At 65.0% G+C, this 55,404-nt stretch carries 56 protein-coding genes (2 of these 56 running past the window's edge); 17 read left to right on the top strand and 39 right to left on the bottom strand.

The window, feature by feature from the left end; all coding sequences use genetic code 11:
- The 6 genes in view from XI09_RS31325 to glpD are tightly spaced (at most 12 nt apart) and all read right to left on the bottom strand, a layout consistent with a single transcriptional unit that may run on beyond the window.
- Positions 1–74, bottom strand: partial view of a DUF2160 domain-containing protein gene (locus XI09_RS31325; protein ID WP_271570283.1) — the 5' end (the start) only. The gene continues 256 nt to the left of window position 1, outside the view; only the first 74 of its 330 coding nucleotides appear in the window; it begins with the start codon at positions 72–74; its stop codon lies off the left edge, out of view.
- Between the two features lie 10 nt (positions 75–84).
- Entirely contained in the window at positions 85–891 is an 807-nt protein-coding gene (locus XI09_RS31320) for a carbohydrate ABC transporter permease (protein WP_271570282.1), read from the bottom strand.
- Positions 891–1,865, bottom strand: coding sequence for a carbohydrate ABC transporter permease (locus XI09_RS31315; RefSeq protein WP_271570281.1), 975 nt, complete (start codon positions 1,863–1,865; stop codon positions 891–893). Before XI09_RS31315 ends, XI09_RS31320 begins: the two co-directional genes overlap by 1 nt.
- Positions 1,865–2,950 (bottom strand): ABC transporter ATP-binding protein, encoded by a 1,086-nt coding sequence (locus tag XI09_RS31310; protein WP_271570280.1) that lies wholly within the window; start codon positions 2,948–2,950, stop codon positions 1,865–1,867. Before XI09_RS31310 ends, XI09_RS31315 begins: the two co-directional genes overlap by 1 nt.
- Positions 2,951–2,962: 12 nt before the next feature.
- Positions 2,963–4,042 (bottom strand): ABC transporter ATP-binding protein, encoded by a 1,080-nt coding sequence (locus XI09_RS31305; RefSeq protein ID WP_271570279.1) that lies wholly within the window; start codon positions 4,040–4,042, stop codon positions 2,963–2,965.
- Entirely contained in the window at positions 4,039–5,589 is a 1,551-nt protein-coding gene (gene glpD / locus XI09_RS31300) for a glycerol-3-phosphate dehydrogenase (protein ID WP_271570278.1), read from the bottom strand. Before glpD ends, XI09_RS31305 begins: the two co-directional genes overlap by 4 nt.
- Positions 5,590–5,821: 232 nt before the next feature.
- Here glpD and XI09_RS31295 point away from each other — a divergent pair, with 232 nt between their 5' ends.
- Both XI09_RS31295 and XI09_RS31290 read left to right on the top strand, forming a co-directional pair.
- Positions 5,822–6,106, top strand: coding sequence for a type II toxin-antitoxin system Phd/YefM family antitoxin (locus XI09_RS31295; RefSeq protein ID WP_271570277.1), 285 nt, complete (start codon positions 5,822–5,824; stop codon positions 6,104–6,106).
- A complete protein-coding gene (locus XI09_RS31290) occupies positions 6,103–6,528 on the top strand; it encodes a type II toxin-antitoxin system VapC family toxin (protein ID WP_271570276.1) in 426 nt (141 codons plus the stop codon). The genes XI09_RS31295 and XI09_RS31290 overlap by 4 nt, the downstream gene beginning before the upstream one ends.
- 2 nt (positions 6,529–6,530) lie before the next feature.
- On the opposite strand, the gene XI09_RS31285 is transcribed toward XI09_RS31290, so the two are convergent.
- Positions 6,531–7,376, bottom strand: coding sequence for a DeoR/GlpR family DNA-binding transcription regulator (locus tag XI09_RS31285; RefSeq protein WP_060910813.1), 846 nt, complete (start codon positions 7,374–7,376; stop codon positions 6,531–6,533).
- A 91-nt stretch (positions 7,377–7,467) separates the two neighbouring features.
- Positions 7,468–8,154, bottom strand: a complete 687-nt coding sequence (locus XI09_RS31280; RefSeq protein WP_271570275.1) for an HAD family hydrolase — start codon at positions 8,152–8,154, stop codon at positions 7,468–7,470.
- 155 nt (positions 8,155–8,309) lie between these two features.
- Between XI09_RS31280 and XI09_RS31275 the strand changes: the two genes are divergently transcribed.
- Positions 8,310–8,777, top strand: coding sequence for a nuclear transport factor 2 family protein (locus XI09_RS31275; RefSeq protein ID WP_271570274.1), 468 nt, complete (start codon positions 8,310–8,312; stop codon positions 8,775–8,777).
- A 120-nt stretch (positions 8,778–8,897) separates the two neighbouring features.
- On the opposite strand, the gene XI09_RS31270 is transcribed toward XI09_RS31275, so the two are convergent.
- The 9 genes from XI09_RS31270 to XI09_RS31230 all read right to left on the bottom strand — a co-directional run bounded on the left by XI09_RS31270 (position 8,898) and on the right by XI09_RS31230 (position 21,559).
- Entirely contained in the window at positions 8,898–9,089 is a 192-nt protein-coding gene (locus tag XI09_RS31270; protein ID WP_271570273.1) for a hypothetical protein, read from the bottom strand.
- 191 nt (positions 9,090–9,280) lie between these two features.
- Entirely contained in the window at positions 9,281–9,691 is a 411-nt protein-coding gene (locus XI09_RS31265) for an acyl-CoA thioesterase (RefSeq protein ID WP_092187772.1), read from the bottom strand.
- A 21-nt stretch (positions 9,692–9,712) separates the two neighbouring features.
- Entirely contained in the window at positions 9,713–11,809 is a 2,097-nt protein-coding gene (locus tag XI09_RS31260; RefSeq protein WP_271570272.1) for a 3-hydroxyacyl-CoA dehydrogenase NAD-binding domain-containing protein, read from the bottom strand.
- Positions 11,810–11,811: 2 nt separating this feature from the next.
- A complete protein-coding gene (locus XI09_RS31255) occupies positions 11,812–13,095 on the bottom strand; it encodes an acetyl-CoA C-acetyltransferase (RefSeq protein ID WP_271570271.1) in 1,284 nt (427 codons plus the stop codon).
- Complete coding sequence (locus XI09_RS31250) at positions 13,095–15,362, bottom strand: acyl-CoA dehydrogenase (RefSeq protein WP_271570270.1); 2,268 nt, start codon at positions 15,360–15,362, stop codon at positions 13,095–13,097. Before XI09_RS31250 ends, XI09_RS31255 begins: the two co-directional genes overlap by 1 nt.
- Positions 15,363–15,656: 294 nt before the next feature.
- Positions 15,657–16,280, bottom strand: coding sequence for a flavin reductase family protein (locus tag XI09_RS31245; protein ID WP_271570269.1), 624 nt, complete (start codon positions 16,278–16,280; stop codon positions 15,657–15,659).
- Positions 16,281–16,456: 176 nt separating this feature from the next.
- Positions 16,457–17,056, bottom strand: coding sequence for a TetR/AcrR family transcriptional regulator (locus XI09_RS31240; protein ID WP_271570268.1), 600 nt, complete (start codon positions 17,054–17,056; stop codon positions 16,457–16,459).
- A 34-nt stretch (positions 17,057–17,090) separates the two neighbouring features.
- The gene (locus XI09_RS31235) at positions 17,091–20,228 is read right to left on the bottom strand and encodes an efflux RND transporter permease subunit (protein WP_271570267.1); all 3,138 of its coding nucleotides are present in this window, start codon (positions 20,226–20,228) and stop codon (positions 17,091–17,093) included.
- Between the two features lie 224 nt (positions 20,229–20,452).
- On the bottom strand, positions 20,453–21,559 hold the full coding sequence (locus XI09_RS31230; protein ID WP_271570266.1) for an efflux RND transporter periplasmic adaptor subunit: 1,107 nt from the start codon (positions 21,557–21,559) through the stop codon (positions 20,453–20,455).
- A 140-nt stretch (positions 21,560–21,699) separates the two neighbouring features.
- Here XI09_RS31230 and XI09_RS31225 point away from each other — a divergent pair, with 140 nt between their 5' ends.
- On the top strand, positions 21,700–21,960 hold the full coding sequence (locus tag XI09_RS31225; RefSeq protein ID WP_333939147.1) for an antitoxin MazE family protein: 261 nt from the start codon (positions 21,700–21,702) through the stop codon (positions 21,958–21,960).
- 154 nt (positions 21,961–22,114) lie between these two features.
- Positions 22,115–22,468: a type II toxin-antitoxin system PemK/MazF family toxin gene (locus XI09_RS31220; protein ID WP_271570320.1), complete on the top strand. Its 354-nt coding sequence runs from the start codon at positions 22,115–22,117 to the stop codon at positions 22,466–22,468.
- 132 nt (positions 22,469–22,600) lie between these two features.
- Here the strand turns inward: XI09_RS31220 and XI09_RS31215 are convergent, their stop codons facing one another.
- Positions 22,601–23,932, bottom strand: a complete 1,332-nt coding sequence (locus XI09_RS31215) for an MFS transporter (RefSeq protein ID WP_271570264.1) — start codon at positions 23,930–23,932, stop codon at positions 22,601–22,603.
- Positions 23,933–24,012: 80 nt separating this feature from the next.
- Here XI09_RS31215 and XI09_RS31210 point away from each other — a divergent pair, with 80 nt between their 5' ends.
- Positions 24,013–24,489 carry a ribosomal maturation YjgA family protein gene (locus XI09_RS31210; protein ID WP_271570319.1) on the top strand — a complete coding sequence of 159 codons (477 nt, stop codon included), beginning with the start codon at positions 24,013–24,015 and terminating at the stop codon, positions 24,487–24,489.
- Here the strand turns inward: XI09_RS31210 and XI09_RS31205 are convergent.
- Complete coding sequence (locus tag XI09_RS31205; protein WP_271570263.1) at positions 24,455–25,489, bottom strand: LacI family DNA-binding transcriptional regulator; 1,035 nt, start codon at positions 25,487–25,489, stop codon at positions 24,455–24,457. The genes XI09_RS31210 and XI09_RS31205 overlap by 35 nt on opposite strands.
- A 222-nt stretch (positions 25,490–25,711) precedes the next feature.
- Here XI09_RS31205 and XI09_RS31200 point away from each other — a divergent pair, with 222 nt between their 5' ends.
- Positions 25,712–26,650: an NAD(P)-dependent oxidoreductase gene (locus tag XI09_RS31200; RefSeq protein WP_271570262.1), complete on the top strand. Its 939-nt coding sequence runs from the start codon at positions 25,712–25,714 to the stop codon at positions 26,648–26,650.
- 18 nt (positions 26,651–26,668) lie between these two features.
- Here XI09_RS31200 and XI09_RS31195 read toward each other — a convergent pair whose 3' ends face one another.
- From XI09_RS31195 to XI09_RS31185, 3 genes are all read right to left on the bottom strand, one after another.
- Positions 26,669–27,835: a winged helix-turn-helix domain-containing protein gene (locus XI09_RS31195; RefSeq protein WP_271570261.1), complete on the bottom strand. Its 1,167-nt coding sequence runs from the start codon at positions 27,833–27,835 to the stop codon at positions 26,669–26,671.
- A 115-nt stretch (positions 27,836–27,950) separates the two neighbouring features.
- The gene (locus XI09_RS31190; RefSeq protein WP_271570260.1) at positions 27,951–28,205 is read right to left on the bottom strand and encodes a hypothetical protein; all 255 of its coding nucleotides are present in this window, start codon (positions 28,203–28,205) and stop codon (positions 27,951–27,953) included.
- Positions 28,206–28,326: 121 nt separating this feature from the next.
- Complete coding sequence (locus XI09_RS31185; protein WP_060912949.1) at positions 28,327–28,572, bottom strand: hypothetical protein; 246 nt, start codon at positions 28,570–28,572, stop codon at positions 28,327–28,329.
- A gap of 555 nt (positions 28,573–29,127) precedes the next feature.
- Here XI09_RS31185 and XI09_RS31180 point away from each other — a divergent pair.
- Positions 29,128–29,769 (top strand): OmpA family protein, encoded by a 642-nt coding sequence (locus tag XI09_RS31180; RefSeq protein WP_092187786.1) that lies wholly within the window; start codon positions 29,128–29,130, stop codon positions 29,767–29,769.
- Positions 29,770–29,940: 171 nt separating this feature from the next.
- Here the strand turns inward: XI09_RS31180 and XI09_RS31175 are convergent, their stop codons facing one another.
- Positions 29,941–31,890, bottom strand: coding sequence for a hybrid sensor histidine kinase/response regulator (locus XI09_RS31175; protein WP_271570259.1), 1,950 nt, complete (start codon positions 31,888–31,890; stop codon positions 29,941–29,943).
- Positions 31,891–31,982: 92 nt separating this feature from the next.
- Entirely contained in the window at positions 31,983–33,245 is a 1,263-nt protein-coding gene (locus XI09_RS31170; RefSeq protein ID WP_271570258.1) for a phospholipid carrier-dependent glycosyltransferase, read from the bottom strand.
- Between the two features lie 218 nt (positions 33,246–33,463).
- On the opposite strand from XI09_RS31170, the gene XI09_RS31165 reads away from it, so the two are divergent.
- Both XI09_RS31165 and XI09_RS31160 read left to right on the top strand, forming a co-directional pair.
- Positions 33,464–34,165, top strand: a complete 702-nt coding sequence (locus XI09_RS31165; protein ID WP_271570257.1) for a FecR family protein — start codon at positions 33,464–33,466, stop codon at positions 34,163–34,165.
- Positions 34,166–34,167: 2 nt separating this feature from the next.
- The gene (locus XI09_RS31160; RefSeq protein ID WP_271570256.1) at positions 34,168–35,277 is read left to right on the top strand and encodes a hypothetical protein; all 1,110 of its coding nucleotides are present in this window, start codon (positions 34,168–34,170) and stop codon (positions 35,275–35,277) included.
- A gap of 161 nt (positions 35,278–35,438) precedes the next feature.
- Here XI09_RS31160 and XI09_RS31155 read toward each other — a convergent pair whose 3' ends face one another.
- The 3 genes from XI09_RS31155 to XI09_RS31145 form a co-directional block, all read right to left on the bottom strand.
- Positions 35,439–35,927 carry a VOC family protein gene (locus XI09_RS31155; RefSeq protein ID WP_271570255.1) on the bottom strand — a complete coding sequence of 163 codons (489 nt, stop codon included), beginning with the start codon at positions 35,925–35,927 and terminating at the stop codon, positions 35,439–35,441.
- Positions 35,928–35,970: 43 nt separating this feature from the next.
- Complete coding sequence (locus tag XI09_RS31150; protein ID WP_271570254.1) at positions 35,971–36,399, bottom strand: VOC family protein; 429 nt, start codon at positions 36,397–36,399, stop codon at positions 35,971–35,973.
- Between the two features lie 131 nt (positions 36,400–36,530).
- Positions 36,531–37,043, bottom strand: a complete 513-nt coding sequence (locus tag XI09_RS31145; protein ID WP_011085194.1) for a cupin domain-containing protein — start codon at positions 37,041–37,043, stop codon at positions 36,531–36,533.
- Positions 37,044–37,170: 127 nt separating this feature from the next.
- On the opposite strand from XI09_RS31145, the gene XI09_RS31140 reads away from it, so the two are divergent.
- Positions 37,171–37,389, top strand: coding sequence for a CsbD family protein (locus XI09_RS31140; RefSeq protein WP_271570253.1), 219 nt, complete (start codon positions 37,171–37,173; stop codon positions 37,387–37,389).
- 198 nt (positions 37,390–37,587) lie between these two features.
- Here the strand turns inward: XI09_RS31140 and XI09_RS31135 are convergent, their stop codons facing one another.
- Complete coding sequence (locus XI09_RS31135; RefSeq protein ID WP_018645311.1) at positions 37,588–38,052, bottom strand: FKBP-type peptidyl-prolyl cis-trans isomerase; 465 nt, start codon at positions 38,050–38,052, stop codon at positions 37,588–37,590.
- Positions 38,053–38,137: 85 nt separating this feature from the next.
- Positions 38,138–39,724 carry a gamma-glutamyltransferase gene (ggt, locus tag XI09_RS31130; RefSeq protein WP_271570252.1) on the bottom strand — a complete coding sequence of 529 codons (1,587 nt, stop codon included), beginning with the start codon at positions 39,722–39,724 and terminating at the stop codon, positions 38,138–38,140.
- A gap of 199 nt (positions 39,725–39,923) precedes the next feature.
- Here ggt and trhO point away from each other — a divergent pair, with 199 nt between their 5' ends.
- Both trhO and XI09_RS31120 read left to right on the top strand, forming a co-directional pair.
- Entirely contained in the window at positions 39,924–40,691 is a 768-nt protein-coding gene (gene trhO, locus XI09_RS31125) for an oxygen-dependent tRNA uridine(34) hydroxylase TrhO (RefSeq protein ID WP_271570251.1), read from the top strand.
- A complete protein-coding gene (locus XI09_RS31120; RefSeq protein WP_092187796.1) occupies positions 40,681–40,899 on the top strand; it encodes a SlyX family protein in 219 nt (72 codons plus the stop codon). Before trhO ends, XI09_RS31120 begins: the two co-directional genes overlap by 11 nt.
- A gap of 28 nt (positions 40,900–40,927) precedes the next feature.
- Here the strand turns inward: XI09_RS31120 and XI09_RS31115 are convergent, their stop codons facing one another.
- Both XI09_RS31115 and XI09_RS31110 read right to left on the bottom strand, forming a co-directional pair.
- The gene (locus tag XI09_RS31115) at positions 40,928–42,832 is read right to left on the bottom strand and encodes a sensor domain-containing diguanylate cyclase (RefSeq protein WP_271570250.1); all 1,905 of its coding nucleotides are present in this window, start codon (positions 42,830–42,832) and stop codon (positions 40,928–40,930) included.
- 173 nt (positions 42,833–43,005) lie between these two features.
- Positions 43,006–43,215, bottom strand: coding sequence for a hypothetical protein (locus tag XI09_RS31110; RefSeq protein WP_271570249.1), 210 nt, complete (start codon positions 43,213–43,215; stop codon positions 43,006–43,008).
- A 106-nt stretch (positions 43,216–43,321) separates the two neighbouring features.
- Between XI09_RS31110 and hemE the strand changes: the two genes are divergently transcribed.
- Positions 43,322–44,356, top strand: a complete 1,035-nt coding sequence (hemE, locus tag XI09_RS31105; protein ID WP_271570248.1) for a uroporphyrinogen decarboxylase — start codon at positions 43,322–43,324, stop codon at positions 44,354–44,356.
- Positions 44,357–44,544: 188 nt separating this feature from the next.
- Here hemE and hemC read toward each other — a convergent pair whose 3' ends face one another.
- From hemC to XI09_RS31090, 3 genes are all read right to left on the bottom strand, one after another.
- Entirely contained in the window at positions 44,545–45,525 is a 981-nt protein-coding gene (gene hemC, locus XI09_RS31100) for a hydroxymethylbilane synthase (RefSeq protein ID WP_271570247.1), read from the bottom strand.
- 95 nt (positions 45,526–45,620) lie between these two features.
- Entirely contained in the window at positions 45,621–47,246 is a 1,626-nt protein-coding gene (locus tag XI09_RS31095) for a GMC family oxidoreductase (protein WP_271570246.1), read from the bottom strand.
- 55 nt (positions 47,247–47,301) lie between these two features.
- The gene (locus tag XI09_RS31090; RefSeq protein ID WP_271570245.1) at positions 47,302–47,892 is read right to left on the bottom strand and encodes a TetR/AcrR family transcriptional regulator; all 591 of its coding nucleotides are present in this window, start codon (positions 47,890–47,892) and stop codon (positions 47,302–47,304) included.
- A 100-nt stretch (positions 47,893–47,992) separates the two neighbouring features.
- On the opposite strand from XI09_RS31090, the gene XI09_RS31085 reads away from it, so the two are divergent.
- The 3 genes from XI09_RS31085 (at position 47,993) to XI09_RS31075 (ending at position 51,021) form a co-directional block, all read left to right on the top strand.
- The gene (locus XI09_RS31085) at positions 47,993–48,358 is read left to right on the top strand and encodes a nuclear transport factor 2 family protein (protein ID WP_271570244.1); all 366 of its coding nucleotides are present in this window, start codon (positions 47,993–47,995) and stop codon (positions 48,356–48,358) included.
- A gap of 362 nt (positions 48,359–48,720) precedes the next feature.
- Positions 48,721–50,682 carry a putative bifunctional diguanylate cyclase/phosphodiesterase gene (locus XI09_RS31080; RefSeq protein WP_271570243.1) on the top strand — a complete coding sequence of 654 codons (1,962 nt, stop codon included), beginning with the start codon at positions 48,721–48,723 and terminating at the stop codon, positions 50,680–50,682.
- 189 nt (positions 50,683–50,871) lie between these two features.
- Entirely contained in the window at positions 50,872–51,021 is a 150-nt protein-coding gene (locus XI09_RS31075) for a hypothetical protein (RefSeq protein ID WP_271570242.1), read from the top strand.
- 6 nt (positions 51,022–51,027) lie between these two features.
- Here XI09_RS31075 and XI09_RS31070 read toward each other — a convergent pair whose 3' ends face one another.
- The 5 genes from XI09_RS31070 to pgm all read right to left on the bottom strand — a co-directional run.
- Positions 51,028–51,471 (bottom strand): DoxX family protein, encoded by a 444-nt coding sequence (locus tag XI09_RS31070; protein WP_271570241.1) that lies wholly within the window; start codon positions 51,469–51,471, stop codon positions 51,028–51,030.
- Between the two features lie 266 nt (positions 51,472–51,737).
- On the bottom strand, positions 51,738–52,718 hold the full coding sequence (locus XI09_RS31065) for a PDR/VanB family oxidoreductase (protein ID WP_271570240.1): 981 nt from the start codon (positions 52,716–52,718) through the stop codon (positions 51,738–51,740).
- A 9-nt stretch (positions 52,719–52,727) separates the two neighbouring features.
- Complete coding sequence (locus tag XI09_RS31060; protein WP_008139252.1) at positions 52,728–53,480, bottom strand: GntR family transcriptional regulator; 753 nt, start codon at positions 53,478–53,480, stop codon at positions 52,728–52,730.
- Between the two features lie 6 nt (positions 53,481–53,486).
- The gene (locus XI09_RS31055) at positions 53,487–54,536 is read right to left on the bottom strand and encodes an aromatic ring-hydroxylating dioxygenase subunit alpha (RefSeq protein WP_271570239.1); all 1,050 of its coding nucleotides are present in this window, start codon (positions 54,534–54,536) and stop codon (positions 53,487–53,489) included.
- 290 nt (positions 54,537–54,826) lie between these two features.
- On the bottom strand, positions 54,827–55,404 hold the final stretch of the coding sequence (gene pgm, locus XI09_RS31050; RefSeq protein WP_271570238.1) for a phosphoglucomutase (alpha-D-glucose-1,6-bisphosphate-dependent). Its footprint extends 1,069 nt past the window's final position; only the last 578 of its 1,647 coding nucleotides appear in the window; its start codon lies beyond the right edge, outside the window; it ends in the stop codon at positions 54,827–54,829.

Here is a 55,404-nt window from a genome sequence, read left to right as displayed (position 1 = left end):
GCAAGCGTGCAGGCGAGCGCGGCGAAGAAGATCGCGGTCGGCAGCGTCCAGGCCATCCATGCGATGGATTCCATAACAGCCTCCCTACACCCGGCCGAGCGCGAAGCCGCGCGCGATATAGTTGCGGACGAACCAGATCACCAGCGCGCCCGGAATGATGGTGAGCACGCCAGCGGCAGCCAGCAGGCCCCAATCCATGCCCGCGGCCGACACCGTGCGTGTCATGATCGCCGCGATCGGCTTGGTCTGCACCGAGGTCAGCGTGCGCGCGAGCAGCAGTTCGACCCAGGAGAACATGAAGCAGAAAAAGGCGGCGACGCCGATGCCGCTCGCGATCAGCGGCACCAGGATCTTGATGAAGAAGCGCGGGAAGGAATAGCCGTCGAGGAACGCGGTCTCGTCGATCTCGCGCGGCACGCCGGAGACGAAACCTTCGAGAATCCAGACCGCCAGCGGAACGTTGAAGATGCAGTGCGCCAGCGCGACGGCCCAGGGCGTATCGAACAGCCCGATCGCCGAATAGAGGTTGAAAAACGGCAGCGCATAGACCGCAGCCGGTGCCATGCGGTTCGACAGCAGCCAGAAGAACAGGTGCTTGTCGCCGAGGAAACGGTAGCGCGAGAAGGCGTAGGCCGCCGGCAGCGCCACCGAGATCGAGATGATGGTGTTGAGGACGACGTATTCCAGCGAGTTGATGTAGCCGGAGTACCAGCTCTCGTCGGTGAAGATGCGCTTGTAGTGCTGGAGCGTCGGAGTGTGCGGCCACAGCGTCATCGTCGAGACGATCTCGGCGTTGGTCTTGAAGCTCATGTTGACCAACCAGTAGATCGGCAACAGCAGGAAGATCAGGAACAGCCCCATGATGAGGCGGCGGCCGGGGATCGAATGCATCAGGCCACTCCTTCCTTTGGCTTGAGCGCGGGCACGGGCTTCAGCGCGACCGAGGGCTTCGGCTCCACCGCCGGCTCGCTCTCCGCCTGGACTTTGCGTTCGACACCGGCATTGGTCATGACGGTGTAGAAGATCCAGCAGACGATCAGGATGATGAGGTTGTAGACCAGCGACAGCGCGGCGGCCTTGCCGAGGTCGAACTGGCCGAGCGCGATCTTGACCAGCTCGATCGAGACGAAGGTCGTCGAGTTGCCGGGTCCGCCGCCGGTGACGACGAACGGCTCGGTGTAGATCATGAAGCTGTCCATGAAACGCAGCAGCACTGCGATCAGCAGCACACGGTTCATCTTCGGCAACTGGATCGCCTTGAACACCGCCCAGCGCGAGGCACCATCGATTTGCGCTGCCTGGTAATAGGCCTCCGGGATCGACTTCAGGCCGGCGTAGCAGAGCAGCGCGACGAGGCTGGTCCAGTGCCAGACGTCCATCACGATGACGGTGACCCAGGCGTCGATATCGTTGGAGACGTAATTGTAGTCGAAGCCGATGTGGTTGAGCACATAGCCGAGCAGGCCGATGTCGGGCCGGCCGAAGATCTGCCAGATGGTGCCGACCACGTTCCACGGAATCAGCAGCGGCAGCGCGAGGATGACGAGGCAGGCCGCGACGGTCCAGCCGTCGCGCGGCATCGACAGCGCGACGACGATGCCGAGCGGCACCTCGATGGCGAGGATCACCAGCGAGAAGAACAGGTTGCGGCCGAGCGAAGCGAGGAAGCGGCCGCCGAGATCGGTCGAGGGATCGAGCAGCTCCTTGAACCAGCCGACGCCGTTCCAGAAGAACTGGTTGTTGCCGAACGTGTCCTGCATCGAATAGTTCACCACCGTCATCAGCGGCAGCACCGCCGAGAAGGCGACGACCAGGAACACCGGCAGCACCAGGAACCAGGCTTTTTGGTTGATGGTCTTGTCCATCAGGCGGCTCCCTCCACCAGAAGGCTGTCGGCATAGACGTGGACATGCGACGGATCGAACTTCAGCCCGGCGGTGCCGTCCGCGCCGGTGAAGCCCGCCGGCGCACGCGCTGCGAGCTTCGCGTCGCCGAGGCGCGTGCGCGCGAAGCGGATGCGGCCGAGGTCGTCGATGCGCTCGATCTTCGCGGCGAGCAGGCCCGGCGCCGGCGCGACGGCTTCGACGAATTCGGGGCGCACGCCGATCTCGATCTTGGCACCGGTCGGAAGGTTGTCGTAGCTACGGTTCAGCGCGATGACGTGGCCGTCGATCAGCGCCTCTCGTCCCCTCACCTCGGCCGGCAGGATGTTCATGCCGGGCGAGCCGATGAAATAGCCGACGAAGGTATGCGCCGGCTTGTCGAACAGCTCGGCCGGCGTGCCGCTCTGCACCACGCGGCCATCATGCATGACGACGACGGTGTCGGCGAAGGTCAGCGCCTCGGTCTGGTCGTGGGTGACGTAGATCATCGTGAGATCGAGCTCGCGATGCAGCGCCTTCAATTTCGAGCGCAGCTGCCATTTCAGCTCGGGATCGATCACGGTCAGCGGCTCGTCGAACAGCACGGCGGCGACGTCGGAACGGACGAGGCCGCGGCCGAGCGAGATCTTCTGCTTGGCGTCGGCCGTGAGGCGTGTCGCCTTGCGGTTCAGATAGGGTTCGAGATCGAGCAGGCGGCCGATCTCGGCGACGCGCCTGTCGATCTCGGCCTTCGGCACGCCGCGGTTCTTCAGCGGGAACGCCAGGTTCTGCCCCACCGTCATGGTGTCGTAGATCACCGGAAACTGGAACACCTGGGCGATGTTGCGCTTCTGGGTTGACAGCGGTGTGATGTCCTGGCCGTCGAACAGGATTTTCCCCCGCGACGGCGTGATGATGCCGGAGATAACGTTGAGCAGCGTGGTCTTGCCGCAGCCGGACGGACCGAGCAGCGCATAGGCGCCGCCCTGCCGCCAGGTCATGGTCACCGGCTTCAGCGCAAAGCTTTCCTGCGGAGCATCATTGCCGCCGTAGGAGTGGGCGAGATCGACAAGGTCAATGCGGGCCATGGCGCACCTCCCTCACGAATTGCCGGGTGCCGCGACCAGCCGGTCGGCAGCATCAAAGACGAAGACATCGTTGGGATCGAGCACGGCATCGATGGTCTGGCCGGGCTCGAACTCGTGCACACCGTGCAGCACCGCCACCCAGTTCAATCCGTCGCGGGTCAGATGCACGAAACTCTCCGAACCGGTGATCTCGGTCACCGTCACCGTGGCATGGAAGGCATGGCGGTCGGTCTCGCCATTGGCGAGCGCAAGCTGATGCGCGCGAAAACCGACGCGATAGGCGCCGTCGGCGAGAGAGGAATAGAGGCCGGACGCCGGCGCAGCGATACCTCCCGCATATTGCACGGAACCGTTCTTCTTCTCGATGCCGACGAGGTTGAGCGGCGGATCCGAGAACACCTGCGCGACGCGCAGCGTCTGCGGACGACGGTAGACGTTGGGCGTCCCGCCGATCTGAAGCGCCTGGCCCTCCCACATGCACACCGTGTTGCCGCCGAGCAGAAGCGCCTCGGTCGGCTCGGTGGTGGCATAGACGAATATCGCGCCCGAGGCCTCGAAGATGCGCGGCAGCTCGGCGCGCAGCTCCTCGCGCAGCTTGTAGTCGAGATTGGCGAGCGGCTCGTCGAGCAGCACGAGATCGGCGCCCTTGACCAGCGCGCGCGCCATCGCAGTGCGCTGCTGCTGGCCGCCGGAGAGCTGGAGCGGCGTGCGCTTCAGGAACGGCTCGAGCCTGAGCAGCCTTGCCGCTTCCGCCACGCGCGCCTCGATCTCCTCGCGCGGCTTGCCCTGCACGCGCAAGGGCGAGGCGATGTTCTCATAGACCGTGAACGAGGGGTAATTGATGAACTGCTGATAGACCATGGCGACCGAGCGCTGGCGCACGTCGACGCCGGTGACGTCCTTGCCGTTGACCAGCACCTTGCCCGTGGTCGGCTTGTCGAGGCCGGCGAGCAGCCGCATGATCGAGGTCTTGCCCGACAGCGTCGGCCCGAGCAGCACGTTGAGCGTGCCGCTCTCCAGCGTCAGCGAGACATCGCGGATGTGCGCAACACCATCGACGGTCCGGGTCACGTGATCGAGCGTGACGGTCATGAGCGTCCTCCCGCTTCCAGCAGGGGACTTTGCGGCACGGCGTGGGTCCTGATCCAGTCGTCAAGCGCCGCGATCTCGTCGGCAGATAGTCGCAGGCCGAGCTTGGAGCGGCGCCAGACGATGTCCTCTGCGGTCACAGCCCATTCGTTGGCCATGAGGTAGCGGACCTCGCGCTCGGTGAGCGTCGCGCCGAAGGCCTGGCCGAGATCGGCGGCCGATTTCGCGTCACCGAGCAGCTTGATGGCGCGGGTGCCATAGGCGCGCGCGAGGCGGCGCGCATGCGCGTGGCCGAGGAAGGGATAGCCGCGCTGGAGCTCGGCGATCAGCCCGTCGATGTCGGACACATCCATGTCGCCGCCGGGCAGCGGCCATTTGCCGGTCCAGCCCTCGCGGGCTTTCGCGCTGCGGAGATAGGGCGAAAGCCGCTCCAGCGCCTCTTCGGCCAGGCGGCGGTAGGTCGTGATCTTGCCGCCATAGATCGAGAGCAGCGGCGAGCCGCCGGGCGTGTCGAGCTCGAACACGTAGTCGCGCGTTGCGGCCTTGGCTTCGCTGGCGCCGTCGTCATAGAGCGGGCGCACGCCGGAATAGGTCCAGACCACGTCCTCCGGCGTCACCGGCTTGGCCAGATATTCGCTCGCGGCGGCGCAGAGATACTGGATCTCCTCGGCCGTCGCCTTCACCTTGGCGGGATCACCGTCATAGTCGCGGTCGGTGGTGCCGATCAGCGTGAAATCGTCCTGATACGGGATCACGAAGATGATGCGGCCGTCGGCGTTCTGGAACATGTAGGCGCGGTCGTGGTCGTAGAGCTTCTTCACCACGATGTGCGAGCCCTGCACCAGGCGCACCTTGGCTTTCGCGTTGACGCCGGCGCCGCGCCCGAGCACGTCCTCGACCCAGGGGCCGCCGGCATTGACCAGCGCCCGGGCCTGGATCGACGAACGTGCACCGGTCAGTGTGTTGACCATGCTGACGGTCCAGATGCCGTCAGCCTGGCGGATCTCGGTGGCGCGGGTGCGGGTGCGGATCTCGGCGCCCTTGTCGGCGGCATCGCGCGCGTTGAGCACGACGAGGCGGGCGTCATCGACGAAGCAGTCGGAATATTCGAACGCGCGGGTATAGCGATTCGGGATCAGCGGACGGCCGACCTCGTCGCGCCTGAGATCGACCGAGCGCGTCACCGGCAGCAGGTGGCGGCCTCCGATGTGGTCATAGAGGAAGAGGCCGAGGCGCAGCAGCCAGGCGGGGCGGAGCCCCGCGTGATGCGGCAAAACGAAACGCAGCGGGCGGATGATATGGGGCGCGATGCCCCAGAGAATCTCGCGTTCGATCAGCGCTTCGCGGACCAGGCGAAACTCGTAATATTCGAGATAGCGCAGGCCGCCATGCACCAGCTTGGTCGACCAGGACGACGTCCCGCTCGCCAGATCGTTCATTTCGCACAGGAAAACCGTGTTGCCGCGGCCCACCGCGTCGCGCGCGATGCCGCAGCCGTTAACACCGCCTCCGATGATGGCGAGGTCGAAAATACGCTCCAACAGACGCATCCCCCGACGGCCACTCGTTCCTTCGAGTGGTTACTTTCGTTTTTGATTAGATCATACCGAAAAACGAAAGCAAGATGAAAGAGAGGCGAAAGGAAGTGAAAGCGGAACTTTTTGGTGGGCAATCGGCCGCGAAAATGAGCAGCTCGGACCTCCGATTCCAGAAGCAACAGCACTCTTGAATGGTCAGCCACACAGAATTATAGTCACAATAGTCAGATTGGTTCTCACCCGAATGGCCGATCACAACCCTGCACCCGACACGCTTCCGGCTGATGACACGTGGACGCTTGCCAACGCCAAGGCACGACTGTCCGAGGTGATCGACCGTGCCCAAACCGGCCCCCAGGTCATCACCCGTCACGGCAAGCCGAACGCCGTGGTCGTTTCCGCCGAGGAATGGGCGCGCAAGACCGCACGCAAAGGCACGCTGGCCGAATTCCTGCTGGCCTCTCCGCTGCGCGGCGCCGACCTTGAACTTGAACGCGTGCACGACGCGCCACGCGACGAGATGCCGTGAACCTGCTGCTCGACACCAACGTACTGTCGGAGGTTCAGCGGCCCGCGCCTTCGCCGAAAGTCTTGGCGTGGCTCGATACGATCGATGAGGATCGCGCGTTCATCAGCGTCGCATCGATCGCCGAGCTTCGCCGCGGCATCGCATTGCTGGAGGATGGCCGCCGGCGCTCGGCACTGGCCGCGTGGCTTACCCACGATCTGCCGACGCGGTTTGGCGAACGTGTCCTGCCGATCGACCAGGCGGTGGCCGAGCGCTGGGGCGACCTGATGGCTCAGAGCCGCCGCAGCGGCGTTGCCCTGTCCGTCATGGATGGCTTCTTTGCCGCGACCGCGCTTGCAAACGACCTCAAGCTCGTCACGCGCAATGTGAACGATTTTGCGGCATTCGACGTCCCCCTGCTCAACCCGTGGGACGACCCATAGCCCTATCTCAGCCGCACCACCGGCGCCGCTTCGGGTGCAGCTTCCTGAGCATCGGCCTGCACATCATCAATATCCGCCCCCTTCGGCATCGCCTCCACCACTTCGATGCCCTTGCTGTGGCAGATGGTGGCGAGGCGTTCGGGCAGCTCCTGGTCGGTGACGAAGGTCTGGATCTGGGTCATGTGGGCGATGCGCACCGGCGCGCTGCGCCGAAGCTTCGTCGAATCCGCGACCAGCATGACGCTGCGGGCATTGGCGATGATGGCCTGCGCGACCTGCACCTCGCGATAGTCGAAGTCGAGCAGCGCGCCCTCTTCGTCGATCGCGGAGGCGCCGATGATGGCGTAATCGACCTTGAACTGGCCGATCAGCTGCGTCGCGGTCGAGCCGACCACCGCACCATCGGCGCGCCGCACCGTGCCGCCGGCGACCACCACCTCGATGCGGGGATGGCGGTAGAGCAACATCGCGACATTGAGGTTGTTGGTAATGACGAGGAGATCCTCATGCGAGGTCAGCGCGCTCGCGACCTCCTCCGTCGTGGTGCCGATGTTGATGAAGAGCGAGCATCCGTTCGGGATCAGCGAGGCGGCCGCAGCCCCAATCGCCTTCTTCTCCTCGGCGGCGACGAAGCGACGTGCCTCATAGGCGAGGTTTTCCACGCCCGAGGCGATGATGGCGCCGCCGTGGATGCGGGTCAGCGAGCGCCGTTCGCAGAGGTCGTTGAGATCCTTGCGGATGGTCTGCGCCGAGACCTCGAACCGGCGCGCGAGCTCCTCGACCATGACGCGGCCGGAGGCGCGCGCGATGTTGAGGATTTCGGCTTGGCGATGGGTCAATCCGGTCACGGCAATGGCCTCAAGTCAGGAAGCTGCATGGTGCGGCGGTTCGCGCGATCGGTCAATGCGCACTCCGATCACGGTTAACGGACGAGGCCTCTCACCACGCCATCGCGGCAGCCAGAGGCGCGAGCAGGTCCGGATCGTCGAAGGCGCTGGCGGAGGCGACCGCGCCGGCTGCAATCAGGTCGGCATGGCCAAGGCTGGTCCGGATCCCGATGGTCGGAATGCCGGCCGCCGTGGCCGATTGCACGCCGGTGCGGGAGTCCTCGAATGCGACCGAGGTTTCCGGCCTCGCGCCGACGAAGCGCAACCCTTCCTGGTAGGGCAGCGGATGCGGCTTGCCGTGCGGCAGCTCGTCGCCGATCACGAGGCCCTTGAAGCGGTGCGTGATGCCGAGGCCGGAGAGCAGCAGCTCGGCGTTGAGACGCGGCGCGTTGGTCACGGCAACCATGGGAACGCCGGCCGCGTCCGCCCGGTCGAGCAGCGCCATCAGGCCCGGCAGCGGCTCGATCTGCCCGGCGACGAGCGCGCGGAAGACTTCCTCCTTCTCATCGAGGATCAAGGCGCGCCGTTCCGGCGCCTCGTCGGGCAGAAAGCGCTCCCCGATCGATACATTGGCGAACCCTTGCAGCTCCCTCGAGAACCGCGCGTGATCGAAGACATGGCCGTGAGGGCCGAGCACCTCGTTGAAAGCCTTCAGGTGCAGCGGGTCGGTATTGGCAAGCGTACCGTCGATGTCGAACAGCAATGCCCTGCCCGTCGCATTGTCCTTGGCCTCGATCATTTCCGTACTTTCCCAAATGCACGACGCATCGATGCGCGACACGTATCAATATGGCTGCGATCACGCAATGACGCATGCATATGACGACGACGTGACCACTCGACAAAGCCGCGCGCGGCTGCAACACTCTCTTCAAGATCAAAAAGGAGGAAACGATGACGATCAACCGACGCGATCTGGCTCTCTCGACCCTGGCCGTTCCGGCTCTTGCCGTCTCCGCGCTCGCTCTCGCGACACCGGCGCTGGCCGCCTCGGCGGACGAAGAGGCCGTGGCGAAGAAGGTGGAGGCCTTCCGCCTCGCCCAGATCGCGGCCGACCCGAAGGCGCTCGGCGCGCTGTGCTGGGACGATCTGAGCTACAGCCATTCCAGCGGCAAGGTGGAGGACAAGGCGACCTTCATCACCAACGCCACCGACGGCAAATCGAAATTCCTGTCGGTCGAATACAAGGACCCGACCATCAAGGTCGTCGGCCCGGCCGCGATCGTGCGCTTCCATTGGGTGGCGGAACAGGAGATGGCGGCCGATGGGAAGAAAGTGCCGACCAACCTTCACATCCTGATGAACTGGCAGAAGCAGGGCGACGACTGGAAGCTGCTGTCACGCGCGGCGACGAAATTGTGATCAACGGTGTCATTCCGGGACGCGCCGAAAGGCGCGGACCCGGAATCCATTCATCGACATTCTCTGTGGCACGATGGATTCCGGGCTCGCGCTACGCGCGCCCCGGAATGACAGGCGAAACTACGCCGCTTCCGTCACATCGCCGTTAATCAGCTTGCGCGCGGCGCGTTCGGCTTCGCGGGCGTTGCGGAAGAGCTGGCCTTCGAGGCGGTAGAAGCGGTCGGACGAGGCGAAAAAGCAGTAGCCCCCTTGAGAACGAACGACGATACCTGCGGTCTGCGAATTGACTTCGATGATGTAGCTGTCCGGCATGGCCCGTGGATTCCTCAAGTGCGGGCAAATAACGACACTTCTGCCCAAAGGTTCCTGGGCATTTGAGGCCGTTTTCACCCCGAATCGACGCGCAATTGAGTACGCCGGGACCTCATCCGTTTTATGACTTGTTCTTGGCGAAGACGCGACGACCGCGGATGCAACGCCGCGCGGTCATACACCGCGCGCGATTACGTCGCGATCACCGTGTCGGACGGGCGAACCGCCTGCGGGCGGCCGTGTTCGTCGATCGAGACATAGGTGAAGTTGCCATCGGTGACGAGGAACGGATGCTCCTCTCCGCGGCGCAGCGCCCACGCCTCCAGATGCACCGTCAACGAGGTGCGCCCGACACGCACGAGATTGGCATAGACCGAGACGAGATCGCCGACATAGACGGCTTTGCGAAAGTTCATCGCCTCGATCGCAACCGTCACGGTGCGTGACTTCGCGACCTTCGAGGCGAACACGCCGCCGCCGACGTCCATCTGGCTGAGCAGCCAGCCGCCGAAAATGTCGCCGTTCGCGTTGGTGTCGGCGGGCATCGCCAGCGTGCGGATGCAGAGATCGCCGCTCGGCCCGGTATTCGCCTGTTCGTTCATGCCTCTCTCACTTGAGATTGCTCACTTGAAATTGTCCCAGCCCGCGTCAGGCGCGAAACGTCCGCCGAATCGTTCGGCGAGCTCACGCAAGGTGGACACGACATTATCCACGCCGCGGGAGCGCGCATAGTTCAGCGGACCGCCGCGGAACGGTGCATACCCCGTGCCGAAGATCATGGCGCCATCGACCGCATCGGGATCGTCGACAATGCCTTCGCGAAGCGCCGCGACGCAGACGTTGGACATCGGCAGCACCAGGCGGTCGATCATCTGGTCGGTCACACGCGGGCCGGTCTCGGAGAGCGGCGCCTTCTCCGCCTTGCCGTCCTTCCAGGTGTAGAAGCCCTTGCCGGTCTTGCGGCCGAGCTCGCCCTTGGCAACCTTCTCGCGCAGCCAAGCCGGTGTCGGCGGCAACAGATCGCCGAACTTGGTGCGCAGCATGTCGCCGACATCGAGACAGATGTCGAGCCCGACCTGGTCGGCAAGCTCGATCGGCCCCATCGGCATGCCGAACTGCACGGCCGCGGCGTCGATCAGGCGCTGGTCGGTCTTCTCGTCCAGCATCACCATCGCCTCCAGCATGTAGGGCGTCAGGGCGCGGTTGACGAGGAAGCCGGGCGAGCTCTTCACGGCGAGCGGCAGGCGGTCGATCGCGCCGACGAAGGCGAGCGCCTCCTTCAACACTTGCGAATCGTTGCCGTCATGGCTGACGACCTCGACCAGTTGCAGCCGCGACACCGGATTGAAGAAGTGCAGCCCGACCAGCCGCTCCGGCCGCGCCAGCGTCGTGCGCAGGTCCTGAAGCGGAATGCTCGAGGTGTTGGTCGCAAGAATCGCGCCCGGCTTCATCTTCGGCTCGAGGCCGGCATAGACCTTCTGCTTCAGCTCGAGCTTTTCCGGGACCGCCTCGATGACGAGATCGGCGTTGCGGACGCCCTCCCCATCCATGTCCGGAATCAGGCGATCGAGGGCGTCGCGCACCTCGGTGGGCTTGCGGATGATCTTGCCGTAAAGCTCGGCCGCGCGCTTCACCGCGCCCGCGATCGGCTCCGCCTTCATGTCCGCGAGCGAGACCCGCAGCCCCTGCCCCGCACACCACGCCGCGATGTCGCCGCCCATGGCGCCGGCGCCGATGACATGGACATGCTTCACCGTGTTGCCGGAGCCTGCCGCCTTCTTCATCTGCTCGCGCAGGAAGAAGACGCGGATCAGATTCTGCGCCGTCGGCGTCACCATCAGCTTGGCGAATGACGCCTGCTCGGCCCCCAGCATCGCAGCCTTGCTGCCGCCATGCGTCTCCCAGAGATCGATCAGCGCGTAAGGCGCCGGATAGTGCTCACGCGGTGCTGCCTTCGCAGCCTCCGAGCGCATGCGCTTGGCGAGCAGTCCACGCACCGGTCCGAGATTGGCCGCGCGTGTGAGCAGGCCAGGCCTGGCCCGCTTCAGCCGGCCGAACAGCACGTCCTTCACGGCGCCACGGACGTGGCGCTCCTGCGTCACGGTATCGACGAGGCCGAGCGCTTTGGCCCGGCGTGCATCGATGGTGCGGCCGGTCAGCATCAGCGCCATCGACTGGGTCGGATTGACCAGTGCGGTAAAGCGCGCGGTGCCGCCGAGACCGGGATGCAGGCCCAGCATCACCTCGGGGAAGCCGAACCGTGCGCCGTCGATGGCGATGCGCGACTGGCAGGCGAGCGCGACCTCGAGGCCACCGCCGAGGCAGAAGCCATGGATGACCGCGACCGTCGGCAGCCTCAAGGCCTCCAGATGATCGACGACGGCATGCGCGGCGCGGATGCGTGTCTCCACCATCTCGGGATCGCTGGCGCCGCGGAATTCGTTGACGTCGGCGCCGGCGATGAAGCCGGACGGTTTGGCCGAGCGGATCACGAGGCCTGCGGGGCGCTCGGTCTCGACCGCGGCGAGCACGGCGTCGAACTCCTCCATCACGTCGGAGGACAGCGTGTTGGCGCTTGTCTCGGCGCGGTCGAACAGCAGCCAGGCGACGCCGTCGGCGTCGCGCGTCAGCTTGAAGTGCTTGTAGGGTCCGTCAGCCGCGGGCTGGGGCCCGAGCGTCAGGACGCGGTCGCCGAGCGCGGTCATGATCCTGGAATCCATGGTCACACCACCTCGATCAGCATGGCGCCGCCAAGCCCGCCGCCGATGCATTCGGTGGCGACGCCACGCCGGGTGCCGAGCCGCTTCATCGCATTGACCAGATGCAGCACGATGCGGTTGCCGGAGGTGCCGACGGGATGGCCGAGCGAGATCGCGCCGCCGTCGACATTGAGCCTGTCACGGTCGATCTCGCCGGCCGCGCCGTCGAGCCCCAGAATCTCGCGGCAGAATGTGTCGTCGTTCCAGGCGGCCAAGCAGCCGAGCACCTGCGTCGCGAACGCCTCGTTCAATTCCCAGGTCTCGACGTCCTTGATGGTGAGGTTGTTGCGCGCAAGCAGCGGCGTCGCCGACATCACGGGGCCGAGCCCCATGATAGCAGGATCGAGCGCGGCCCAATTGCTGTCGACGATGACGGCCTTCGGCGTCAGCTTGTGCTTTGCGACCGCCTCATCGGAAGCGAGGATGACCCAGGAGGCGCCATCGGTGATCTGCGAGGAATTGCCGGCGGTGACCTGGCCCCAGGGGCGCTCGAACACCGGCCTCAGTTTCGCGAGCGTCTCAGCCGTGGAGTCCGGCCGCACGCCATCGTCATGGTCGAAGAACTTGCCGTCGCGGGAGAACGCCGTCTCGACCTCGCCCTTCAGAAAACCTTCGGCCTGCGCATGCGCGAGCCGGCGATGGCTCTCGGCGGCGTAGGCGTCAGACTGCGCGCGGTTGATGCCGAAGAGATGGCCGACGACCTCGGCGGTCTGCCCCATGTTCAAGTCGGTGATGGGGTCGGTGAGCCCGCGCTCGAGGCCGATGATCGGCTTGAGATAGCGCGGCCGCAATTTGAACGCGGCGGCCACTTTCGCGGCGACGCCCTTGGCGGTGGCAAGACCGGCGAACCAGCGCACGCCGGAATTCGGCCAGACCAGCGGCGCGTGGCTCAGCGCCTCGGTGCCGCCGGCCAGGATCATGTCGGCATGGCCCTCGCGGATGTAGCGGTAGGCGGTGTCGATCGACTGCATGCCGGAGCCGCAATTGATCTGCACGGTGAAGGCGACCATGTCCTCGCCCATGCCGAGCCGGAGCGCGGCGACGCGAGCCGGATTCATCTCGTCCGCGATGACGTTGACGCAGCCGAGGATGACCTGGTCGAAGCTTGTGGGCGAAAACGGCTGGCGCGCCAAGAGCGGCCGTCCGCATTGCACGGCGAGATCGACGGGCGTGAACGGACCGGGCCCCGAGCGCGCCTTCAAGAACGGCGTCCGGCTGCCGTCGACGATGAATACCGGTCGTGCCATCAGCTCGCCGCCCTCTGTTCACCGAGTTCCTGGAAGAACTGATGCACATCTCCGGTTTTCTTGTAAATCGGCGACAGCGCCTCCGGCGCAAAATCGTCGACCTCGATCACCTTCGTGACGGCTTCGCGGGCAGCGGCAAGCTGCTCGCCCTCGGCCTGCGTGATCACGCCCTTGGCCACCGCCTCCTTCCAGTCGCTGATATGCGCGGCGCGGATACGCTTGGCGATCGCGTCGGTGCCTGCGACCAGCTTGAAGGCGCGCTCCAGCCGGGCAAAGCCGCCGTCGTCGTCGACATAAGCGAGGTCGGGCGTGAGGCGGTCACGGGCCGCCGACGGCTCCAGCACGAGGCTTGCGCATCGGTGCACGACCCGGTCGGACGGGCCGAGCACACGGGCGCCAAAAGGCTGGACCACGAGCTTGAGGAATCCGGCGACGAAGCGGTTCGGCAGATTGGCGAGAATTTCGGCGAGCCGATTTTCAATGGTCTTGAAGCCGGTCGCCATGCACCATTCCAGCGCGGCAAAGTCCTCCGTCTGCCGGCCCTCGTCCTGCCAGCGTTTCAGTGCGGCCGAGAGCAGGTAGAGCTCGGACAGAATGTCGCCGAACCGCGCCGACAGCATCTCCTTGCGCTTGAGCGCGCCGCCGAGCGTGAGCAGCGCCATGTCGGCGCAGAGCGCAAACGCCGCCGAATAGCGCGAGAGCTGGCGATAGAATGGCGTGGCGTCGCCCGCATCCGGCGCCGGCGCGAACGCGCCGAAGGTCCAGCTCCGGCCGAAAGCGCGGAAGAGCGTCTGGAAGCTGTGGCCGACATGTTTCCAGAACGCGGTGTCGAAGGCAGCGAGCCCGCGCGCGCGGTCGGTGTCGGCGAGCGCGTTCATCTCGTCGAGCAGATAGGGATGGGCGCGGATCGCGCCCTGCCCGAACACGATGAGATTGCGGGTCAGGATATTGGCGCCCTCGACCGTGATGCCGACCGGAACGGCGCGGTGCAAATTGCCGAGATAGTTTTGCGGACCGTCGATCACGGCCTTGCCGCCGTGAATGTCCATGGCGTCGTCCACCGCGGTGCGCATCCGCTCGGTCGCGTGCAGCTTCATGATGCCGGAGATGACGGCCGGATGAACGCCGGCATTGAGCGCCGCGCAGGTGAGCCGGCGCGCCGCGTCGAGCTGATAGGCGGTGGCGACGATGCGCGCGAGCGGCTCCTCGACGCCCTCGAACTTGGAGATGGAGATGCCGAACTGCTCACGGATGCGGGCATAGGCGCCGGTGGTGCGCGCGGCGTAGGCGGCGCCGGCCGCGGACAGCGACGGCAGCGAGATGCCGCGGCCGGCGGCAAGCGCCGTCATCAGCATCTTCCAGCCCTGTCCGAGGCGCTCCTTGCCGCCGATGACGTAGTCGAGCGGGATGAAGACGTCGCGGCCCCAGTTCGGGCCGTTCTGGAAGACCTGCATCGACGGCAGATGGCGATGGCCGATCTCGACGCCCGGCAGGTTGGCCGGGATCAGCGCCACGGTGATGCCGAGCTCTTGCTGCTGGCCCACGAGGTGGTCGGGGTCATAGGCCTTGAAGGCGAGGCCGAGCAGCGTCGCGACGGGGCCGAGCGTGATGTAGCGCTTGTGCCAGTTGAGCCTGAGGCCCACGACCTCGCGGCCTTCGAAGGTGCCCTTGCAGATGATGCCGGTGTCCACCATCGAGGCGGCGTCGGAGCCGGCTTCGGGGCTGGTGAGGCCGAAGCAGGGAATGTCGCGGCCGTCGGCGAGCCGCGGCAGCCAGCACGCCTGCTGCTCCTTGGTGCCAAAGCGCATCAGGAGTTCGCCGGGGCCGAGAGAGTTCGGCACCATCACCGTGACGGCGGCGGCGATCGAGCGGGTCGAGATCTTGCGCACCACTTCCGAATGGGCGTAGGGCGAGAAGCCGAGGCCGCCAAACTCCTTCGGGATGATCATGCCGAAGAATTTCTCGCGCTTGACGAAGTGCCAGACATCCGGCGGCAAATCGCGCCATTCCCAAAAAATCTTCCACTCGTCGAGCATGGCGCAGAGCTCGTCGACCGGGCCGTTGAGGAAGGCCTGCTCCTCGTCGGTCAGCATCGCCTGCGGGACCTTCAGCAGCTTCGCCCAGTCGGGATTGCCGGTGAACAGATCGGCATCCCACCAGACGTCACCGGCCTCCAGCGCCTCGCGCTCGGTGTCGGACATCGCCGGCAGCACGCCGCGCGCCCAGGAGAAGATCGGTTTTGTGATGGTGTCGCGGCGGAAGCTCATGGCAAAACCTCATGGATCAGCGCGGGTGACCGACATTTTAGCGGAAAGTGGCCGGCGGAGGTGAACACTTCGCCTGCGAAATTGACGCGGCCGGGCGGCCGCCCAGGGGCCATAACGGCCGGGGTGTGGTGGCAGTTCCGGGAGGGGGAATGGGGGAGATGCCTCTCACATCGTCATTCCGGGGCACGCGAAGCGTGAGCCCGGAATCCATAACCACGATCGGGAGTATGGATTCCGGGCTCGCGCCTGACGGCGCGCCCCGGAATGACGGTAGGTAGAGAGAGAAGCGCCGGCCTAATCCGGCCGGACCATCTCGAACATGTTTTCCGGCTTGATCTCGAAATAATCGCCGCGGCGGCCGGCGCGGACGATGGGGCGGGCGGCGGCGGTCTGGTAGACGCCGTCCTTGATCATGGCCTTGTCGATATGGACGGCGACGACCTCGCCCAGCGTCAGCCAGGCATCGGCCTCCTTCCCGTCGGCGCCCTTGAGGCGGACGATGTCGGACACCTTGCACTCGAAGGCGACCGGGCTCTCAGCCACGCGCGGCACGTTGACGAGCCTGCCGGGCACGGCGGTGAGGCCGGCGACCTCGAATTCGTCGACCTCGGGGGCGACATGCGCGGCGGTCGCGTTCATGTGCCTGGCGAGATCCATCGTGGCGAGATTCCAGACGAACTCGCCGGTCTGCTTGATGTTCTCGACCGTGTCCTTCCAGTTGGTGGAGGAAAAGCCGATGATCGGCGGCACGTAGCAGAACGCGTTGAAGAAGCTGTAGGGCGCGAGATTGACGTGGCCCCTGGTGTCGCGGGAGGAGATCCAGCCGATCGGCCGCGGTGCGATGATGGCGTTGAAGGGATCGTGCTTGAGGCCGTGGCCCTTGGAGGGCTCGTAGAAGTACAGGTCTTTGTCGGTCACGCGCTTGCTTCTCCGTACTCGTCATTGCGAGCGCAGCGAAGCAATCCAGAATCCCTCCGCGGAGACAGTCTGGATTGCTTCGCTACGCTCGCAATGACGGAGTTTGTTGATCCGTCCTTGCCCGCATCGTCTACCGGAGCGGCAGATCTACTTATAGGAGGAAATTCCAGCGCCCGTCAGTGACGCGGCGACAGACCCGCGATGACGAAATCGATCATCTGGTCGATGGTCGGGCCCGGCTTGGTGGCGCACTGGGCGATCATCTGGGGGTGGAAGAAGCGCATCATCGCGGTGCAGGCGCACAGCGAGGCCAGTTGCAGGTCCGGCGCCTCGAATTCGCCGGAGGCCGTGCCCTGCGCGATCATCTGGCCGATCACCCCGGCAATGCACTCCATATGGGCGACGCAGACCTCCCAGTCCTCCTGCATCGCGATCTCGACCATCTCGTGCAGCTTGTTGTCGCCGACATAGCGTTCGGTGTTCATGCGATGGATGGTGGTGAGGAGCTCGCGGAAGCGCGGAAGCACCGGGCCGGGCCGCGCCACGATCCGTTGCGCCTCGAGCTCGACCTCGCCCATCAGCGAACGGGCCACCGCCTGGTGAATCGCCTTCTTCGATTCGAAGAAGCGATAGACGTTGGCGGGGCTCATCCTGAGCTCCTTGGCGATGTCGCCGACCGTGGTCTTCTGGTAGCCGATCTGGCGGAACAGCCGCTCGGCCACCTCGAGGATACGATCCCGGGTGTCGCCTTCGATATGTTCCGCAACCAGTGTCATGTGTCAGGACTCGTCAATCAGCACTTCTTCTCACTTATTCAGCCGCTTCAGCAAGCGGAATTGCATGCGGGTCATCGCTCCCATGCTGCGGCGCGGCAGGCTGCTCGGGGGTGCCGGCCTCGTCCAGGCTCTTCCTGAACCACAGGGCGTAAAGGCCCGGCAGGTACAGGAGCGTCAGGAAGGTCGCCACGAACAGGCCGCCCATGATGGTGATCGCCATCGGGCCCCAGAACGCCGAGCGCGACAGTGGGACCATGGCCAGGATGGCGGCGAGCGCCGTCAGCACCACCGGGCGGGCCCGGCGGACGGTCGCCTCCACGATCGCCTCGCGCCGGGTCAGGCCGTGCGAGACGTCGGTCTCGATCTGGTCGACCAGGATGACCGTGTTGCGCATGATCATGCCGGCGAGCGCGATCAGGCCGAGCAGCGCCACGAAGCCGAACGGGGCGTTGGCGACGTTGAGGCCCAAGGACGCACCGACGATACCGAGCGGCGCGGTCAGGAACACCAGGATCAGGCGCGAGAAGCTCTGAAGCTGGATCATCAGCAGCGTCAGCATCACCATGACCATCACCGGGAAGAGGATGAAGATCGAGGCGTTACCCTTGGCGGATTCCTCGAACGCGCCGCCGGGCTCGATGCGGTAGGCCGGCTCGAGATGATCCTTGATCGCCTTCAGCTTCGGCGTGATCTGGTTGGTGACGTCGGGCGCCTGCACGCCGTCGACGACATCGGAACGCACGGTGATCGCCATGTCGCGGTTGCGCCGCCACATGATCGGCTCCTCGTGGGCGTACTCGATCTTGGCGATCTGCTGGAGCGGCACGGCAACGCCATTGCGCGAGGTGATGGTGAGGTCGCCGACGCCGCCGAGGTCGAGGCGCTCGGACGGGATCGCACGGGCGACCACGCCGACCTTCTCGATGCCGTCGCGCACGGTCGTGACCTGCGAGCCCGAGATCAGCATTGCGAGCGCCTGCGACACGTCCTGCGGGGTCAGGCCCATGGCGCGGGCGCGATCCTGGTCGACGACGAGCTTGAGGTAGGGCGACTGCTCGTTCCAGTCGAGCTGAACATCCTTGACGCTCTTGTTCTGCCGCATGACGTCGCGGACCTGGTAGGCGATCTCGCGCACCTTGTTGGCGTCGGGGCCGATCACGCGGAACTGCACGGGGAAGCCGACCGGCGGACCGAAATTGAAACGGTCGACGCGGACACGCGCTTCGGACAGAAAACCCTCGGCAGCCGCATTTTCGATCTTGGCCTTGATGCGCTCGCGCGCCTCGACGCCCTTGGCGACGATGACGACCTCGGCAAAGGCCTCGTTCGGAAGCTGCGGGTTGAGGCCGAGCCAGAAGCGCGGCGAACCCTGGCCGACATAGGCGGTATAGGTCTCGATGTCCTTGTCGTCCTTGAGCAGCGTCTCGGCCTTCTTCACCGCCTTCTCGGTGACGTTGAAGGCGGTGCCCTCCGGCAGGCGCAGCTGGAGGAACAGCTCGGGCCGCTCCGACAGCGGGAAGAACTGCTGCTGGACATGGCCGAAGCCGACGATCGAGGCGGCGAAGACACCGACGGTCGCGACCACCACAGTGATGCGGTGATTGACGCACCATTGCACGACGGCGCGCAGGCCCCGGTACATGCGGGTCTCATAGACGGCGTGCGGATCGTGGTTGTGGTGCACCTTGATGTTCGGCAGCAGCATGACGCCGATATAGGGCGTGAAGATCACCGCCACGAACCAGGAGGCGACCAGCGCGATCGCCACGATCCAGAAGATGCTGCCGGCATATTCGCCGACCGCGGAATTGGCAAAGCCGATGGGGAGGAAGCCAGCGGCCGTGACCAGCGTTCCCGTGAGCATCGGAAACGCAGTGGATTCCCAGGCGAAGGACGCCGCGCGCATGCGGTCCCAGCCCTGCTCCATCTTCACCACCATCATCTCGACCGCGATGATGGCGTCATCCACCAGAAGGCCGAGCGCGATGATCAGCGCGCCGAGCGTGATGCGGTGCAGGTCGAGCGACATCGTGTTCATGACGATGAAGACGATGCCGAGCACCAGCGGCACGGACAGCGCGACCACGATGCCGGTGCGCCAGCCGAGCGCCAGGAACGAGACGAACAGCACGATGACGAGGGCTTCCATGAAGGAGTGCACGAACTCGCCGACGGCGTGCTCGACAACCTTGGGCTGGTCGGCGATGAGCTTGACATCGATGCCCTGCGGTACCGCCTTCATGAACTCGGCGGTGGCCTTCTCGACCTCCTTGCCGAGATCGAGGATGTTGGCGCCCTTGGCGGTGACGACGCCGATGCCGATCGCGGCCTTGCCTTCCTGGCGCACGACGAAGCTCGGCGGATCGACATAGCCGTGGGTGACGGTGGCGATATCCCCTAGGCGGAAGACGCGGCCATTGCTTTCGACCGGGGTCTCAGCCACGGCCTTGGCGCCGTCGAGCGCACCGGTGACACGCAGCGGCACGCGCTGCGAGGAGGTCTCGACCGTGCCGGCCGGGGTCACGTTGTTCTGCTTGGCGAGCGAGTCGAACAGCGCCTGCGGCGTGATGCCGAGGGTGGCGAGCTTGGCGTGGCTGAACTCGACGAAGATGCGCTCGTCCTGATTGCCGTAGACGTCAACCTTGGTCACGCCCGGCACCTTCAGGAGGCGCTGACGGAAGCCTTCGGACACCTTCTTGAGCTGGGCATAGTCGGCGCCGTCGCCGGTCATCATGTAGAGGATCGAATCGACGTCGGAGAACTCGTCGTTGACGACGGGTCCGAGGATGCCCGAGGGCAGCTGGCCCTGCACGTCGGCCAGTTTTTTGCGCAGCAGATAGAAGAGGTAAGGCACGTCCTTCGGCGGCGTCGAGTCGCGGAAGGTCACCTGGAGCGCGGTGAAGGCAGGCTTGGAATAGGTCTGCACCTTCTCGAAGTAAGGCAGCTCCTGGATCTTCTTCTCGATGGGATCGGCGACCTGGGTCTGCATCTCCTGGGCGGTCGCGCCCGGCCAGATCACGGAGACGTTGACCACCTTCACCGTGAAGAACGGATCCTCGGCTCGCCCGAGCTTCTGATAGGAGAAGAAGCCGGCGACGCCGAGTATGAGCATCAGGAACAGGACCAGCGTCGGATGGCTGACGGCCCAGGCCGAAAGATTGAAGCGCTTCATCGCTCTCTCCGAAAAGACGATCCAGTTGCAAAAACGTCAGCCACTCTGTTCAACCCGTCGTCGCGAGGCAGCGAAGCAATCCAGGGGGCTGGGCAGGTTCTGGATCGCTTCGCCGCTTCAGCCCCAGCATTTGCGCTTGGGCCGAAACTCACCTCACACGACGAAACTCGACTTCTCTCGTCATTCCGGGATGGTCCGAAGGACCAGACCCAGAATGACAGGAACTAGAAAGACAGTGACGAGACGATCCGCACCCTCTGGCCCGGATCGAGCTTCTGCACGCCGAGGGTGACGATCTTGGCGCCCTCTTCGACACCGCTGGTGATGACGACGTCGTCGCTCTCGTAGGACTTCACCACCACCGGCTTCAGCGTCACCGCGCCGTTGTCGTCGACGACGTAGAAGGAGGGCTTGCCGCCTTCGTTGAACAGCGCCGACAGCGGCAGCCGCGCGACGCGCTCGGTGGCAGCGTCCGACAGCGTCAGCGTCGCGGTCATGCCGAGCGAAACCTTGTCGTCGGCTTCGGGCAGCGAGAACTTTGCGAGATAGGTGCGCGTGGCGGTATCCGCGGTGGGCGCGATCTCGCGCAGCTTGGCCGTATATTTCTTGCCCGGCTCCGACCAAAGAGTGACGCTGGCGGCGCCCGACTTGGCACGTCCGACCAGCGTCTCAGGGATCGCGACGACCGCTTCCTTCTCGGCAAAGCGAGCGACACGGATCGAAGCCTGGCCTGCGGCAACCACCTGGCCGGGCTCGATCAGCGTTGCAGTGACGACGCCACGGGCGTCGGCGTTGAGCGTCGCGTAGGAAAGGGAATTCTTGCTCAGCTCGAGCGCGCGCTCGGCGCGGTTCAGGCGGGCCCGGGCTTCATCCGCGCTCGCGCGGCTCGAATCCATCTGGGCGTCGGTGGTCCAGCCTTTCGCCTTCAGATCCTTGGCGCGCTGCTCGGCGGCAGCGGCCTGCGCCAGCACGCCCGTGGCGGCCGTCTGTTCGGCCACGGCCTGCTCGGCCTGTAGCTTGAGGTCGATCTCATCGAGGATGGCGAGCGGCTGGCCGATCTCGACGGTCTGGCCGACTTCGACGAGGCGCTTGGCGACCTTGCCGGCGACGCGGAAGCCGAGATCACTCTCGATCCGCGGCCTGACGGTGCCGACAAAGCTCCGCTCCGGGGTTTCGGCATCATAATGCGCGGTTGCGACCAGAACCGGCCGTGGCGGCTCGGCCTTCTCGGCGACGGTGTCATTGCACCCGGCCAGGGTGGCGGCCATCAGGGCCAGCGCCACACCCGCCAAGAGCTTAGAATAGCTGGATAAAACCGACCGGACGAACATCGGAGGACACTCCTGCGACTGCAATGAGAGGAATGTCGACTAATCACTGATAAAAGTCAATAATCGTCAGTCATCAGGAATCTGTGATCGTTAAGGGGTGATAAGGGTCCCGCGGATTGGCGGAACTCCATTATCCTGATATGGTTACATGTAACCGAATGGAGAGACCTATGCCGTCCTCTTCTAAGCCAAGGTCGTCGCGAACGAAGGTACGCGAGCATCGAGAGCGGCTGCGCGCGCAGGGGCTCCGTCCGATCCAGATCTGGGTTCCGGATGTGCGTTCAGCCACCTTCAAGGCGGAAGCCCATCGCCAGTCACTGGCGGTCGCATCGAGCCCACATGAGTATGAGGATCAGGCCTTCGTCGATGCGATCTCCGATTGGCCTGGCGAGACAGAATAATCTGTGAACAGAGCACGGAATCTGGTCGGCAGGGCCTCAGGCCCGAAACAGTTTCGCTGCAGGCTTTGGCCCAAACTCGCTCCCACTAAAACCCGTCCGCGCGCGGACGGAGGTCCAGCAACTGAGCATGCCCAGCATGGCGGTCCATCAACCAATGAAGAGAGGCGAAGTTTGGACAGCAGCAGGCGCAAAGGACTACGCAGGGAAACCGCGTCCGGTCATCATCGTGCAGGACGACGATTTTGACGCAACGGAATCGATCACGGTTTGCCCAATAACAACATACGAAACTGAGGCACCACTATTCAGGTTGCAGGTCGAACCGAACGATCGCAACGGCCTCCGAGTGGCATGCCGCCTAATGGTCGACAAGATCACCACGGTACCGAAATCCAAGATCGGTACACTGATCGGGCGGCTGGACGATGAGGATCTCTTGCGCCTCAATCGCGCCCTGCTGGTGTTTCTCGGGCTGGCCGGTTCACAAAAAGCCCGCGGCGCAGATTAGTGACCCAAGCGCCGCGGCAGCGTCGTCCTTCCGGGACGGTCCGGAGGGCCACCTCGGAATGGCACGCATCATCCGGATGCAAAACTTTTGGTGGGCACGCTGCGCTTTGCCCACCCTACAAGGCTCTCCCGACTACCGCGCCTGCCCGGCGAACTCGTGCTTGCTGTCGTGGCCGCCGACAAACACCAGGATGCCGGCGATGAGGGGCAGCACCGCGAGCACGAGCAGGCCGGTCGAGGTCTGCCCGGTGGCTTCCTTGACCCAGCCGATCAAATATGGGCCGCCGAAGCCGGCGAGGTTGCCGATCGAGTTGATCAGGGCGATGGCGCCGGCCGCGGCCGTGCCGGACAGCCAGGCGGTCGGCAGGGTCCAGAACACACCAAAACAGCAGAACACGCCGATCGCGGCCACCGTCAGCACCGCCATCGTCATGGTGGGATCGGTGAGATAGGAGGAGACGCCGAGCGCGACCGCGGTGAGCAGCAGCGGCGCGCCGACATGCATCACGCGCTCGCGCGTGGCATCGGAGTGCCGTGCCCACAGGATCATCGCGATGGTGCCGAACAGATACGGGATCGCGGTGACGAAGCCGGTCTGAGCATTGGTGAGACCGAACGCCTTCACGATCTGCGGCAGCCAGAATTGCATGCCGTAGAGCGCGCCGACGAAGCCGAAATAGATCAGGCTGAGCGCGATCACCCTCGGCGAGGACAGCGCTTCGCCGAGCGACAGATGCTTCACCGCCTGCTTGGCGGCGATTTCGGAATCGAGCTTCGCCTTGAGCCAGGCCTTCTGCTCGGCCGAGAGCCAATCCGCCTTCTCCGGCCTGTCGGTGAGATAGAACCAGGTGACGATGCCGAGCAGCACGGAAGGAATGCCTTCGATGATGAAGAGCCACTGCCAGCCCTTCAGGCCCATCATGCCATCGAGCCCGAGCAGCAGGCCCGAGACCGGCGCCCCGATCACGGTCGAGACCGGGACGGCGATGGCGAAGGCCGCAAGGAAGCGGGCGCGATATTCGGCCGGATACCAATAGGTGAGATAGAGGATGATGCCGGGGAAGAAGCCGGCTTCGGCGACACCGAGCAGGAAGCGCAGGACGTAGAAGCTCGTCACGCCGCTGACCATCGCCATCAGCGCCGAGATGATGCCCCACGTCACCATGATGCGGGCGATCCAGCGGCTGGCGCCGAACTTTTCCAGCGCCAGATTGCTCGGCACCTCGAAGATGAAATAGCCGATGAAGAAGATGCCGGCGCCCCAGGAGAAGATCAGTGGCGTGAACTTCAGCTCCGCATTCATGGTCAACGCGGCGAAGCCGAGATTGACGCGGTCGAGATAGGAGAAGAAGTAGGCCAGCACCAGGAACGGGATCAGGCGCCAGGAGATGGCACGGATGGTCGAGGTCTCGACTTCCGTCCTGGCTGCGCCGACGGAACCGGCAAAGGTCGTGGTCTGGCTCATGACTTCCCCCCAGGGTTGTTGCTTTTATGGGCTGATCCGGGGTTTTGAGCATCGCCGCGAAAGAGTCAATGGAGCAAGCAATGCATGGGGCGCAGCCGGCCAAACCCATTGCGCCGCTTCGGACATCCCTGGTCCGGGCCGGGCTGGCGCTGGTCGTGATCGTCTGCGGCCTCTCCCTGCGCTGGTACGGCTTTCCGCTCGCCCTTCCCGCCTTCGTCGTGAAGTACGGCGGCTCGCTGTTGTGGGCCACGATGGTGTTCTTGCTGGTTGGGGTTTTGCTGCCGAGGCTGTCGCGGATGCAGCTTGCGGCCATCGCGATGGTGATCGCGGTCGTCGTGGAATTCTCCCGGCTGGTGCAGGTGCCGTGGCTCGATGCGTTCCGGCTGACCACCGCCGGCGCGCTGCTGCTCAGTCGCATCTTCTCGCTGTGGAATCTGGTCGCCTACGCGATCGGGATCGTCGTCGGCATCTGGCTCGACAGCCGCGTCGCGAGAAACCGGATCCAGCCCCAGCCAAACACGCTCAATTCGCAACAGGCCGCGCCGACCCGCGAATGATCAACTCCGTCGGCACGGTGAGACCACGGCCCCGCTCGATCTCATCGCCGCGCATCCGCTCCAGCAGCATGGTCGCGGCATGGCGGCCCATCGCCGCCAGATCCCACGCAATCGCCGTGATGGGCGGCGTGTGCAATTCGGCGAGATCCGAATCGCTGCCGGCCACCACCGAAATCCCGTCCCCGACCGCGATGCCCATCGTCCGCAGCGCTCTCAGGCAACCGCCGAGCATGTCCATCGCCGCGACGAAGAGCGCCGTCGGAGGATCGGCAAGGCTCATCAGCGACGCCGTCGCCCGATAGGCCTCTTCACTCGAGAGCACATCGTCGCGCAGCAGCCTCGGATCCGGCATGACGCCCGCCGCCGCATAGGCCTCACGAAGTCCCTCGAGGCGGCTGCGCGACGGGAAGGCCTTGGTGTCGCCGACAAGCATGGCGATTCGCCGGTGCCCAAGGCCGATCAGATGGCTCGTCGCAAGACGCGCGCCCCGGCGATGATCGGCTGTGACGCGATCCAGTGCCTCGATACGATCCCGGTCGATGAGCAGGACCGGCATCGGCGCCTCCGACAGCGCTTCGCGCACGTCGCGATGCTGCTCATCGCTCAGCGTCATCATCACGCCATCCACCCGGCGCCTGCGGAAAGCGCTCAACAGGGCGATCTCGACTTCGGGACGATTGGTCGTGCTCGCCAGCAGCAAGGTGTATCCGGCCTCACGCAGGACCGCTTCGGCCTCCTTGATGAACAGCGCGAAGCGCGGGATATCGAAATCACGAATGGCGCAGGCGACGAGCCGCGACCGGCCCGCGCGCATGCTCTGCGCCGTGACGTCGACCTCATAGCCGAGATGCGCCATGGCCCTTTCGACGCGCTCGCGCAGCTCCCTGGTCACCGCAGGATGATCGTTGAGCACACGAGATACCGTGCCGACCGCGACGCCAGCCTCCCGGGCGACGTCCCTGACCTTCACGGTTTGCGATCGGCGAGTCTGTGATGGCATAAGATTATATGAACCGGTTCACGGCCTCTGGCAAGGTCGCTCGATCGGGAATTGCCTTGTAATTAGACAATCTGCTTAGCAACTGCTTCCGGCGATCACCCCCGCAAATGAACCGGTTCATTGACTCCAGCGTCGAACTCGCCACAATGGGCGGCGGTGAAAAGTCGCGCGAGGAGACCTCACCCTCCCTCGGACCGGTCGGAGACAGGAGATAGCTCAGCCATGCAGCAGCCCAAGATCGCCTTCGTTGGATTTGGCGAGGCCGCGCAATGCTTCGCAAAGCATCTGGCGACCCAGACCCGAGCGCGGGTCGTCGCATTCTGTCAGGGCAAGACGAACGCGCCGCCCTACTCTCAGGCTTTTCGCGCGGTGGCGGCCGATTGTGGCGTCACGCTCGCCGATCGGCTCGAGGACCTCACGGACGCGGACGTGATCTTTTCCGCCGTCGTCGTTGCCGTCGCGGCTGAGACGGGTGAGGCCATTTCGAAGCTCGTCCGTCCCGGCTGTCTCGTGGTGGACATCAACGCTGCGACCCCGCGAACCAAGAAGCGTGTCGCCGAAGCCGTCGAGGCGCGCGGCGGCCTGTTCGCGGACGCGAACCTGATGGGCTCCGTCGATCTCTATGGTGCTGCGGTCACGCTCTACACGTCCGGCAGCGGTGCCGAGCGCTTCGCGGAAATCTTCAGACCACTCGGCTTTCGCATCGAGGTGGCGGGTCCCGAAGCCGGAACCGCAGCGGCCGTGAAAATGCTGCGGAGCGTAGTGACGAAAGGCATGGAGGCGCTGCTGGTCGAAGCTCTGACCGCCGCAACGCTTGCCGGCGTACGCGATGAAACCATGCGCGGGATCTGCACGTCGATGGATGCCACCACGTTCAGCAAGTTCCTGGACATGTGCGTCCGCTCCGACGTCCTGCATGCCGAGCGCCGTGCGGTGGAGATGGATGGTGCGGCGGCGGGCCTGCGGGAACTGGGCTTCGACCCCGTGATGACCACCGCCACGACCAAGCGCTTGAGAGTCTCCGCGCGACTGGGGCTACGGGACGAATTCGCGCGACGTTCGGGCTATTCCGCCGACGAGGTGCTGGACCGGTATGCGCACGTGCTGTCCGGTCCTGGAGGCGAGCCACGAGACTCGCACGAACTCGGAGAGAGGCCCTAGACAGGGGATTGATGACGCTCACTCCGCGAGCTGAAACCGTTCGAAGCGATCGAGCTCTTCCTCGATCACACGCTTGAGCTCCTTGCGCCCCGCAGTCTTCCTCCCCTCCCCGACCCACGTCCATTTCTGCATCAGGAGCTTCCTGGCCTGCCGGTCGGTCTTGAGATCGAGCGCGGCGACGATCTCGTCGCCGACCAGCACCGGCAGCGCGAAATAGCCGAGCTTGCGCTTGGCCTTCGGCACATAGGCCTCGAACAGATGGTTGTAGCCGAAGATGAGGTTGGTGCGCTTGCGCTGAATGATCAGGGGGTCGAACGGCGAAAGGATGTGGACGAGATCGGGCGGTGGCCCCTCGCCGCCGGCCTCCAGCACCGCCGGCGCCGCCCAATGCTCCTGCCTGCCGGCGCCGTCAATCGCGACAGGGACGAGTTCGCCGCGACGCACGCGCGCGGCGATCAGGCGCGCGACTGCCTTCTTGCTCGGCGCGTCGAGATGGCAGACCGAATCGAGACTCACCACGCCCTGCGACCGCAGCGCGCGATCGAGCAGATAGGCCGTGATGTCCTTTGCCGATGCCGGTTTCGGCGACTTGTCCCAGCCGAAATGGCGCGTCATCAGCTCGTAGGTCTTGAGCATGCCCTGGCGCTCGCTGATGGTCACGGCGCCGGTGTAGAAGGCAAGCTGCAACGCGCGCTTCGAGGGTTTGCGGCTCTGCCACAGATGCTCCTTCTCGGTGAGCACGTCATCCTCGATGTCGCGGATCGTCAGCGGCCCGGCGCGCACCAGCCGCATCACCTTGCGCGTATCGGCCGGCTTCACCGAGGCGAACCATCTGTGCCCTTCGCGCCGGTGCTCGCGCATCGCCGGCAGGAAGAAGCGGAAATCGTTCGAGGGGATGTAGGACAGCGCATGGGTCCAGTATTCGAACACGCTTCTGTCGACGCTCTGGGCCTGGCGCAGATCGGCGCGGCGGTAGGACGGAATGCGGCTGAACAGGATGTGGTGATGGCAGCGCTCGATGACGTTGATGGTGTCGATCTGCACGTAGCCGAGATGAGCGGTCGCGTCCGCGACGGCCTGCGCACCCTCGCCGAATGGGGTGCGCTCATCCAGCCGCTGGGCGTGCAGCCAGATCTGCCGGGCCTGTGTGGTGGTGAGTGGGAGTGGTTTGGGCGCGCGTGACATTGCAGGACGCAATGTAGCGGGATTCGCGCCGGGAGAAAGAAGCGGACCAGGAACAACAAAAGAAAATGCCGCGCTGCCATCTGCTGACAGCGCGGCCGTTTGACATGGCCGACGCCTACTTCGCCATCATGGCCTTCTGCGACTTCATGTAGTGCATGCAGGCGCTCTTCATCTTGCCATTGCTCATGTCCGTGTTGGCCATGGCCATTTCCTTGTTCGACGCCATCTTGGCCGGCGTGTCGGGCGTGCCGCCCATCATGGCGGTGGACTTCATCATGTTGTCCTTGGTGCACGCCATCATCGCGGCCGATGCGGGGGACAGGGAAAAAGTGAACGCGACAAAGGCTGCGGTCGTGAGCAAGATCTTCATGGAAAAGTCTCCTGCGTAAAACGAAACCGGCGTCATGCCGGCCCTCGCAATTACGCATTCTCTCGCGCAGACGTTTCGCGGAGAAGACAATTTTCTTGCTGCGCTGCGAAGACGAGGGGCCTCAACGGCCGTCTTTCGGCGCTCTGGGCCGATCGCTGAGGCTCCCGGTGGCGATATCGGGCTCGCACGAGGCCTTGCCGCGCCCCTCCGCCTGGCAGCGATAGACGCTGCCGGTGAGACGGTCGACCAGCCACATGTTCTCGTCGTTCGGCCCGTCGAGGCCGACATAGCGGGAGGTCAGGCCCGTGATCAGGGTCGACAGCAGGATCGCCACCGCGATCATCGCCGCGCCGATATAGATGGGCATGGAGCTCAGGGACACAGTCCGATCCGGCGGGCCACTGCGGTAGGATTGATAATCACTCGGCCTCGGCACTGGATGGAACTCGGCTCCCCTTCGTCTGCGGTTGGTGGCGAACAAACCTGCTAGGCGTGCATCTGGCCGATTTCTTGTTCGCGAGCGGGCCCTGTGGAGACGGCTTTGCGACCATCGGTGTGCACAGGTTTCCGCGAGCGAACCGGGCCTCACGGGCAGCCCCCGCTCCGGCATGAGGCTGGACTTTCGTTGCCAAGCCCGGACTAGGCCCGGCCGCACTTCACCAATGTGATCTGGATCACGCCAGGATTTCGGCGTCTCGAACCCGCACGGAAGCAGAGGCGACAATTGCTGTTCACCTCGTCGCGCCCGTCCTCGGCGCGGAGCACTGGCTGCCTGATCTCACACCCGAACCGCCGTAAAACGCGCTAGGATAACCACGGAAGCGGCTGTTTCCAACGTGACGAGGATCACATCAGGGCTTTTGAACCTGCCCTACGCTCGCAGCATCAAATCGCCATCAGGCGTAACAGCGAGGATACGACAATGACCCGTTTTGATAAGTTTTTTGGACTGAAGGCGATTACTCTCACGGCCGCGCTGTCGATGACGGCGGGCCTGGCACTGGCCGGCGACAACAACGTCTCTTCCGACAAGATCCTGGATGCGTTGAAGCCGAAGCCGGTGACGCGCGGCCTCTCCGCCGGTCCGCAGGCCGATCCGGCGGTGCAGGCCAAGGAAACGACGTTCCTGAACACCGTGCGCAACCGCTCGACCCGGTCGCTCTCGACCGGCGAGCGCGAGCAGATCGCCGAGTTAGCTGCGACCAAGCCGAAGATCGATCTGGAGATCCAGTTCGACTACAACTCGGCCGACATCGCCAAGACGTCGGTGCCGTCGGTGCAGGCGCTCGGCAAGGCGCTCTCCGACCCGGCGCTGAAGGGCTCGACCTTCGTGGTCGCCGGACACACCGATGCGATCGGCGGCGAAGAGTACAATCAAGGGCTCTCCGAACGTCGGGCCGACACCATCAAGAAGTACCTGGTGCAGAACTACGGCCTCAACGGCACCGATCTCGTCACCGTCGGCTACGGCAAGACCAAGCTGAAGGATACCGCCAACGGCGCCGACCCGATCAACCGCCGCGTCCAGGTCGTCAACATGGACACCAAGACCGCGTCGAAATGATCTGGCGCATGATCCGGACCCGGAGGGCCGCGCTAGCGCAAAGTGCGCAGCGGTTTTCCGAAAAGATCATGCTCAAACAATGATCTAAAGCGCGATGACGATTCATCGCAATCTCATCGCGCTTTAGTGCCGACCCACCGCCTGCCGTCCGTGCGGCAGGCGGACCGCGGCTCAGACCGGCACCGCTGCGGCGAGTGCCTCCCGCACCAAGCGCGCAAGCTCCGCCTTGCGGTAAGGCTTTTCAAGGATCAGGGCGCCCTGCCGCAGGTGGCCGTTCGCCGCCAGCGTTTCGAGGGCGTAACCCGACGTCAGCAGCACGCGCAGCTCGGGCCTTGCGTTGCGCGCGAGCCCCGCGAGCTCCCAGCCATTCACGCCCCCGGGCATCACGACATCGGTGAACAGCAGGTCGATATGCGGCGCCACGCCGAGCGTCTGCAACGCCTCCTTGCCGTCGACCGCGGAGATCACCTTGTAGCCCAGGCTCTCCAGGCTCATGACCGCATAGGAGCGGACGAACGGATCGTCCTCGACCACCAGCACGGTTTCGGAGCCGCTCTGCACCGCCTCCTTCTCGACCGCCAGCGGCGCGTTCTGCGTCTTCGCCAGCACGGCCGGAAGATAGATCCGCACGGTCGTCCCGAGGCCCGGCTCGCTGTAGATTGTGACATGGCCGTTGGATTGCTTGACGAAGCCGTAGACCATGCTGAGCCCGAGCCCACTGCCCTTGCCGACCTCCTTGGTGGTGAAGAAGGGCTCGAACGCCCGTTCCAGCACCCGCTTGGGCATGCCGCAACCGGTGTCGGTCACGGCGATCACGATATACTCGCCCGGCCCGACGTCGGGATGCGCGTTGTGATCGCCCGCATCGAGCGATGCGTTCGCCGTCGAGATGGTCAGGCGCCCGCCTGATGCCATCGCGTCCTGGGCGTTGAGCGCGAGGTTGAGGATCGCCGATTCGAGCTGCACCGGATCGGCGAAGGCCTGCCGGAGCGCGGGATCGGAATGCGTGGAGATCTCGATATCCTCGCGAAGGGTCCGCCGCAGCAGCTTGTGCATGGACTCGACGAGCCTGCTGCATTCGGTCTCCACCGGCCGCAGCAGCTGCTTGCGGCTGAAGGCGAGCAGGCGCTGCGTCAGCTCCGCGCCGCGCTCGCCGGCGCTGCAGATGTCGTCGGCGAGCCGCTTCAAGTCACCGCGCGCCACCAACTGCTCGGCCAGATGTTCGGCGTTGCCGACGATCACGGTGAGGAGATTGTTGAAATCGTGAGCGATGCCGCCGGAGAGCTGCCCGACAGCCTCCATCTTCTGCGCCTGCATCAGCTGGGCCTCGGTGCGCTTGCGATCAGTCAGGTCATGGATCATGCCGACGAAGATGGACGAGCCGTCCTGCTTGGCCTCGCCGACCGAAAGATCCATCGGGAAGGTCGAGCCGTCCTTGCGCCGGCCCACCACCTCGCGGCCGATGCCGATGATCTTCTTCTCGCCAGTGGCGACGAAGTTGCGAATATAACCATCATGCCCGGAGCGGTAGGGCTCCGGCATCAACATCCGAACGTTCTCTCCGAGGACCTCGTCGGCGTGATATTTGAAAAGGCTCTCGCAGGCCGGATTGAACTTCAGGATGATGCCGTCGGAATCGATCAGGATCACGCCATCGACGGCGGTATCGACGACCGCGCGCAGCCGCGCCGCGCTCTCGCGCAGCTCCCGCTCGACCCGCTCGCGCCCGGTGAGGTCGTGAACGATGCCGACGAAGATCGACTCTTCCCCGGCCCGCTTGGTCTCGCCGACCGAGAGATGCATCAGGAAGGTCGAGCCGTCCTTGCGCTGACCCACCACCTCGCGGCCGATACCGATGATCTTGCGGTCGCCGGTCGTGTGATAATTGTGCAGGTATCCGTCATGAGCGTCGCTGTAGGACGAGGGCATCAAGACCTTGACGTTCCGGCCTATCACCTCGTCCGCGGGATAGCCGAACAGGCCTTCGCAGGCCGGATTGAACATCAGGATAGAGCCGCGGGCGTCGATCAGGATCACGCCGTCGACCGCGGTGTCGACGACGGCGCGCAGCCAGTCGGCGTTGGATTGATCCGGTCTGGCGATGCGCTCCTCCGTTCCCACCTGCCTCTCCGATTCCGAAGATGGCGGCCACTCCACACGCACTGATTGATTCAGGCAAGAGAATTCTACCGGCCTATGCACGCAAGCGGGCACTAGATCCAGCTCTGGAACAGCATCAGCCGGTTGAAGCCCTGCATCGACGTTCCGATGAAGGCCGCGGAGATCGGCAGCATGATCGCAAAGCCGATCGCGGCGAGGCCGACATAGGCCCACAGCAGCCAGCGCGGCAGGCCTTTCCGGCACAGCACATAGACCAGCGCAAGCGACGCCGCGGTCGCGGCCGGCAGATAGTAGTAGATGAAACCCAGCGTGCGCGGCAGCAGCGCCCAGGCGAGCCAGGGGCCGAAATAGAACGCCGCGATCAGGAACGCATCCCAGCGCCGCGCGACGACGACGTCGCGCAGCACGATCGCGAGCGCGGCCAGCGCCGGCCACAGCACCAGCGGGTTGCCGAGGAAGACGATCGCCGACACGCTGTCCTCCGCCGTCTTGTCGAACAGGAACCACACCGGGCGGGCGAGCAGCGGCCAGGATGGCCACGAGCTCATGTAAGTGTGGCCGGCGATCGCGGTGGTGGTGTTGTCGGCGAAGATCCGGCGCTGCGCCTCGATCAGATCGGGCAGCGACAATCCATAGAGCGGAACGAAAGCGGCAAGATATGTCATCGCCGGCAGCACGGCGAAGCAGAACGCGACGTGCGGTGCCCTGAAGTCAGGCCAGAGGTCGGGCCGATACCAATCGTCCGGCTTCGCGTCGGCGAACAGCGTGCGCCAGCCCTGCATCAGGCGGATCACCGCGACGATGACGATGCAGATGCCGAGCGGAAACAGGCCGCTCCATTTGCAGGCCGCAGCACAGCCGAACAGACAGCCTGCCACCGCGAACAGCGCGTGCGGCCGCTCCCTGCGAAAGCCATGCATGAAGGCGGCGGTCGCGAGCAGTCCGAAGCCGAGCGCAAAAATGTCGAGCATCGCGATGCGCGCCTGCACGTAGAGCATCTGGTTGAAGGCCGCGATCAGCGCCGCGGCGATCGCGGGCCCTTGCGCAGCGAACAGCGCGAGGCCGCACAGATAGATCGCGACGATCGCGAGCGCGCCGAACAGGGTCGCCGGATAGCGCCAGCCGAGCGCGTTGTCGCCGAACGTCGCAATCGATGCGGCGATCAGCTCCTTGGCCAGCGGCGGATGCATCGGATTGAGCATCGGTTGCGCCATCACGGGCGCCAGCATCTGTCGCGCGGCCGGCACATAGTGCACCTCGTCGAAGACGAATTTCTCCGGCGTGGTGAGACCGATCAGCAGCGCCAGATGCGCCATCAGGAAAATTGCGACAGCAATCACTGCGCTCCGCGACATCTTCGGAACCGCAGGCAATTCGAGCTGCCGTTGTGGGGATGGTTTGCGTGGCAAATCTGCTTCACCGCGGAGAAAATATGGATGGCGCTTTTCATTGAACGCATTCCGCCGCAACTGTCACTAAGCATAACGCACGACCCGCGCCGCTTGTGATAATTCCGCCACATCGCAAGCGCGCGCGATCCGGTACGATCAGGGACACATCGATCGGTTGCGAAATGAATTTACGTTTCTGGCTTTTCCCCGTTCTGTTGTCGGCCATCGTGTGCGCGGCGCCTTGCGCGCAGGCGCAGACGCGCGTCGGCGAAGCCGTCGTGATCCAGAACGAGGTGGTGCGCGTGGCCGCGACCACCACGCCGATCAACGTCGGCGACAGCATGCTGCGCGACGAGACCGTGCGCACCGGCGCCGACAGCGCGGCGCGCTTCGTCATGGCCGACAGCACCAATCTGTCGCTTGGTCCCAGCGCCACGCTGAAGCTCGACCGCACCGTCTTCAACGACGAGCACAGCTATCGCGACGTCGCGATCCGCATGACGACCGGCGCATTCCGCTTCGTCACCGGACATTCCGAGAAGGCCGCCTACAAGATCACGACGCCGCTCGCGACCATCGGCGTGCGCGGCACCACGCTCGACATCCTCTCGCAGCGCGGCCGCTCCGTCGTCGTGCTCCAGGACGGCGCGGCCAGCGTCTGCACGCTGAGCTTCCAGTGCGTGCAGCTGACCCAGCCCGGCGACACCGCAATCATCACCTCGACCGGCGGCAAGGTCAGCATCACCAAGACCAACACGCCGCCCTGGACCTTCGCCGCCAACTGCGCCGCAAGCGCCGGGCTGTGCGCGGTCAACCAATATGCCGACGCTTCGCCGACTATCACGCCCGCCGTCAATGACGACGGCATGCTGTGCGGGCGCTGACGATGACGAAATTCAACGTCCGAGTCCTCGCCCTCACCGGTTTGCTGACGCTCGCCGCTGTGCTTGTGATGGCCGCCTCCGATATTCGTCCGGCAGCGGCCCAGGCGAATTGTGAAGAGTGTTACGAACCCACGCCCTCGCCGAGCCCCTATCCGTCGCCCTCCCCGAGCCCTGATCCGTCACCATCACCGTATCCGTCACCGAGCCCGACACCGACCGGCGCGGATTCCAGCGGCAATTCGATCGGCGGCCTCGCGGACCAGCGCTTCAACCAGATGATCACCAACCGGGTGCTCGGCACGGTGCTGCTCGGCGTCAACGAGCAGGTCAATTGCAGCGACTGCGTCAGCGCGTTCGGCTCGGCCGGCTCGTTCTCGGCCGGCATCCACGGCCGCAAGGAGCTGACCAACAATCTGTCGCTGCTCGCCGGCATCGCCTACACGCAATACGGCGAGGGCGGCTACAACATCACCAGCGCGCCGATCGGCGCCTTCGCGCTGCGCTACGATTTCACCGACTGGGGCTCGTCGCGCCCGTTCTTCGACGTCGGCACGATCCTGACGCCGTGGGAGAAGGCGCGCTACACGCGCAGCTACAACACCAGCCTCGGCCCGGTGAGCGTCACGGGCTCGACCAACGCCTCCAACTACGCCGTCTACGGCCGCGCCGGCTGGATGAGCCGCGTCTCGCCGCGCGACGAGGTCGCCGCCTCGATCGAGGTCTGGCAGCTCTGGCAGCGCGTGTCCGGCTATTCGGACAGCGCGGCGGCGTTCAACCCGTTCGACGCCAGCATTGCGACCGGCACCGACCGCACCAGCCTGGTCAAGATCGGCGGCCAGTGGACGCATCTCTATGGCAGCAACATCGAGGCCAACATCAACGGCGGCTGGGTGCAGTCGTTCGCCAGCCATAGTGGCATCGTCGCCACCGTGACCGGCGACGGCACGGTGGTGCCGACCATGGGCAACCAGGGCTGGTTCGAATATGGCGGCCGCCTCGGCTTCCGCGTGCAGAAGGGCTGGATCGTGGACGTGTTCGCGAACGGCACGCTCGGCCCGCAGCCGGTCGGCAACACCATCCACGGCGGCGTGGGGCTAAGGATCAATTACTAGTGGCGGCGTGGTGCGCGCAGCCCAACCTCCGCCGTCATGTCCCGCGAAGGCGGGGCATCCAGTACGCCGCGGCTTCACCGTATCATCGCACTATCTCGGAATACTGGATCGCCCGGTCAAGCCGGGCGATGACAGTGAGTATGTGGCGCGGGTATGCGCCTTCACGCCGCCGACTTGCCCTCGAACGCGCGCCGCAGCACCTCGACGTCGAGCTTCACCATCTTCATCATGGCCTGCATCGCGCGCGCGGCCGCAGCTCGGTCCGGGCTCGACAGGAATTCGAACATCACTTTCGGCACCACCTGCCAGGCCACGCCCCAGCGATCCCTGAGCCAGCCGCACTGCTCTTCCTTGCCGCCATGGGCCAGAAACGCATTCCAGAAGCTGTCGACCTGGGCCTGATCGTCGCAATGGATCATCAGCGAGAGTGCGTGGGTGTACTCCATCTTCATGCCGCCGTTGAGCGCGACCAGAGGCTGCCCGGCCACCGTGAACTCGACGACGAGCACGGAGCCTTCCTTGCCGGAGGGATTGTCCGAAACGTTGCGCTGGACGTGCGTGATCTTCGAAGTCGGCACGAGCGAGACGTAGAACTTCGCGGCTTCCTCGGCATCGCCGTTGAACCACATGCAGGGCACGACCTTTGACATCGTGAATGCTCCTCTTCAGCTCTTCGATCTTGTCGGGTTTCGATCAGGCGTTCGCCATGGCGGGCTGCGCGGCGAAGGCTGCCATGTCCAGCCAGTTCACACCCCACATATGGCCATCCGGATCCTCGAAGCTGCGGCCGTACATGAAGCTGAATTCCTCCTTCGGGCTGGGATCGGCCACCCCGCCCGCGACCTCGGCCCTGCCGACGATGGCGTCGACTTCGTCGCGGCTGTCGGCCGACAGGCAGAGCAGCACCTGGTTCGAGGTCTTCGCATCCGCGATCGGCTTGGGTGTGAACTGGCGGAACTTGTCGTGGGTCAGGAGCATGGCGAAAATGCTCTCGGAGAAGACCATGCAGCTCGCCGTATCGTCGCAGAACTGCGGGTTCCTGACCGCGCCCACCGCCTCATAAAAGGCCGTGGCGCGCTTGAGGTCGGTCACCGGCAGGTTGACGAAGATCATCTTGGGCATCGGAAGCTCCTTGGGCGGGGTTCTGCCCAAGGACGGACGGCCAGACGGCCATCCGACACGGCTTCCGGATATTTTTTTCAGGCCCGCCTGCCGTGGTTCTGTCGCACAGAACCGGCAGGCTCGGGCCGGCCTTACTTCTTCTCGTTCGGGTCCCGGTGCACCGGATCGATCCACAGCACCGTCTCGGGCTTTTCGACCGGCTCGATGTCGAGATTGATCGCTACCGCCTCGCCGTCGCTGCGCACCAGCACGCATTCCAGCACCTCGTCGGGGCTGGCGTTGATCTCCTGGTGCGGCACGTAAGGCGGAACGAAGATGAAATCGCCGGGGCCGGCCTCCGCGGTGAATTGCAGGCTCTCGCCCCAGCGCATCCGCGCCTTGCCCTTCACCACATAGATGACGCTTTCGAGATGGCCGTGGTGATGCGCGCCGGTCTTGGCATCCGGCTTGATGCTGACGGTGCCCGCCCACAATTTCTGCGCGCCGACGCGTGCGAAGTTGATGGCGGCCGCGCGATCCATGCCAGCCGTCGACGGCACGTTCGTATCGAGCTGGTTGCCGGGAATGACGCGCACGCCGTCATGTTTCCAGCGATCGTCATGATCGTGTGCATGGTGGGAATGCGTGTGGTCATGGCCCGTCATGATCTTGCTTTCTGTTGGTTCCGTGCGCGGCAAACTAACCCAAAGGCGCGTCGGCAAGCCATACCAAAATCGGAACCCTCATAGTCAGCCGGCGTTGTCATCGCGAGCAAACGGGAAGGAGAGTTTCATGGGTAGCACGGCCGACAAGATCAAAGGCAACGCCAACGAGGCGATCGGCAAGGCCAAGCAGGGCATCGGCGAAGCCACCGGCTCCGACCGCCTGAAGGGCGAAGGCGCAGTCCAGGAGGTGAAGGGCAAGGGCCAGCAGGCGATGGGCGATGCCAAGGATTCCGCGAAGGAAGCGATCGATCGCGCCGCGGCTGCGGCAAGGCGCGCGGCAGAGTGACGCGCAGCAGACCGAAAGCGAAAAGACCGGCCGCAGGGCCGGTCTTTTTGTTTGTACTCACCTCTGTCCGTCATGGCCGGGCTTGTCCCGGCCATCCACGTCTTGGCCACGCGAAAGAAAGAACGTGGATGCCCGGGACATCTAGCGCGAAGACGCGCTTCGCGCTTCTGCCCGGGCATGACGATGTGGGACGTAGCGTCACTTCACCGCAAGCAATTCCACGTCGAACATCAGCGTCGCGTTCGGCGGAATCACGCCACCGGCGCCGCGCGCGCCGTAGCCGAGCTGCGGCGGAATGATCAGCGTGCGCTTGCCGCCGACCTTCATCGAGGCGACACCCTCGTCCCAGCCGGCGATCACACGGCCCTTGCCGATCGGAAACTCGAACGGCTCCTTGCGATCGACCGAGGAGTCGAATTTCTTGCCCTTCTGGCCGTTCTCATAGAGCCAGCCAGTATAGTGCATCACGCAGATCTGGCCGGGCTGCGGCGAGGCGCCGGTGCCGACGGCGGTGTCGATGATTTGCAAGCCTGAAGCTGTGGTCATGGTCTTTCCTGCGGTCTGGGCCGAGGCCGTGGTGGAAACGAAATCGGACACGCTGGCGATCACGGTGATCGCGAGTGCCGACATGATGGCGAGGAGCACGCGCTGGAAACGCTGCATAAGACACCTTCCGTTTGAGGCGGGAGGTGTCTAGCGCAACGCGGGTGCGGTTTCCAGCCGTAACGTTTGCAGCTCTGGGCTTCGCTCAGTAGCCGAGCGCGCAGCCGTCCTTGCGCGGATCGGAACCGCCGGTGAGCGTGCCCTTCTCCCAGTCGATCCAGATCGCCTGGGCGCCGCCGAGCGGGCCGACCACGCTGGTGGTCTTGTGCCCGAGCTTCTTCAGGCCTTCGACGATGTCAGCCGGCACGCTGTCCTCGAGCTGGTACTGGCCCTCGTAGTGCAGGCCGCGCGGCATGTCGATCGCCTCCTGCACGTCGCAGCCATAGTCGAGGATGTTGGTCAGGAGGTGGGTCTGGCCGGTCGGCTGGTACTGGCCGCCCATCACCGCAAACGACATCGTGGAACGGCCGCCCTTGGTGAGCAGGCCCGGCATGATCGTGTGCAGCGGGCGCTTGCCGCCCTCGATGCAGTTCGGATGGCCCGGCTGGATGCGGAAGCCACCGGCGCGGTTCTGGAACAAGACGCCGGTCTTGTTCGAGACGATCGCCGAGCCGAAGGAATGCGCGACCGAATTGATGAACGAGCAGACGTTGCGGTCCTTGTCCACCACCGTGATGTAGATGGTCGAGGGGTTCATCGGCGGCGCGACGTTCGGCAGGTCGAGCATGCCGTCCATGCGGATCTTGCTGATGTACTCGTCGGCAAAGCCCTTTTCGAGCATCTCTGCGACGTTGATCCTCATGTGCTCGGGAGAGGCGACATGCATCTCGCGGTTCATGTAGGCGATGCGGGCGGCTTCGGCTTCGAGATGGAAGCGCTCGACGCTGAGCGGCGCATACTTGGTCAGGTCGAAGCGCGACAGGATGTTAAGCATCAGCAGCGCGGTGACGCCCGGTCCGTTCGGCGGGCACTGCCAGACGTCGTAGCCCTTGTACGTCGTGCCGATCGGCGTCGTCACTTCGGTGGTGTGCGCGGCGAAATCGTCGAGCGTGTGCAGGCCGCCGATGCCGCGCAGGGTCTCGACCATGTCTTCCGCGACCGGTCCCTTGTAGAAGGCGTCGCGGCCGTCCTTGGCGATCGCGCGCAGCGTCTTGCCGAGCTCGGCCTGGCGGATGACGTCGCCGGCCACCGGCGGCTTGCCGCCCGGCAACAGGTAACGCACGGTGTTGGTGCCACCCTTCAGCTTCTCGAACTGGTTCTTCCAGTCGAACGCGATGCGCGGGGCGACGACGTAGCCCTCTTCGGCGGCCTTGATCGCGGGCTGGAGCAGGCGGTCGAAGCCGAACTTGCCGTGATTGCGCAGCACGGTCGCGAAGGCGTCGATGACGCCGGGGATCGAGACCGCGTGCGCCGAGGTCAGCGGCACGGACGTCATCTTGCGCTCGAGATACCAGTCGGCATTCGCCGCCTTCGGCGCCCGGCCGGAGCCGTTATAGGCGATGATCTTGCCTTCCCCGCGCGGCTGGATCAGCGCGAAGCAGTCGCCGCCGATGCCGGTCGATTGCGGCTCGATCACGCCGAGCACGGCCGAGCCGGCCACCGCCGCGTCCACCGCCGTGCCGCCCTCGCGCAGCACCTCGATCGCGGCCAGCGAGGCCTGCGGATGCGAGGTCGCCACCATCGCGTTGGTGGCGTGAACCGTGGACCGGCCGGGGAAATGGAAGTTTCTCATGCGAATTCTTGCTCTCTTGGACGTCTGGCGCGGACCGCGCGCCAGCTCGGAAAAACCGGGCCTACATGACACATTCCGGCCGGCCGGGGCAATGCTGGCATGCCAGCGAAATGGCTGCCATCCGCTGGGCGTATAGACCTTTTGCAAGCTCCGGCCATGCGGGTTTTCTGGGCGGCGGCCGCCTGCTAAACGAGCCACCATGGTCACCAAGGTCGCCGCCTTCTACCAATTCGCCGCCCTGCCCGATTACCGCGAGCTGCGCGAGCCGCTGCGCGCGTTCTGCGCTGGTCTGGCGCTGAAGGGCAGCGTGCTGCTGGCGCAGGAGGGCATCAACGGCACGGTTGCGGGAGCGCCGGAGGCGATCGATGCCCTTGCCCATGAGCTCGCGCACGGCGCCCTGTTCGGCGGCCGACTGGACAATCTCGAACTGAAATTCTCGACCGCGGCGGCGATGCCGTTCGGCCGGCTCAAGGTGCGGCTGAAGAAGGAGATCGTCACGCTCGGGGACGCGGCTGCCGATCCGACGCGGCAGGTCGGCACCTATGTCGATGCCGCCGCCTGGAACGCGCTGATCGCGGCGCCGGACACGCTGGTGCTGGACACCCGCAACGTCTTCGAGGTGGCGATGGGCACGTTCGAGGGCGCGGTCGATCCCGGTATCAAGAGCTTTGGCCAGTTCACGGATTTTGCCGCGGAACAGCTCGATCCGGTAAGACACCGCAGGATCGCGATGTTCTGCACCGGAGGCATCCGCTGCGAGAAGGCGAGCGCGCACCTGCTCGCGCGCGGCTTTGCCGAGGTCTATCACCTCAAGGGCGGCATCCTGAAATATCTGGAAGAAGTGCCGGAGGCGCAGAGCCGCTGGCGCGGCGAATGCTTCGTGTTCGACGAGCGCGTCGCGCTCGGCCATGGTTTGCAGGAACTCGGCCTGCGGGAACGGGACAAGGACGCGACACGTGACGAATGAGATCAAGACGCTGAGCGAACGCATCGACACGCTGGAGACGCGCCTGGCCTATCAGGACGACACGATCGAGACGCTGAACCAGACCATCACCGCGCAGTGGAAGCAGATCGACGCGCTGACCCGGCAGATCGCGCAGCTCAATGAGCGGCTGCAGGAGGCCGAGACGAATGCGCCGGGCCCCGCCAACGAGCGCCCGCCGCATTATTGAGCTCGATGGCTCTCGCGCTGGACGGCCTTTACTGACCGGACGCTTTGGGCAGCAGGTTCATGACCTCGCCCGACATCATCAGGCGATCACGGCCCTTATCCTTGGCGGCGTAGAGCGCACGGTCGGCGGCCTCGACGAGCGAAGCGAACCCTGCGGTGCGCTCGAACGCCGGCCGGCAGGTCGCGCCGCCAAGCGAGACGGTCACAGATGCCGAAATCGGGCTCGAGGCGTGGACGAGGCCCGCCTGGTGAATGGCCTCGCGGATCCGCTCGCCGATCCGGGCGCAGCCGGCCGCATCGGTATTGGGGAGCAGCATGGCGAATTCCTCGCCGCCGTAGCGCGCCGCCAGATCGCCGGCGCGGTTCATCTCGGCCGCGAGGATCTTTGCGACCACGCGCAGGCAGGCATCGCCCGCCGGATGGCCGTATTCGTCGTTGTAGGCCTTGAAATGGTCGACGTCGATCATGAGCAAGGCGAGACTGGAGCGATCGCGATAGGCGCGCGCCCATTCCTCGTTCAACCGTTCGTCGAAGCAGCGGCGGTTGGCAAGCCCGGTGAGGCTGTCCTCGGTCGCGAGCGTCTCGAGCCTGGTTTCCAGAGTCTTCTGCTCGGTGATGTCGCGCGAGATCGCGACTACGCCGTCGACGTTGCCGTTGTCCTTGCGTGTCACCCGCATGGTCGATTCGAGCCAGACTTCGCCCTTCTGATGGTGCGAGTTGCGATAGGTGACGCGCGCCTCATCCTTCTCGCCGCGCTTCATGGCATCGACGAGGGCCTGGACCTGCGGCAGGTCGTCGGCATGAATGCCCGCGAGTGCGGGCGTTCCGATCAGCTGGTTGGCCCGCCAGCCGACGACGCGGACCGAGGAGGGAGAGACGTAGCGCAGCCGCTCGTCGAGCCCGATACGAGTCACCATGTCGCTGGAGCCTTCGGCGAGCAGGCGGAAATGGGCTTCCTTCTCGATCAGGGCCGCGGCCATGCGCTGGCCCCGCTGCAACTGCCGCACCAGCACCGCGCCGATGATCGCGATCAGCATGACCAGCGCGAGGACATAGAGCATGCGGGAAATTGCAGCGGCGCGCCAGGGCGCCAGCAGTTGGTCCTTGTCGACGGTGGCGAGCAGGAAGAACGGATAGCGGCCAGAGCGCTTGAAGAAGCTGACGCGTTCGACGCCGTCCAGCGGCGACTTGAAGTGATAGGCGCCGCCCGGCCGCTGCAGGTTCGGGCTGCGAAACAGCGGCTTGTCGGCGACGCTGCGTCCGACGAATTTCTCGTTGCTCGGGTAGCGCGCGACGATCAGGCCGTCGCCATGTGTCAGCGCCACGGAGCTGTTGCGGCCGATCTCGAACTGCTCGTAGAAATGCGACAGATATCCGGAGCTGATGGTCGCGAGCACCACGCCGCCAAAGCTGCCGTCCGGCTTGTTGAAGCGGCGCGACAGGGTGATGACCCATTCGCCATCGAGCAGGCTCTTCACGGGACGGCCGAGATGAGCCTCTCGTTTCGGGGAGAGCTGATGATGGCGGAAGAACGCGTCGTCGCTGAGCGTCGAGCCGATCGTGCCGGGCGAGGTCAGCCAGTTGCCCTGGTCGTCGATGATGGCGAAGCTGTGCACGCGCTCCGTCGCCTTCTGGCGCACCTCCATGAGGTTTCTGAGCTTGGCGATCGTGGCGGGGTCGGTGCCGTCCATCTCCAGCCGGCTGACGACGCCGACGACGCCGGAATCGAGCAGATCGAGGCTGTCCTCGGCATGCTGCGTCAGCGAGCGCGCAACGTTCGCCATCTCGGTCTCGGCGCCCTTGAGCACCGCGTCGCGCGCGGCCCATTCACGCCAGGCGCTGACGCCGAGGATGGTCGCGCAGGTCAGCACGACAAACGCCGCCGCGCGTAGCGGCAGGCGGCTCCATCCGGTTCTTTGGGTAGCAGCGCTCATGCGGCAGAATTCTCCGATCGTTTCGGAAACTCTGCTGCTTCTGTTATTGAACTCTGAAATAACTGCCGAAATACACCGCGATACCTGCGCTTTCCCGTAGTCCTACGGACGCAAGCATCAGCGCATCGCTAACAGGGTATTAGCGAACCTATCGGAATCCGGCTCCCCTTCCGCTAGCTGAAGATGGCCTTAACCTTGTCCCAGAGCGAGGGACTGTCAGCGTCCGCATCGGCCTTCGAGGGTGTCGGCTGGGCGGCGCTCACGGGATCGGACGCCGGGAAGCTGTCCTTGAGCCCGGTGTCGAGCTTGGCATCGGCGGCGAGCGCCTCATGCAGATCGTCGGCGTGCTTGTCGTGCGGCGCGGGATTGAATGACTCGGCCATGATCTCCTCCATTGGTTGGTCAACGCGGCCCAATTGCGCTTGTTCCCCTGTTCCGCTGGAGGCCGCGGCGGTGTATCAGGAGCCGTAACCTTGCTCAGGACCATTCGTGCCCCAGTCTGCGACAAAGCCTTTCATCGACGTGCTCTCCGGCCAGCGCCAAGCCATCCCGCCGATGTGGATGATGCGCCAGGCCGGCCGCTACCTGCCGGAATATCGCGAGGTGCGGGCCAAGGCCGGCGGCTTTCTCGATCTCTGCTTCAACCCGGAACTTGCGGCCGAGGTCACGCTGCAACCGATCCGGAGATTCGGCTTCGACGCGGCGATCATCTTCTCGGACATTCTGGTGATCCCCTACGCGCTCGGCCGCTCCGTGCGCTTCGAGGTCGGCGAAGGTCCGCGGCTCGAGCCGCTGGATGATCCCGCGAAGGTCGGAACGCTTGCCCCGCGCGCCGACTTCGGCAAGCTCGCGCCGGTGTTCGAGGCACTGAAGATCGTGCGCGGCGCGCTCGATCCCAAGACCGCGCTGATCGGCTTCTGCGGCGCGCCGTGGACGGTGGCGACCTACATGGTCGCGGGCCACGGCACGCCCGACCAGGCCCCGGCGCGGATGATGGCCTACCGGTATCCGGACGCGTTCGCGAAGATCATCGACGTGCTGGTCGAGAACTCGATCGAATATCTGCTGGCGCAACTCGCAGCCGGCGCCAATGCCTTGCAGATCTTCGACACCTGGGCCGGCGTGCTGCCGCCCGCCGAGTTCGCGCGCTGGTCGGCCGAGCCGACGCGGCGCATCGTCGAGGGCGTACGCGCGAAGGTACCGGACGCGAAGATCATCGGCTTTCCCCGCGGCGCCGGCGCGCAGCTGCCTGGTTACGTCGAGGCGACCGGCGTCAACGCCGTCAGCATCGACTGGACCGCGGAGCCGTCCTTCATCCGCGAGCGCGTGCAATCACGCGTCGCGGTGCAGGGCAATCTCGATCCGCTGGTGCTGATCACTGGTGGCGCCGCACTCGACCGCGCGGTCGACAACGTGCTGGCCAATTTCGCGCAAGGGCGGCTGATCTTCAATCTCGGCCACGGCATCCAGCCGGAAACGCCGATCGCCCATGTCGAGCAGATGCTGAAGCGGGTGCGGGGGTAACTCGTCCCGCCCTCGAAGGGGCGGAAACAAAAAACGCGAAAACAACCCCATGCACAGTACATGCACAGTACAAATTATTGAAGAATTTCGGTCGGCATGATTCTGAGCCCTGCCGCGGTCACGTTTGACACGTCGGGCAAAACAGGCGCAGAATCATATGATCGCACCGATGAGTGTTTTGCAGCAGGCTAGCGCGGCCGGCTGCGCTCGATGATCTCGGCAGCGCCCTTCGTCAGCAGATCGAGACCCACCGCACGGCCGAGCTCACGCGGGCGGTTGGCGGGGCCTGTGCGCGAGGCTTCGATGATGGTGTTGCCGGAGAGGTCGAGCACGGACGCGGTGAGCGACATCTGACCGCCTGCGATGGTCGAGAAGCCCGCGACAGGCGAATTGCAGTGGCCGTTCAGCACCCACAGCACCTCGCGTTCGGCATCGGCAGAGGCGTGCGCAGAGGGATCGTCGATCGACGACAGGATCTGCCGCGTCTGCCAGTCCTGCGCCGCGCATTCGACCGCGACGATGCCCTGCCCCGCCGCGGGCAGCATCTCCGCCGCAGTAAACTCGTAGGCGATGCGGTCGGCGAGACCGACGCGGTCGAGGCCGGAGCGCGCCATGATCAGCGCATCGGCAGGCCCCACCGCGCCGCCATCCGGCAGGCGCTGCTTTTCGCCGTTGTCGAGCTTGCGCACGCGCGTGTCGGCAGCGCCGCGGAAGTGGATGACCTCGACGTCAGGAAACAGCCGCCGCGCATAGGCCGCACGACGTACCGCGTTGGTGCCGATCTTGAACCCCTTGCCGCGCGACTGGCGCAGCGCCGCCAGCGTCACACCGTCGCGCAGCACCAGCGCGTCATTGGGCGGATCGCGCGACAGCGTGGCGCCGATGACGAGGCCGGGCGTGTCCTCGTTGCCCGGCATGTCCTTCAGCGAATGCATCGCCGCCTGGAGTTCACCCGACAGCACCGCGGCGCGGATCTGCGCCACGAAGGCGCCGCCCTTGCCGCCATGCGGCAACAGCTTGCTGGTCTGGTCGAGATCGCCCGTGGTGTCGAACTTGACGATCTCGACGTCGAGACCGGGCACGGCGGCGGTCAGGCGGCGCGCGATCTCTTCCGTCTGTGCCAGCGCCATCGCGCTCTTGCGCGTGCCGATCTTGAGTCGAGTAGCCAAGTCCTGGTCCTTTCACTGCGCGGGTTTTTTGAGCATGATCTGGAAAACCGGTTCCCACTTTGCGCTAACGCGGCCCTCCGGGTCCAGATCATGCTCTACCGCGCATCCTCCAATATCATGTCGGAGGCCTTTTCGGCGATCATGATGATCGGCGCGTTGGTGTTCCCCGACACGAGATCCGGCATGATCGAGCCGTCGACGACGCGAAGGCCTTCGAGCCCCCTCACCTTCAGCCGCTGATCCACCACCGCGAGCGCGTCATTGCCCATACGACAGGTCGAGGTCGGATGGTAGATGGTGCTGCCGCGCTCGCGGCAGAAATCCAGCAGCTCCGCATCCGTGGATACCTTCGTGCCGGGATCGACCTCGCCCACGACGAACGGCTTCAGCGCCGGCGCGTTCAGGATCTTGCGGAGGATCTTCAGGGCCTCGACGTTGGTGGTGCGATCGGTCTCGGTGGACATGTAGTTGATGCGGATCTCCGGCGGCACGGTCGGATCGGCGCTTCGGATCCGCAAGGACCCGCGGCTTTCGGGACGGAGCTGGCACACCGAGGCGGTGAAGCCGGAAAAGTCGTGCAGCTTCTCGCCCATCTTGTCGGTCGAGAACGGCAGGAAGTGGACCTGGATGTCGGGCGAGGCCAGCCGCGGGCTGGTCTTGAAGAACGCGCCCGCCGTGCCCGCCGCGATCGTCAGCCAGCCCTTCCGGAACAGCGCATAGCGCGCGCCGGCGAGCGTGCGGCGGAGCGGATGATTGACGGTGTCGTTGAGCGTGATCTTCTGCGAGCAGCGCATCACGATGCGGACCTGCATGTGGTCCTGGAGATCGTGGCCGACACCAGCTGCGTCCAGCACGACATCGATGCCGTGCTTGCGCAGCAGATCGGCAGGACCGACGCCGGAGAGCTGGAGCAGCTGCGGCGAATTGTAGGCGCCGCTCGACAGCACGATCTCCTTGCGTGCGCGGGCACGGCGCAGCTGCGCGCCTTGCCGGTATTCGACGCCGACGGCACGGCGCCCCTCGAACAGCACGCGCTGGCCGAGCGCCTCGGTCTCGATCTTGAGATTGCCGCGCGTCTTCGCCGGGCCGAGATAGGCGACCGACGTCGAGGCGCGGCGGCCGTTGCGCGTCGTGGTCTGGAACAAGCCGACGCCTTCCTGCGTGGCGCCGTTGAAATCAGGGTTGTAGGGCAGACCGGTCTCGACCGCAGCGTCGATGAAGGCCTTCGACAGCGGATCGGTCACGATCATGTTGGAGACCGGCAACGGGCCGCCGCTGCCGTGATATTGATCGGCGCCGCGCGACTGGTTCTCGGCCTTCTTGAAATAGGGCAGCACGTCGTCATAGCCCCAGCCGGTGTTGCCGAGCTGACGCCAGCGGTCATAGTCCTCGTGCTGACCGCGAACATAGAGCAGGCCGTTGATCGAGCTCGAGCCGCCCAGCGTCTTGCCGCGCGGCTGGAACACCTGGCGTCCCTTCAGCTCGGGTTCCGGCTCGGTCTGGTACATCCAGTTGACGGTCTTCTCCTTGAACAGTTTGCCGTAGCCGAGCGGCACGTGAATCCAGATGTTGGAATCCTTCGGGCCGGCCTCGAGCAGCAGCACGCTGTGCTTGCCGTTCGCGGACAGGCGGTTGGCGAGCACGCAGCCGGCGGAGCCGGCGCCGACGATGATGTAGTCGAATTCGGGATCGATTGGTCCAAGGGAGGAGTTTGCGGTCATGTCTTGCCAGTGTTCTTGTTGGTGTGGGCGTTTCCAGTTTCGTCACTTACCATGATCATGCGCGCAGACGCAGCGCCTCGACCAGCGACTTGAACGCACGGGCATATTCCGCGCCTGCCCTTGCGATATCGGCGCGTCCGGCGCAGGCGACCGCGGCCTCCGTGACCGCACCGAGCAGCAGCCGCGCCAGCGGCTCGACCGGCTGGCGCGCGATCAGGCCGGCCTCCATGGCGGCGGCGATCGCGCGCGGCAGCTTGCCGCCGAAATGCTCGGCATCGATCTCGCGCCAGCGCTCCCAGCCGAGCACGGCCGGGCCGTCGCGCAGGATGATCTGGCCGGTCGGTCCCTTGGCGGTCGCGGCAAAGTAATGCTGGGTGCCGGCGACCATCGCAGCGAGCACATCCTTCTCGGCCCGCGCGGTGCTGTCGATCTCGGCAACGAGATCGCGCGAGACCTGGTCGAACACGGCTTCGAACACCGCCTCCTTGGTCTTGAAGTGATGATAGACCGCACCCTTGGCGACGCCGGCGGCCTCCGCGATCTCGTCCATGGTGGTGGCGGCAAAGCCTTGCGTCCCGAACAGGCGGCGCGCCGCCGTCAGGATCGCCTCCGATGTCGCCGCCCTCCGCTCCGCCTGTTTCGCCATGAGGGTCGTCTAATCCAATTCGGCTGACACGGCCAGTTGACTTTTCGACTACCGGTCGGTATTTACCGACCATCAGTCGGTTTTAATCGTGAGGTGTGCCATGCCGAGTCGCGAGATCGTCGAAGCCTTTGCGAAGCGGCTGGAGGATGGGGACTTCGTCGGCGCGATCGAACATTTCTATGCGCCCGACGCCGCCACTTATGAAAACAACGCCGCGCCGACCGTCGGCCGGGAAAAACTGGCAGCGAAAGAGCGCGGCGTGCTGGCCGCGACCAAGGAGGTCAAGGCCGTGCGCATCGGGCCGAGCCTGATCGAGGGCGACACTGTCGCGACACGCTGGCGGTTCAGCTTCACCAGCGCGGAAGGCGTCATCCGAACGTTGGATGAGATCGCGTGGCAGACCTGGCGAGGCGACCAGCTGATCGAAGAACGGTTCTACTACGATCCGAAGCAATTGGGGCGGTGATACCCAGAGCACTGCTGTCATCGTCCGCCTTGTGCGCACTTGCGCACTGGGGCGGGCGATCCAGTATTCCAGAGACTGCGCAGCTAGAATCGAGAGGCCGCGGCGTACTGGATGCCCCGCCGGAGCCTGTCATCGGGCTCGCCGAAGGCGAGACCCGTTGGCGGGGCATGACAGCTGAGTTGGCGCCCCCTCTTCTCGTAGCACCGCGCATTTGTATCGATTTGTTATCGATACGGATGTTTCGGCACCTAGAAGTGATCGCGGCGGGGCTCACCAGCGGGGATAATTCATAGTTCGTCAAAGGTTTGCAGCGAATTCTCGGGTCCGAGCCGGACGAACGGCCCATCCTGCTAGGCTCTGGAATGCGGACTCAACTGACCACCTATTTCGCGCGGCTGTTCGCCGGCGATCTGTCGGCGTTCGGCGGTCCCGCAACCGACGAAGCCATGGCCGGCCATATTCGCGCGGAACAGATGTCGCTGGTGCTCGGCTATTCGGTCGGCATCATGCTCGCCAATGCCTGCAACGCCGCCGTGCTCGCAATTGCGCTGTGGCATTCGCCGGACCGGACGTTCGCCCTGATCTGGGCAGTCGTCGTCGCCGGTGCCGCGATCGCGTTCGGGGTGCAGTCCCACGCCTCGCGCCGGATCACAAAACCGCAATTCGTCTCGCGCCGCGCCATGCATCGGCTGGTGCGCAATGCCTTCATTTTCGGGGCCGCCTGGGGCATCGTACCGGTCGCCTTCTTCGCAAACGCCGCAACCGGCGGCCAGCTTGTCATCACCTGCCTTTGCTCGGGCATGCTGGCCGGCGGCGCGCTGGCTTTCGCCACCATCCCGATTGCGGCCATCGCCTTCACGACCCCCATCTTCGTCGGCATCGCCATCTGCCTCGGCCGTGACGGCGATCCGGCCTATGTGCTGATGGCCATCCTGGTGGTGGTCTACGGGTCAGTGCTGCTGCGCGCGGTGTTCGTGAATTCAATCGGCTTCGCTCGGCGCGTGATCCGGCAGGTCGACGCCGAGCGCACGGTGCGGCAGGATCCGCTGACGCATCTGCCCAACCGCTTCGCCTTCAACGAGACGCTCGATGCCGCCCTGAAGCGGCTGGCCCTGTCGGGCGAAGAGTTCGCGGTGCTGCTGCTCGATCTCGATCGCTTCAAGGAGGTCAACGACAAGTTCGGCCACCCCGCCGGCGACGAATTCCTGGTCCAGGTCGCAAGCCGCCTGCAACGCTGCACCCGTGCGGCCGAGCACGTCGCACGCATCGGCGGCGACGAGTTCGCGCTGGTGATGGCCAATCTGGCACGGCCCGAGGATGCGCTCGAGATCGCCGAGCGCTTCGTTGCGGCGTTCGCCGAGCCGTTCCCGATCGAAGGCCGCCAGATCGTCGGCGCAACCAGCGTCGGCATCGTGCTGGCGCCGCGCGACGGCAACACGGCGCTCGACCTCATGAAGAATGCCGACGCCGCGCTCTACCGCGCCAAGAAGGCGGGACCCGGCACGGTCTGCTTCTTCGAGGTCAGCGACGACATGGTGTCGCGCGACCGCAAGGCGCTGCAATCGGACCTCGAGGGCGCGATCGCCAGGGACGAACTGTTCCTGGTGTTCCAGCCGTTCCTCGAACTCGGCAACGATCGGATCACCGGCTTCGAAGCGCTGCTGCGCTGGCAGCATCCCTCGCGCGGACTGGTGCCGCCGAGCGAATTCATCCCCATCGCGGAGGAGACCGGGCTGATCCACGCGATCGGCGAATGGGTGATCAGGCGTGCCTGCGCGACGCTGGCGGACTGGCCCGAGGAAATAAGGGTCGCCGTGAATTTCTCCGCGGCACAGTTTCACAACACCGGTATCCTCCAGAGCATCGTGCAGGCGCTGGCCGACGCGAAGGTCTCTCCCAGCCGGCTCGAGATCGAGATCACGGAATCGATGCTGCTCTCGAAATACGGCTCGGCTGCGTCGATTCTGAACGCGCTGCTGCAACTCGGCGTCACCGTGGCGCTCGACGATTTCGGCACCGGCTTCTCGTCGCTGACTTACCTGCGCAAGCTGCCGTTCAGCCGGATCAAGATCGACCAGTCCTTCATCCGCGACATGCTGGTCCAGCCGGACTGTGCCGCGATCGTGAAGTCGGTGATTTCGCTCGCGCGCGACCTGCGCATCGGCGTGGTCGCCGAAGGCGTCGAGACGGCCGATCAGCTCGAATATCTGAGGCAGATCAGTTGCGACGAAGTGCAGGGCTATCTGATCAGCCGGCCGGTGTCGGCTGAGCAGGTTCTGGCGCTGCTCGACACGAAGAAGCTGCGGGCGACCTACGCGGCGTAGGGCATAGACTCGCAAAGTCTCCGCAGTCACGGGATTGGTCTGCGTCGCTGACCTAAGGTAACCCGCTGCTCTCAGTGCGTTTTCCGAGTGTTTCGGCGCGTTACCACTCTAAAGACGGCTTGCCGTGTCGGCTCCATTAAGCAACACTTGCCCCCATTTCAGAGTAGTTATTTTTTGAGGGGCATCATCATGCCTGAGATATTGGACGTCGTGCTATGGTGTGCCGCGCTTGCGACATGGCTGATGCTTCTGTTCGCCTTCGTGGGCAACGCCCTGAAACCGCTCTCAAAGAGCATCCGCCGGGTGATCGAGGAAGCTTTCAAGCCCAACTTGAAATGACGTCGGCTACGATGCCCGATCGAAACTGAACCGGCCTGCGCCGGTGACGAAGATCAACATCGCGCCTCCCATGATCGAGATATTCTTCAGGAAATTGTTATATTGACCAATCTGCTGCGCACCCGCGGGATACTCCCAGTAGCGATGCGCAATAGCCGTTGCCGCCACTACGAACACAAACGTCAGGATTGCGCAGTAGCGCGTACCGACGCCCAATATCAAACCAACGGATATCAATACTTCCAGTGCGATGTTCACCATGGTGAACAGCTCAGGTGCTGGAAGGTTCAGGGACCTGAAATAACCCACGGAGCCGCTGAAGTTGGCTATTGCGCCGTACGCGCTTCCGACGAATACCCACGCGAGTAGAATCCGGCCGATCAAAATCAGCGAGTCAGCTCTCCTTGTGGCGAACTCATCGACTGCCAGCGAGACAGAATTGGATTTCATGGCAGAACCTCCACCCTTGTTGTCCAAGACCGGCTGAACACTTTGACTGCCGAGAGCAAACCTATCATGGCTGGTTGACCGCACGAAGCGCTCTTACCGCCTCGTTGGCGCGGCAAAACGAAGCCCGCTTCGCACAGGATTGGTCCGCCTGCAAATGGCCCTTGGCTGCCTCGCCAGGACGAACTGCACCCGTCTGCTCCGAGCGTAGAGCGGATGCGCATGCCTTCAGGCTGATCGCGTTTTCCGAGGACGCCTTCCAGCCCTGGTCAGACCGCATCCGCCCGCAGCAGCGTATCCACCGTGATGGTGCCTCGCGCGCGGGAGACGCAGGCGCAGATCTTCTGGTTGCTCTGTTTCTGATGGTCGCTGAAGAAGACGTCGCGATGGTCGATCTCGCCGTCGACGTCGACCACGTCGATGGCACAGAGGCCGCATTCACCGCGCTTGCAATCGTACATCACCTCGTGCCCGCTCGCATTGAGCACATCCAGCATCGAGCGCTCGCGAGGTATTTCGAGTTCGACACCGGAGTCTTTCAAGCGCACGCGAAAGGTCTCGGTCGGCAGCGAGCCGCTGGAGCCAAACGTCTCGTAGCGAAGATCGGCGAGCGGATGGCCGGCGCCGATCCAGGCATGGCGCGCGGCATCCAGCATCCGCATCGGGCCGCAGAACAGCGCCAGCGCGCCTTGCGGCAATGACGCGAACAGCACGTCGAGATCGAGCCGGCTGCCTTCATCGCTGGCATGGACGACCAGGCGGTCGCCGAGCATCGCCGCGAGATCATCGAGATAGGCGGCCTCGCCGCGCGAGCGCACGGCATAATGCAGCGTGACGTCCGCGCCACGTCGCGCCAGCGCCTGCGCCGCACCGAGGATCGGGGTGATGCCGATGCCGCCGGCGATCAGGCAATAATTGTCGCGCGCCCAGTCGACCGCGAGCAGCGAGGCGGGCTGCGTGATGTCGAGCCGCGCGCCCGGTGCCAATTGCCACATATAGCGCGAGCCGCCGCGGGAATCCTCGGCACGGCGCACCGCGATCCGCAGGCCACGCGAAGTGGCCTCGCCGACCAGCGAATAGGATCGAGTCTCGGGCAGGCCGTCGATGGTCACGCTGACATTGATGTGGCTGCCGACCGGATACGCGGCGCCGTCAAACTGGTCCGGCAGAATCAGGAATTCGCGGATGCCGGGCGCAAGGTCGCGCGTCGAGACGAGCGTCGCCGGGGTCCAGGTTTCGATGAAGCGCATGGCACTCCCCTAGTCGGTTGCGGTCTTGATCAGCGCGAGCGCCGGCAAGAGGTCGAGATGGGTCCGGTTGCGCAGCGCGAGCCGCAAATTGCGCACCGCGAGCCGCGCGTGCTCGCGCATCACGGCTTCGGCGCGCGCGCCCTCGCGGTTCTCGATGGCGTCGATGACGACGCGGTGGTGCTCCTGGCCGATGATCAGAATCTGCTGGGCCTCGGGCAGCGCCGACTGCGCCATCACGAAGCCGCTCGGGGATGCGAACGGCAGCGCCGAGGCGCGGTCGATCTGCCGGATCAGCGGCGGGCTGCGCGATAGTTCCGTGAGCAGCGCGTGGAAACGCGCGTTCAGCGTGACATAGGACGAGAAGGCATCGACCGAGATCGGCACCTGGCGCAGCAATTCGTCGATGGCGGCGAGACATTCCTTCAGCGGCTCGAGCTCGCGCGCGGAGACGCCGCGCTCGGCGGCAAAGCGCGCGGCGAGCCCTTCCAGCGTGCCGCGCAGCTCGATGGAGTCGGAGATGTCGCGCTCGGAGAACGCCTTCACCATGAAGCCGCCGGAAGGGATCGCCTCCAGCAGGCCCTCCTCCTCGAGCCGCACCAGCGCCATGCGCACCGGCGTGCGCGAGGCGCCGGTCGTCTCCACCGCCTGAAGCTCGGAGATGCGCTCGCCGGGACGCAAGGAGCCCGACAGGATCTGGTCGCGCAGCGCGAGCTGCGCCTTCACGGTCTGCGAGACGGAGCGGTCGACCTCGCGTTCGGCCATGTCAGCTTACTCCGCGGCCTGAAGGTGCTGCGGCGCGTTTTCCTTCGCTACCATCTTGTCGATCAGCTTGCGCGTCCACATCGCGCCGGCATCGATGTTGAGGTTGTAGAAGACGCGATCGGGGTTCTCGTCCATCGCGCGCTGCTGCGCTTCGAGGATCAGCTCGTCCTCGCGGAAGATGCCGGAGACGCCTTCGCGGATCTCGGTGGTGATGCGCTGCTCGCCGATCTGATAGTTGCGGACGAAGGCCCAGAAGTAGTGACAGGTCTTCTCGGTCTCCGGCGTGATGGTGTTGAGCACGAAGCCGTTGACGCCCTGCGAGCGGTCGCCTTCCGGCGCGCCGGTGCCTGTCGGCGCCACGCCAACGTCGATCGCGATGGTGCATGGCGCCTCGAAACGGATGATCTGCCAGCGGTCGACGAGGCCGGGCTTGCCGAGCTGCTTGGCCCAGAACGGCGGCGCCTCGATGCCGCGCATCCAGCGCGTCACCGTCACCGTCTTCTCGCCATGGGTGACGTCGAACGGCGCTTCGGCGACCGCGTCGTTGCCGATCGAGGAGCCGTGCACGAAGGTCTCGTGCGTGAGGTCCATGAGGTTGTCGAGCACGAGACGGTAGTCGCAATTGACGCGGATGGTCTTGCCGTCGCCGGCCCAGGCCGGATCGTAATTCCAGTGCATGTCGGGCACGAGCGCGGGATCGGCCAGCGCGGGATCGCCCATCCAGAGCCAGATGTAGCGGTGGCGCTCGACCACGGGATAGGCGCGCACGCAAGCCGACGGGTTGATGGTCTCCTGCGAGGGCATGAAGGTGCAGCGCCCCTGCGCGTTGTACTTCAGGCCGTGATAGCCGCAGACGACGGTGTCGCCTTCGAGCCGTCCCTTCGACAGCGGCACCAGGCGATGCCAGCAGGCATCCTCCAGCGCAGCCACCGAGCCGTCGGCCTTCCGGTACATCACGACGTGCTTGCCGCAGATCGTCCGTGGCAGCAGCGCCGGTTTCACCTCGGCGTCCCAGGCGGCGGCGTACCAGGCGTTCATGGGGAAGGGCTTTGTCACAGGTCTCACTCCCAAGGCTTATGAATACGTTATGTATACAATAGCAAGGGAGAATAAGCCGCTCAAGGCCGAAATTGCCCTACCAAATTACCTTTAATGAGTATCCAGTATACAATTTTCCTGCATGTGGCCTGAGAGCTTAGGCACTAGCGCCTCAACAGCGTCCTGGCCGGGCTTGTCCCGGCCATCCACGCGTTGCCACGCGGTACGAAGAACGTGGATGCCCGGGACAAGCCCGGGCATGACGACCTATCGTGAACGCGTGTGATCTTGTTCTGCTCTTAGGGCAACTACGCCCCGAACACCTTCGCCAGCCCGGCCTGGGCCTCTTCCTGAATCCGCTTCAGGTGCTCGGTGCTGCGGAAACTTTCCGCGTAGATCTTGTAGACGTCCTCCGTCCCCGACGGCCTCGCTGCGAACCAGCCGAAATCGGTCTCGACCTTGATGCCGCCGAACGGCTGGCCGTTGCCGGGCGCCTTGCTGAGCGTGGCGCGAACGGGATCGCCGGCGAGATCCTTCAAGCCGAGTTGCTCGGGCGTGACGGACTTCAAAATGTTCTTCTGCGGTGTGGTCGCCGCGACGTCGATGCGCGCGTAATGAGGCACGCCGAACTCGGCGGTGAGGTCGCCAAAGAGCTGGCTGGGATCGCGGCCGGTCTTCGCCATGATCTCCGCGGCGAGCAGGCCGAGGATGATGCCGTCCTTGTCGGTGGTCCACACCGTGCCGTCGCGGCGCAGGAACGAGGCCCCTGCACTCTCCTCGCCGCCGAAGCCGAAGCCGCCCGTGAGGAGGCCGTCGACGAACCATTTGAAGCCGACCGGCGTCTCGACCAGCTTGCGGCCGAGTTTTTTCGCGACGCGGTCGATGA

The organism is Bradyrhizobium sp. CCBAU 11386 (assembly GCF_028128955.1).
Classification (GTDB): Bacteria; Pseudomonadota; Alphaproteobacteria; order Rhizobiales; family Xanthobacteraceae; genus Bradyrhizobium.
Note: the sequence above shows the minus strand (reverse complement) of the source record. Positions and strands in the feature narration are given on the sequence as shown.

Excerpts from the sequence above, each read along its gene's own strand:
- XI09_RS31320 (WP_271570282.1), bottom strand. The coding sequence starts at position 891 with ATGCATTCGATCCCCGGCCGCCGCCTCATCATGGGGCTGTTCCTGATC.
- XI09_RS31315 (WP_271570281.1), bottom strand. The coding sequence starts at position 1,865 with ATGGACAAGACCATCAACCAAAAAGCCTGGTTCCTGGTGCTGCCGGTG.
- XI09_RS31310 (WP_271570280.1), bottom strand. The coding sequence starts at position 2,950 with ATGGCCCGCATTGACCTTGTCGATCTCGCCCACTCCTACGGCGGCAAT.
- XI09_RS31305 (WP_271570279.1), bottom strand. The coding sequence starts at position 4,042 with ATGACCGTCACGCTCGATCACGTGACCCGGACCGTCGATGGTGTTGCG.
- glpD (WP_271570278.1), bottom strand. The coding sequence starts at position 5,589 with ATGCGTCTGTTGGAGCGTATTTTCGACCTCGCCATCATCGGAGGCGGT.
- XI09_RS31295 (WP_271570277.1), top strand. The coding sequence starts at position 5,822 with ATGGCCGATCACAACCCTGCACCCGACACGCTTCCGGCTGATGACACG.
- XI09_RS31280 (WP_271570275.1), bottom strand. The coding sequence starts at position 8,154 with ATGATCGAGGCCAAGGACAATGCGACGGGCAGGGCATTGCTGTTCGAC.
- XI09_RS31275 (WP_271570274.1), top strand. The coding sequence starts at position 8,310 with ATGACGATCAACCGACGCGATCTGGCTCTCTCGACCCTGGCCGTTCCG.
- XI09_RS31270 (WP_271570273.1), bottom strand. The coding sequence starts at position 9,089 with ATGCCGGACAGCTACATCATCGAAGTCAATTCGCAGACCGCAGGTATC.
- XI09_RS31265 (WP_092187772.1), bottom strand. The coding sequence starts at position 9,691 with ATGAACGAACAGGCGAATACCGGGCCGAGCGGCGATCTCTGCATCCGC.
- XI09_RS31260 (WP_271570272.1), bottom strand. The coding sequence starts at position 11,809 with ATGGATTCCAGGATCATGACCGCGCTCGGCGACCGCGTCCTGACGCTC.
- XI09_RS31255 (WP_271570271.1), bottom strand. The coding sequence starts at position 13,095 with ATGGCACGACCGGTATTCATCGTCGACGGCAGCCGGACGCCGTTCTTG.
- XI09_RS31250 (WP_271570270.1), bottom strand. The coding sequence starts at position 15,362 with ATGAGCTTCCGCCGCGACACCATCACAAAACCGATCTTCTCCTGGGCG.
- XI09_RS31240 (WP_271570268.1), bottom strand. The coding sequence starts at position 17,056 with ATGACACTGGTTGCGGAACATATCGAAGGCGACACCCGGGATCGTATC.
- XI09_RS31235 (WP_271570267.1), bottom strand. The coding sequence starts at position 20,228 with ATGAAGCGCTTCAATCTTTCGGCCTGGGCCGTCAGCCATCCGACGCTG.
- XI09_RS31230 (WP_271570266.1), bottom strand. The coding sequence starts at position 21,559 with ATGTTCGTCCGGTCGGTTTTATCCAGCTATTCTAAGCTCTTGGCGGGT.
- XI09_RS31225 (WP_333939147.1), top strand. The coding sequence starts at position 21,700 with ATGGTTACATGTAACCGAATGGAGAGACCTATGCCGTCCTCTTCTAAG.
- XI09_RS31220 (WP_271570320.1), top strand. The coding sequence starts at position 22,115 with ATGAAGAGAGGCGAAGTTTGGACAGCAGCAGGCGCAAAGGACTACGCA.
- XI09_RS31215 (WP_271570264.1), bottom strand. The coding sequence starts at position 23,932 with ATGAGCCAGACCACGACCTTTGCCGGTTCCGTCGGCGCAGCCAGGACG.
- XI09_RS31210 (WP_271570319.1), top strand. The coding sequence starts at position 24,013 with ATGCATGGGGCGCAGCCGGCCAAACCCATTGCGCCGCTTCGGACATCC.
- XI09_RS31205 (WP_271570263.1), bottom strand. The coding sequence starts at position 25,489 with ATGCCATCACAGACTCGCCGATCGCAAACCGTGAAGGTCAGGGACGTC.
- XI09_RS31200 (WP_271570262.1), top strand. The coding sequence starts at position 25,712 with ATGCAGCAGCCCAAGATCGCCTTCGTTGGATTTGGCGAGGCCGCGCAA.
- XI09_RS31195 (WP_271570261.1), bottom strand. The coding sequence starts at position 27,835 with ATGTCACGCGCGCCCAAACCACTCCCACTCACCACCACACAGGCCCGG.
- XI09_RS31190 (WP_271570260.1), bottom strand. The coding sequence starts at position 28,205 with ATGAAGATCTTGCTCACGACCGCAGCCTTTGTCGCGTTCACTTTTTCC.
- XI09_RS31185 (WP_060912949.1), bottom strand. The coding sequence starts at position 28,572 with ATGCCCATCTATATCGGCGCGGCGATGATCGCGGTGGCGATCCTGCTG.
- XI09_RS31180 (WP_092187786.1), top strand. The coding sequence starts at position 29,128 with ATGACCCGTTTTGATAAGTTTTTTGGACTGAAGGCGATTACTCTCACG.
- XI09_RS31170 (WP_271570258.1), bottom strand. The coding sequence starts at position 33,245 with ATGTCGCGGAGCGCAGTGATTGCTGTCGCAATTTTCCTGATGGCGCAT.
- XI09_RS31165 (WP_271570257.1), top strand. The coding sequence starts at position 33,464 with ATGAATTTACGTTTCTGGCTTTTCCCCGTTCTGTTGTCGGCCATCGTG.
- XI09_RS31160 (WP_271570256.1), top strand. The coding sequence starts at position 34,168 with ATGACGAAATTCAACGTCCGAGTCCTCGCCCTCACCGGTTTGCTGACG.
- XI09_RS31155 (WP_271570255.1), bottom strand. The coding sequence starts at position 35,927 with ATGTCAAAGGTCGTGCCCTGCATGTGGTTCAACGGCGATGCCGAGGAA.
- XI09_RS31150 (WP_271570254.1), bottom strand. The coding sequence starts at position 36,399 with ATGCCCAAGATGATCTTCGTCAACCTGCCGGTGACCGACCTCAAGCGC.
- XI09_RS31145 (WP_011085194.1), bottom strand. The coding sequence starts at position 37,043 with ATGACGGGCCATGACCACACGCATTCCCACCATGCACACGATCATGAC.
- XI09_RS31140 (WP_271570253.1), top strand. The coding sequence starts at position 37,171 with ATGGGTAGCACGGCCGACAAGATCAAAGGCAACGCCAACGAGGCGATC.
- XI09_RS31135 (WP_018645311.1), bottom strand. The coding sequence starts at position 38,052 with ATGCAGCGTTTCCAGCGCGTGCTCCTCGCCATCATGTCGGCACTCGCG.
- ggt (WP_271570252.1), bottom strand. The coding sequence starts at position 39,724 with ATGAGAAACTTCCATTTCCCCGGCCGGTCCACGGTTCACGCCACCAAC.
- trhO (WP_271570251.1), top strand. The coding sequence starts at position 39,924 with ATGGTCACCAAGGTCGCCGCCTTCTACCAATTCGCCGCCCTGCCCGAT.
- XI09_RS31115 (WP_271570250.1), bottom strand. The coding sequence starts at position 42,832 with ATGAGCGCTGCTACCCAAAGAACCGGATGGAGCCGCCTGCCGCTACGC.
- XI09_RS31110 (WP_271570249.1), bottom strand. The coding sequence starts at position 43,215 with ATGGCCGAGTCATTCAATCCCGCGCCGCACGACAAGCACGCCGACGAT.
- XI09_RS31095 (WP_271570246.1), bottom strand. The coding sequence starts at position 47,246 with ATGACCGCAAACTCCTCCCTTGGACCAATCGATCCCGAATTCGACTAC.
- XI09_RS31090 (WP_271570245.1), bottom strand. The coding sequence starts at position 47,892 with ATGGCGAAACAGGCGGAGCGGAGGGCGGCGACATCGGAGGCGATCCTG.
- XI09_RS31085 (WP_271570244.1), top strand. The coding sequence starts at position 47,993 with ATGCCGAGTCGCGAGATCGTCGAAGCCTTTGCGAAGCGGCTGGAGGAT.
- XI09_RS31080 (WP_271570243.1), top strand. The coding sequence starts at position 48,721 with ATGCGGACTCAACTGACCACCTATTTCGCGCGGCTGTTCGCCGGCGAT.
- XI09_RS31075 (WP_271570242.1), top strand. The coding sequence starts at position 50,872 with ATGCCTGAGATATTGGACGTCGTGCTATGGTGTGCCGCGCTTGCGACA.
- XI09_RS31070 (WP_271570241.1), bottom strand. The coding sequence starts at position 51,471 with ATGAAATCCAATTCTGTCTCGCTGGCAGTCGATGAGTTCGCCACAAGG.
- XI09_RS31065 (WP_271570240.1), bottom strand. The coding sequence starts at position 52,718 with ATGCGCTTCATCGAAACCTGGACCCCGGCGACGCTCGTCTCGACGCGC.
- XI09_RS31060 (WP_008139252.1), bottom strand. The coding sequence starts at position 53,480 with ATGGCCGAACGCGAGGTCGACCGCTCCGTCTCGCAGACCGTGAAGGCG.